Genomic DNA, 56,025 nt, shown 5'->3' on the forward strand with positions numbered 1-56,025 from the left:
CGCGCAGGGCTCACGCCCGAGCATCCTCGCCGCGGTCCTCGGGGCCCTGGTCCTCCGAGACCTGCGCCTCGGGCTCCTGCGCCTCATCGAGGTCATCGTCGAAGTCCTCGTCGTCCCGCTCGGAACGATAGGGATCAGCCTCTCCGGCGTACGTCGCGCCCTCCTTCGTCCGAGCGAGCTCGGCATCACGGAAGCGCGCCTGGACCAGGAGGTCGTCGATCGCGCGGGCGTTCTCCGGGATGGCGTCGAGCACGAAGTCGAGGGACGGAGTCAGACGGACGCCCGTCTGCTTGCCGACCTCGCTGCGCAGCAGGCCCGTGGCGCTGCGCAGGGCGGCCGCAGTGCCCTCGCGCTCCTCGTCGGAGCCGAAGACCGTGTAGAAGACCGTGGCGTGCTGGAGATCGCCGGTCACGCGCACATCGGTGATGGTGACCGTGCCGAGGCGCGGGTCCTTCACCCTGGTGTCGAGCATCGTCGCCACGATCTGGCGGATGCGGTTGGCGAGCCGACGGGAACGGGGGTTGTCGCTCATCAGCGGGTCCTCTCGGATACGGTGCCGAGGGCGGTGAGCTCCTCGATACGGGGGTGTTCGACGGGGACCGCGAGCAGTATGTCGCGGTCGATGGACTGGTCGACGCGGTGACGGAAGGCGCCGTCGGCGCTGATCACGTGCAGGCCGACGTCATCGAGAGCCGCACGGGCCTCGTCGTGGGCCAGCGTATGCCTGTTGACGGCGAGAGCCATGGCCCCGCCGTCCCGCAGCACCTGACGCCACGGCCCGACTGCCTCGGACAGCACCTCCAGCGGGGAGCGCTTCCATCCTGAGCCGCTGCGGCCGCCGTGCTGCACGCCGTAGGGCAGGTCGGCCACGATCGCATCGATCGATCTGTCGGGGAGAAGCCCGCCCAGCTCTCGGGTGTCGCAGCCGAGGACCGTCAGGGTCTGGGTGCGGCCTTCCCGCTGCGCCTGCCTGTCCTCCGCGAGCTCCGCATCGAACCGGGAGCCCAGCGTCCTGCCCTGCACGGCGAGCCTCCCGGTGTCGAGCGAGTGCTTGTACCGATGCCCCCGCAGCCAGCTGGACAGGAAGGCCCGGTACGCCTCGACGTCCTTGCGGTCGATCTCGGCCCCGACGGGGCTGAGGCCGAGTCGCAGCGCGCGGTTCAGCGTGGTGCCTCGGCCGCACATAGGGTCCAGCAGACGCAGCGTCCCGTCGAGCAGTCCGCGACGACGCGTGCTGAGGGCCGCGGCCAGATTGATCATGAGCGCGGTGAACTGCTCGTTCGTCTTGCCGGGATACTTCAGCACGGTCTCGAGGTCGCTGGGATGGTGAAGCGTCGGCAGGACGTCGAGCGGTCTCAGCAGACCGTCGTCCATGATCTCGAGCAGCCCGAGCGTCCCGGAGAGGGAGGCGAGCAGGCGCAGCGACTCGTCGCGATCCGCCGGCGCGCTGCTTCTCGTCCGGTCGCTCCCGGCCTGCGGGGCGCCGTCGGGCAGGACGATCTCGAGAGCGTCCATGCCGCCGACGACAAGCTCTCGCACCTCGACGCGGTCCTCACCGAGATGAGCCGAGAGCACCCAGCGGGCCTCCTCGATCATGAGCCGGCCCGCGGAGTCCGCGTAGACGCGATTGGCCGACGGGGCTCGCAGCGCCAGCACCCGTCGGCCCATCATCTTCTCGCTTCCCGGTCACGCGATCCGGGCGCCGCGCGTGCGGCGCCCGGACCTGCTGCGATCAGCTGCGGGGCTTCTCCTGCATCTCGTACGTCGTGATGACGTCGCCGAGCTGCAGGTCGTTGAAGGATCCCAGGTTGATGCCGCACTCATAGCCCTCGCGGACCTCGGTGACATCGTCCTTGAAGCGGCGCAGGCCAGCGATCTCGAGGCTCTCGGTGACCACCACGCCATCGCGGGTGATGCGAGCCTTGGCACCGCGACGGATGAGACCGCTGCGGACGATCGAACCGGCGATGTTGCCGAACTTGGACGAGCGGAAGATCTCGCGGATCTCCGCCGAGCCCAGCTCGACCTCCTCGTACTCCGGCTTGAGCATGCCCTTGAGGGCCTGCTCGATCTCGTCGATGGCGTTGTAGATGACCGAGTAGTACTTGATCTCCACGCCCTCGCGGTCGGCGTACTCCGCGTTCTGACCCTCGGCGCGCACGTTGTAGCCGATGATCACCGCGTCCGAGGCGACAGCCAGGTTGATGTTGTTCATCGTGATGGCGCCGACGCCGCGGTCGATGATGCGCAGCTGCACCTCATCGCCGACATCGATGCCCAGCAGCGACTCCTCCAGAGCCTCGACGGCACCGGCCGCGTCGCCCTTGAGGATGAGGTTGAGGGTCTCGACCTTGCCCTCAGCCATGTGCTTGTTGATGTCCTCGAGCGAGATGCGCTTGCGAGCCTTGGACAGCGACGCGGCGCGCTTGGCGGCCTCGCGCTTCTCAGCGATCTGGCGAGCCGTGCGCTCGTCCTGGGCGACCAGGAGGGAGTCGCCGGCGCCGGGCACCGAGGTGAGACCCAGCACCTGGACGGGGCGGGAAGGGCCCGCCTCGTCGACGGCATCGCCGTTCTCGTCGAGCATCGCACGGACGCGGCCATGGCCGGATCCGCAGACGATCGAGTCGCCCACGTGCAGGGTGCCCTGCTGGATCAGCACCGTGGCGACCGGACCGCGACCGCGGTCCAGGTTCGCCTCGATGGACACGCCGCGAGCGTCCTTGTCGGGATTCGCCCGCAGGTCCAGGGAGGCATCCGCCGTCAGCAGGACCGCTTCGAGCAGATCGTCGATGTGCAGGTTCTCGCGAGCGGAGACGTCGACGAACATGGTCTCGCCGCCGTACTCCTCGGCGATCAGGTTGTACTCGGTCAGCTGCTGGCGGATCTTGGCCGGGTTCGCCTCGGGCTTGTCGATCTTGTTGACGGCCACCACGATCGGCACGTTCGCCGCCTGGGCGTGGTTGAGCGCCTCGATCGTCTGCGGCATGACGCCGTCGTCGGCGGCCACCACGAGGATCGCGATGTCCGTGACCTGCGCGCCGCGGGCACGCATGGCGGTGAACGCCTCGTGGCCCGGGGTGTCGATGAACGTGATGGCGCGGTCGGCGCCCTCATGCTCCACCTCGACCTGGTAGGCGCCGATGTGCTGGGTGATGCCACCCGCCTCGCCGGCGCCGACCTTCGACTTGCGGATGGTGTCCAGCAGCCGGGTCTTGCCGTGGTCGACGTGACCCATGACCGTGACGACCGGCGGACGCGGCAGACGATCGGCGTCGTCCTCCTCCGCGAGCTCGGCATCGAGATCGATGTCGAACTGCTCGAGCAGCTCGCGCTCCTCGTCCTCCGGCGAGACGATCTCGATCTTGTAGCCGAGCTCCTCGCCGAGCAGGTGGAAGGTGTCCTCGTCCAGCGACTGCGTGGCCGTGGCCATCTCACCCATCGCGAAGAGCACGGTGATCAGCGACGCCGGGTTCACATCGATGCGATCCGCGAAGTCGGTCAGCGAAGCACCGCGGCGCAGACGGATGCGGGTGCTTCCGTCGCCGCGAGGGATCTGCACGCCGCCGGGAGCGGGAGCGTGCATCTGCTCGTACTCCTGGCGCTTCGTGCGCTTCGACTTGCGCGAGCGCGCGGGCTTGCCGCCGCGTCCGAAGGCGCCCTGCGTGGCGCCGCGACCGCCGCGGCCACCGCGAGGACCGCCACCGGGGCCTCCGGTGGGACCTCCGGGACGGCCGCCGCCTCCGGGGCGTCCGCCGCGACCGCGGTCGCCGCCGCCGGAGCGGGCGTCGGCAAGTCCGCCGTGCGAGTGCTGGCGCATGATGCCGGGAGTGGGCGCGCCGGGACGGGGTGCGCCGCCGGGACGCTGGCCGCCGGGGCGCGGAGCACCGTCCCGACCGCCGGGACGCGGTGCGCCCTGGCCGTCCCGCTGCGGAGCGGGGCGATGTCCACCGGGACGCGGCATGCCCTGCGAGGTCGCGAACGGGTTGTTGCCGGGGCGCGGGGCGCCGCCCTCGCGGGGCCCGCGGCCGCCCTGCTTGGGGCGCGGGCTGCCAGGGCGCGGCATGCCCTGGGAGGTCGCGAACGGGTTGTTGCCGGGACGGGCGCTGCCCGGACGCGGCGAAGGTCGCTCGCCGCCCGGCTTGGGGGTGCGAGCGGGACGCTCGGACGAGGTCGGCTCGGGGCGCGCGGCACCGGGCTTGGGGGCGGCTCCGGGCTTCGGGGCCGACGACGCGGCAGGCTTCGGAGCGGCCTCGGCCGCCGGAGCCTGGGGCGTCTCCTCGACGGCCTGAGCCTTCGGGGCCGCCGCCTCAGGAGCCGGCGCGGGCTTGCGACCGGGCTTCGCCGCAGCGGGCGAGCCGGGCTTGGGAGCGCCGCCGGGCTTCGGGGCGCCGCCAGGCTTGGCGGTGGGAGCGGGGGCGCTCTTCGCGGGAGCGCTGTCGCCACCGGCGGAGGGGAACTCCTCACGCAGCCGACGTGCGACGGGTGCCTCGATGGTCGACGAGGCGGAGCGGACGAACTCGCCCATGTCCTGCAGCTTCTGCAGAACGACCTTGCTCGGCTGTCCGAGCTCCTTGGCGAGCTCGTGGACGCGGACCTTAGCCACAATTCTCCTGTCTCGGTCCGGCCGACAAGAGGGCGCGGACCATTAGTTCCAGAGGGTGCTCATGATCGAGTACTCATCGGATGTCCATGGGTTCTTCTACCTGTTCCACTGGATGGTGGGCTCGAAGGCCTCGAGGTCCCGGATCAGCGGTCCGGTGTCGACCGCGCCCCTGAACGAGCGGGCGAAGCCGCCTCGCCGCAGGGCGAGGTCGAGGCATGACGCGTCAGGGTGGAGCCATGCTCCGCGTCCCGGAGCCGATCGACGAGGATCGAGCCGGACGCGAGGCGAGGCGCCGTCGGGAGCCGGCTCCCGGACCAGACGCATCAGCTGTTCGCGCGGGGCGGTCTGACGACAGCCGACGCACGTGCGCTCGGGATGGCGGGGCACAGGCATATCCACCTGACCGCGACCTCCGTTCCGAGCTCCCGTCCGCATCTCCGCGCCCCGGTCGGGCGACATCGATGCTGGACGAACAGCCTCCCCAGTGTAACGGACCCTTGCTGTGCTCCGGGAACCGGAGAGTCCTGCGCCACATCCGGCACCGTGGGGCGGGGCGCAGCGCTCTCCCGGCCCGGCAGCGTACTCAGCGATCCCCGCCGGGCTCCGGGGACTCCGAGGCCTCTCAGGACTCTGCAGTCTCCGGCGGCTCCGCATGATGCTGCCCCTCGGGCTCGTCCTGGCCCTCCGGCGCATCATCCGGTCGGATGTCGATCTTCCAGCCGGTCAGCTTCGCGGCCAGACGCGCGTTCTGCCCGTCCTTGCCGATGGCCAGCGAGAACTGCGCAGCCGGGACGGTCGCACGCACAGCGCGTCCGACCTCGTCGATCACCACGACGCTCGTCACCCGAGCCGGGGACAGCGCGTTGGCGACGTAGGCCGCGGGGTCCTCGTCATAGTCGACGATGTCGATCTTCTCGCCCGAGAGCTCGTTCATCACGGATCGCACTCGCGCACCCATGGGCCCGATGCAGGCCCCCTTGGGGTTCACGCCGGGCACGGTCGCCCGCACCGCCATCTTGGTGCGATGCCCGGCCTCTCGGGCGAGCCCGATGATCTCGACGGTGCCGTCGGCGACCTCCGGCACCTCGAGCGCGAACAGCCTCCGCACCAGGTTCGGATGCGAGCGCGAGAGCGTGATCTGCGGGCCCTTGGGCCCACGGCGCGCCTCGGTGACATAGGCGCGCAGACGCTTGCCGTGCGAGTATTCCTCCCCCGGCACCCGCTCATGCGGAGGCAGCACGGCCTCGACCCCGCCGAGGTCGACGAAGACCATCCGCGGATCGCGGCCCTGCTGGATGATGCCGGAGACGATGTCGTCGGCACGGTCCGCATACTCCCCCAGCACCGCCTCGTCCTCGAGATCGCGGATCCGCTGGAAGATCACCTGGCGGGCCGTGGACGCGGCGACGCGACCGAAGTTCTCCGGAGTGTCGTCCCACTCCTCGACCACGTTGCCGTCCGCGTCGAGCTCTCGGGCGATCACGGCGACCTGACCGGTCTTCTCGTCGATGATCACCTCGGAGTCGCGCACCGGATGATCGGTGTGCAGATAGGCGGCGTGGAGCGCCGAGCGGATCGCATCCAGCAGCACCGGCAGACGGATGTCGCGCTCGCGCTCGAGCGCACGCAGCGCTCCCATGTCGATGTCCATTTCAGCTCTCCTCAGCGGTGGGGCGGGCGGCCTCGGCGAGCAGCTGCTCGAGGTCGGCGGGCGGGTCGAACTCGATCTGGACGCGTGCCCGTTCGACCTCCGCGAAGGGGATCTCGAGACGGGCGGGAGCATCCTTCGGGAGCTTCAGGGGCCGGCCGCGGTCGTCGCGACCCGGTTCCGGTCGGAGTGTCAGCGCATCGTCGTCGGCGACATCCAGCAGGCGCGCGCGGTGGACCGCTCCGCTCGCCAGGGTCAGCTCGAGCAGACGACCTCTCGCACGCCGGAAGTGACGCGGGGCGGTGAGCGGCCGGTCGATGCCAGGGGTCGTCACCTCGACGAGCGAGGGCCCGGGACCCAGCAGCGACTCGTCCTCGTCGATCAGGGCGTTCAGCGCCGTGGCCGCCGCCGAGACCGTGTCCATGTCCACGGCGCCCAGCCGGTCCTCTGGGAGATCGACGACCAGCCTGACCTCGGGGACTCCTGACCGACCGCGCACGACGACCTCCTCGAGGACGAGACCGTGCTCGCCGAGGACGCGCCGGGCGGCCTCCTGCAGGGCCGGGTGGGGATCGACGGTGCTCATCGTTCGCTCACCTCCTCCTGCGTATGGTTTCCTGGTCCCTCGAGGCCGCACCGGCCGCGGGGACTGCACCCAGGATAGTGGGCGCGCCATCCTTTCGCGCTCCTGAGGACCGCGGGTGCGAGAATCCTCCCGTGCCATACGTCTCCCCCGCCCGCGCCGACCGCTCGGCCCCCTCCTCCCGCGCCCCATCGCCTGCCTCTCCGGCTGCCGAGGGCGCCGAAGCCCTCGAGGCGCGCGACCGTCGCCCCAGCAGGAGAGGCCTGCTCCTGGCGGGCGCCGGGATCCTCAGCGCGCTCTCGGCCGGGCCCCTGCTGAGCGCCTGCGGCCCTGTCCAGCTCGGACAGCCCGCGACCTACACACCGCCCCCGCCGGGCATCGATGACCTGTACAGGACCGACCTCATCGCTCAGCTCGACCTCCTGATCGCCGGTGCCGCCGCCGTCGTCGCCGGCACTGCCCCGGAAGCCGACGACGCAGACGGCTCGGACGGTGCAGACGGTGCAGACGCTGGCAGCGATCTCCTCGAGGTCGCCCTCGCCGAGCTCGAGGCCGCGCTCCCCGTCCAGCGCACGGCCCTGCTCACCGGTGCAGAGGTCGAGGACGAGGAGGAGGCGTCCGCCGGCGATGAGGGCGGGGACTCCGGAGCACAGGACTCCGCCGCCTCCGCCGCACCGGATCCCGCCGAGCTCCCCGCGGACCCGGACGGACTGGTCACGGCGCTCATCGCGCTCCGCGACCTGTGCACCGACGCGGCCCGTCAGGTGTCCGGATCACTGGCCCGTCCTGTCGCGGCGATCGGCGCGCACGCCCAGTTCGCCGCCGAACGGATCATCCTCGCCACCGGTTCCTCCCTCGGGACGACCATCCCCGACCCCGAGGACATCGTCCCGAGCCGTGAGGTCCCCGCGCAGGACCCGCCCTCGATCGGCGCCGCCAGCGACTACGAGCTGACGCTCGTCGGAGCCCAGGAGCAGGAGTGGTACGCGGGGTACGTCCATGAGGTGCTCGCGGCGCGCTCCGCCGACGATGAGCGCGCTGCGCACAGCGCTCTCAGCGAGGTCCACCGTGCACGGGCGGAGGAGCTCGCTGAGATCGCCGAGGAGGACGGCGTCGAGGTGGTCGAGCGTCAGGCCGTCTACGCCCTGCCTGGCGGCGAGCTCGACGACGCCACCGCAGCCGCCCTGCCGACCCAGGTCGCCGATGCGGTGCTGGTCGCCCATCTGTCCCTGGTCGGAGCCGCCCCGTTCGCACGTCGGCCGATCGCCATCGCGGCCTCCCTCTCGCAGGCTGCGACGCTGTCGGGCCTGCGCCGCACCCTCGATGCAGTCCCCTCGCTCACCGTCGAGGACGTCGACGCGAGCTGAGGGCGCCACCTTCCGAGGCGCGTCCAGCAGCTCCGTCGGCGGAGCATCCGGCGCCGGCCCGCCGCGCGGAGCGGCCGGCCACGGGCCGAGAGGGCCGCAGCGAGAGCGCCGCCCCGCATGCCCTCTCAGACGCCGGCGGCCTCCGCGAAGGCGCGGATCTGCGCGAGGACGCCGTCGGGGGCGACCTCGACGACCTGCCCCGTGGCCCGGTCGCGGACCTCCACGATACCGTCGGCGAGGCTGCGCCCGACCACGACCGATGCCGGCATGCCCAGCAGCTCGGCGTCCTTGAACTTCACGCCCGGGGAGACCTTGGGACGGTCGTCGTAGATGACGCTCAGACCCGCGGCCTCGAGGTCCCCGGCGATCTCCTCCGCGGCCTCGAAGACCGAGGAGTCCTTACCCGTGGCCAGCACATGCACGTCGGCCGGAGCGACCGAGCGGGGCCACACCAGGCCCTTGTCGTCATGGTGGAGCTCGGCGATCGCGGCGACCGCGCGGGTCACGCCGATGCCATAGGAGCCCATGGTGACCGTGACGGACCTGCCGTGGGGATCGAGGACCTTCACGTCGAGCGCCTCGGCGTACTTCCGGCCGAGCTGGAAGATGTGCCCCATCTCCATGCCGCGGGTCAGACGCAGCGGCCCCGAGCCGTCGGGAGCGGGATCGCCGTCGCGGACCTCTGCGGCCTCGATCGTCCCGTCGGCCGTGAAGTCTCGCCCGAAGACCAGGTCGTAGACGTGCTTGCCCGCCTCCCCGGCCCCGGCGACCCAGCGGGTACCCGGCACGACGCGCGGGTCCACGAGATAGCGGATCTTCGAGGGCGACTCGAGGCCCAGCCCCTCCGGGCCGATGAACCCCTTCGCGAGCACCGGATGCGCTGCGAAGTCCTCATCCCCGAAGGGCACTGCGACGGCCGGGGCGACAGCGGCCTCGAGGCGCTTGTCGTCGATCTCCCGATCCCCGGGCAGGGCGATGACCAGGGGCTCCGTGGATCCGTCGGGATGGTGGAGCAGGTAGACGAGGTGCTTGAGCATCTCGTAGCGGGTCCAGCTGCCGTCCTCCGCGATGGGTCCCGCACCGGGGAACTCCGCATTGGAGAAGTCGGTGAGCGCGGCGATCGTCGAGGCTCCCGGGGTGTCCTCGACGTGCATCGCCGGCAGCTGGGCGATCTGCTCATCCGTCAGCGGCTCGGGGGCGACGGTGGTGACGGCCTCGACGTTCGCCGCGTAGCCGCCGTCCGAGACCACGAAGGTGTCCTCGCCGATGGGCGTCGGGTGCAGGAACTCCTCCGAGCGCGATCCGCCCATGGCGCCGGCGTCGGCCTGGCAGATCACCGTCGGCAGGCCGAGGCGGTCGAAGGTCCGCTGATAGGCGGCACGCTGCTTGAGGTACGACACGTCGAGGCCGGCGTCGTCGATGTCGAAGGAGTAGGCATCCTTCATGACGAACTCGCGCACGCGCAGCAGGCCCGCGCGCGGGCGCGCCTCGTCGCGGTACTTCGTCTGCACCTGGTACAGCATCACCGGGAGGTCCTTGTACGACGAGAACAGGTCCTTCACGGCGAGCGCGAACATCTCCTCATGCGTCGGCGCGAGGAGGTAGTCGGCGCTCTTGCGGTCCTGCAGCCGGAACAGGGTGGGCCCGTACTCCTCCCAGCGGCCGGTGGCCTCATAGGGCTCGCGGGGCTGCAGAGCGGAGAACAGGAGCTCCTGGCCGCCGATCGCGTCCTGCTCCTCGCGCACGATCTGCTCGACCCTGCGCAGCACCCGCAGTCCCAGCGGGAGCCACGTGTACACGCCCGGGGCGCTGCGGCGGATGTACCCGGCGCGCACCAGCAGCTTGTGGCTCGCGACCTCGGCATCCGACGGGTCCTCGCGCAGAGTGCGGACGAACGAGGAGGACAGACGGATCATGGAGGGACCTTTCGGACGTGAGGAACGGGACCGACGCCGACGACGGACCCCGCCCCATGGTAGTGGGCGCGAGCGAGGGCCAGTGCGCAGGGGACCCGGGCGGCGCGTGCGGAGGAGATGCGCAGCGAGCGCGGCGGGGCGAGGCGAGCGGGGCGCGAGAGATCAGGGTGGTGCATGAGAGGGCGAGCCGTGGCAGGGTGACCGCATGGACGACGACACCCGCATCCTCAGCACCGAGGAGGTCGCCGCGGCCGTTCCGGACGGCTTCCGCGCCTCCACTCCCGAGCTCACCGCCCGCTTCCGCACCGGGGACTTCGCCACCGGTCTCGCCCTCGTCGAGCGCATCGGCGCAGCCGCGGAGGAGGCGGGACACCATCCGGACGTCCTGCTCACGTATCCGAGTGTGACGGTCACCCTCACCAGCCACGACGTGGGAGGCATCACCTCCCGGGACATCGACCTCGCCGCGACCATCGCCTCTCTCGCCGCACAGGCGGGAATCCCGACGGACGAGGCCGACGACGACTGAGAGCCCGCCGTAGGCTGGACCCGCCTCCAGGGCCGACGCCGGAGGATTGATGCACGGGAGGAGTCGATCGGCGTGGACATGGACGTGGTGCTCGCCCGACGCCTCCTGCTCGGCGGGGCCGGGGTGCTGGGCGCATCCGGTCTGATCGCCGCCGGCGTGCATCGCTCCGCCACAGCCGTCGACCCGCGCACGGAGCTGCCGCTCGCCTCGCAGACGGTCGCGCTGTCGGCCGATTCCCGGCGCGTGCTCGTCGGCTCCGACGCGGCCCCGACCGCCGAGGTGTCCCCCGGAACACGCCTTCTCGCCGATGTCCCCGACGAAGCCCCTCCGGCCGCACGTGCCCTCTCCTTCCGCCGAGCGGCCTCGAGCTGGCTGGATCGCGTCCCCGCCGAGCTGCACGATCTCGCCGAGGGCGCGCTGTGGGATCTGTGGGCGCTCACCGACGGCCTGCCTGCTCCCGTCGCCGGCTGGACCTCGAACTGGCGATACCTCTGGCCGCGAGATGTCGCGTTCTGCGCCGTCGCCCTCGCGCGCACCGGCCACGTCGCGATGGCGATCGATGCCCTCGAGCACATGCAGTCCCTCCAGCGCCCGCGGACCTGGTTCGAGGCTCGCTACACGCTGGACACCGGACGCTCCCCCGACGACCGAGCCGCCCAGGTCGACGGGACCGGCCTGATGCTGTGGGCCGTGGCCGAGGTGATGGGCACGGTCGACGACGGCTCGGACGATGCCGGCTCGGACGACGGTTCGGTCGGTGCAGTCCGCGATCGGCTCGCGACGCTCATCGACGACTCCACCGAGCTGCTGATCGAGGCCACCGGCGGGGGACGCCACCTCCCGCCGGTCTCCCCCGACTACTGGGAGGTCCCCGAGCGCTCGGTCACGCTCGAGACGATGACGGCCACGCTCGCGGGGCTGCGCTCGGCCGCCGAGATCGACGGCGGCGCAGCGATCGCCGAGGTCGCCGAGTCCTTCCTCCTCCTGACCGAAGGCACCTTCGGCGTCGGCGGATGGCAGCGGTACCGTTCCGGCGGAGGCGCCGACTCCGCCCGTGCGCTGCCCGACGCCCTCGGCATCAGCGGCCTCGTGCCCTCCGCGGATCTGCTGTGCCTGCGGCAGGAGCTGGCTCGTCCCGCGGGTGGCATCGCTCCTGGAGCGGCATGGCGCGAGGACGGCATCAGCTGGACCCCGTCGACCAGCCTGCTCGCGCTGGGCCTCGCCCGGGCCGGGCATGCGGAGCAGGCGAAGGAGACCCTGCACTGGCTCGCCGAGCATCGGACCGGGGCCGGATCGCTGCCTGAGAAGGTCCTCCACGACGGCAGGCCCGCCAGCGTCGCCCCGCTGTCGTGGACCGCAGCGAACGTGCTGCTGGCTCTGGATGCGCTGAGCTGACGTCGCCCGCGGGCGCGCGCCCGCGAGCACCCATGGGCATCCGGGCGGGTCCGACCGCCGGCCTTCACCGCAAATGAGGCGACAGACGACGGCGACCGGCCTAGGGTCATGCCCATGGGAGCTGATGGCGGTCACGATGAGCTGGCGGGCTGGTTCGCGCAGAACAGGTCGAACTGGGACGACCGGGCTGCGCTGCACGAGGCGGCCGGATATGGGATCCGCGAGCTCGTGGAGGATCCGACGGCGCTCGGAGAGGTCGAGCAGGACCGCGAGCGGATCGGCGACCTGACCGGGAAGGACGTGATCCATCTGCAGTGCCATCTGGGCACGGACACGGTGGGTCTCGCGCGCCTGGGGGCTCGACGGGTCGTGGGTGTGGACCTCTCCGGACAGGCGGTGCGCCGTGCTCGAGCGATCGCCGCCCGGTGCGACGCGGAGATCGATTTCGTGGAGGCGAACGTCTACGACGCCCGCCAGGTGGTCGATGGGCGCTTCGACCTGGTCTACACGTCGATCGGAGTGCTGTGCTGGCTGCCCGACGTCGCCGACTGGGCGCGCGTGGTCGCCTCCCTGCTGCGACCCGGCGGTCGCTTCCTGATCCGCGACGACCATCCCATGTTCATGGCCGTCGCCGATGACGTGTCCGACGGACTGAGGCTGGGCCAGCCCTACTTCCAGCGAGATCGGCCGACGACCTGGGACCAGCCCGGAAGCTATGTGGAGACGCCGGAGGGCGCTCCGGAGTTCACCCATACGATCAGCCACGAGTGGAACCACTCCGTCGGGGAGATCATCACCGCGGTGCTGGAGGCGGGTCTGGTGCTCGACAGCTTCGAGGAGACCCCGTACTCGGCATGGATGCCGTGGCCGGAGCTGATGGTCCGCGAGGGTCGCCGCTATCGGCTTCGCGAGGACCCCGATCAGCTGGCCATGCAGTACGTGCTCACCGCCCATCTGCCTGAGTGAGCGGCGCGCGGGTCCTGGTCCAGGGCCAGCGCGAACCGGTTGGACCGAGCCTGCACGGCCGAGTGCACCTAGAACAGGATCGTCGAGAGCTCGCCGATGCGCTGGAAGCCCGCGGCGGCGTACGCCCGTCGAGCGGGCTCGTTGAAGTCGTTGACGTACAGCGAGACCTTCTCGGCGTGGTCGCGCCGGACCTGGTGGACCAGCTGCGCCATCGCCGCCCGTCCGAGCCCGCGGCTGCGATAGGCGGGCCGGACCCACACGCCATGGATCTGGGCGACGGGACCGAAGACGGCTCCGACGTCGGCCTTGAACAGGACCTGGCCGCGCTCGACGACCACGTAGCTGCGCCCGGCCCGCACGAGATCCGCGACGCGGGAGGAGTAGGCGCGCCCTCCGTCACCGCGCACGGGGTCGACGCCGACCTCCTCGCGGAACATCGCCACCGCTGCAGGGAAGACCATCGACTCCTCCCCCGGTCGAGCCTGTCGCAGCCCGACATCCCCGAGGTCCGGCGCCGCCCCGTCGGCCAGGAGGAGCGGCTGGCTCCAGCGATACTCGCGCACCGCATCGACCCAGGCCCCGCCCATGGATCTCCACAGGAGCTCGACGTCATCGCGCGGACCGACGATCGAGCTCGAGCGGCGCGAGCGCTGCGAGAGGTGCCGGCCGAACTCCTCCAGAGCCTCCTCGGTGGCACCCATCGGGGAGATGTTCACGCCGTGCCAGAGCACGCCGCGGGGCGTGAGCTCCTCGCCGATCGCGGAGAACTCCCCGGCGACGCCGCCCGTGCGACGCAGCTCCCGGAGCCGGGAACCCCCCAGGGCGTTCTTCGCCGGATCGCGCAGCGCGAGCGCGAGCGCGGCGTCGGCGCCTCCGGACCGGACCGGCCGCACCTTCGTCCCCCGCCGGAACACGGGATGGTCAGCTCACAGCCACGGACGGCGTGCCAGACTCGGCGCCATCGCCCATCTCTGCCGCGATGCGCGTCGCCTCGGCGACCAGGGTGTCGACGATCTCGTCCTCCATGACGGTCTTGATGACCTCGCCCTTGACGAAGATCTGTCCCTTGCCGTTGCCCGACGCGACGCCGAGATCCGCCTCCCGGGCCTCCCCCGGCCCGTTGACGACGCACCCCATGACCGCCACCCGCAGCGGCACCTCGAGGTGCTTGAGCCCCTCGGTGACCTTCTCCGCGAGGGTGTAGACATCCACCTGGGCACGGCCGCAGGAGGGGCAGGAGACGATGTCGAGCTTGCGGGGCTTGAGGTTCAGCGACTGGAGGATCTGGTTGCCGACCTTGACCTCCTCCACCGGAGGGGCGGAGAGCGAGACGCGGATGGTGTCGCCGATGCCCTCGCCCAGCAGGATGCCGAAGGCGACCGAGGACTTGATGGTGCCCTGGAAGGCGGGACCGGCCTCGGTGACGCCGAGATGGAGCGGCCAGTCGCCCTTCTCCGACAGCTGACGGTAGGCCTCCACCATGATCACCGGATCGTTGTGCTTGACCGAGATCCCGAACTCGTGGAAGTCATGCTCCTCGAACAGGGAGGCCTCCCACACGGCAGAGGCGACCAGCGCCTCCGGGGTCACGCGGTCGCCCTTCATCATGCGCTTGTCGATGCTTCCGGCGTTCACGCCGATGCGCAGCGCCGTGCCATGGTCCTTCGCCGCCTGAGCGATGTCCTTGACCTGGTCGTCGAAACGACGGATGTTGCCCGGGTTCACACGGACGCCTGCGCAGCCGGCCTCGATCGCGGCGAAGACGTACTTGGGCTGGAAGTGGATGTCGGCGATCACCGGGATCGGGGACTTCGCGGCGATCGCGACCAGCGCGTCGGCGTCCTCCTGGCGCGGGCAGGCCACCCGCACGATGTCGCAGCCCGCCGCCGTCAGCTCGGCGATCTGCTGGAGCGTCGCGTTGATGTCGTGCGTCGGAGTGGTCGTCATCGACTGGACGGTCACGGGAGCGTCACCGCCGACGGCGATGTCACCCAGTCGCACCTTGCGGGTCTTGCGGCGGGGCGCGAGGACGGGCGGCGCCGTCTTGACGGAGGGGATGCCGAGGCTCACGGAAGTCACCACACCATTATGGACGCGCGCCCCCACCGCCGGGAGGCGACGTGGGTCATCTCCACCTCTCCTGCACGATGCGCGTGGCGGGCGGCACATCCGAGCCGGGCCGAGCAGCCGACGAGCGCTGAGGAGCAGCCTCTCAGAACAGCGTGATGGGCCTGACGATGTCGGCATAGACCAGCAGCAGCGTCATGCCGACGAAGAGGAGCGCCACGGCGTTGGTGAGCGGGAGCATCCTCGAGATGTCGAACGGTCCGGGGTCCGGGCGACCTCGCAGTCGCGCGAGCAGTCGCCTCACCCCCTCGATGAGCGCGCCCAGCACGTGCCCGCCATCCAGCGGGAGCAGCGGCACCAGGTTGAACACGAAGAGCGCCATGTTCAGCGATGCGAGCATCGACACGAGCGTCGCAGCCTTCTCCTTGAGCTCGAAGCCCGGCTGGTCGGCGGAGGCGATCTCGCCCGCGAGGCGGGAGACGCCGACCACGCCTATCGGGCCCTCGGGATCGCGCTCGGCGGAGCCGAAGGCCGCCTGCGCGACGTCGTACAGCCGCATCGGCAGGGTCACGATGATCTGACCGGTCCGTGAGAAGGCGTCCCACACCAGGCCGGGCACCACCGCCGGCGACTGCGGCACGAGCTCAGGCGTCCCGGAGACGCCCAGGAAGCCGACGTCCTCCGTGACGTACCGTCCGTCCTCGTCGACGATCGCGGTGCCGCTCTCGTCATAGACCGGACGAGCGTCGATGATCGGCGTGGCCTGGAGCGTGAGCTCCTGCCCGTCCCGCTCCACGACGATTTCCACGGTCTCCCCGCCGGAGGCCCGCACCGCCTCGGTCACGTCGTCCCAGGTCGCGATGTCCTGCCCGCCGATCTCGACGAGGACATCGTCCGGCTCGATGCCGGCGGCGAGCGCCGGTGCCTCCTCCTGGCCGTCGCAGGTGGCGTCCTCGGCGGCATCGATCGGCAGCACGCACTGGGAGACCGACTGCACCTTCGGAGTCACCTCGGTCATGCCGAAGCCGCAGGCGAGCACGGTGATCAGGACGATCGAGATGAGGAGGTTCATGAACGGCCCGCCGAGCATGACCACGATCTTCCTCGGGACCGTCAGCGCGACGAAGGTGCGGTGACGGTCGGCCGGATCGTACTGGGAGGACTCGTACTCCTTGGCCTCCTCCGCCATCTGCTGGAAGAAGCCGGTGGAGTCCTCGCGCACCGCGCCCTCGGGCTCTCCCCTGTGCGGCGGGTACATGCCGATCATCCGGATGTACCCGCCCAGCGGGAACGCCTTGACGCCGTACTCCGTCTCTCCGCGCCGGCGGGACCAGATGGTCGGGCCGAAGCCGATCATGTACTGCGTGACCTTGACGCCGAACAGCTTCGCGGGCACCAGATGCCCGATCTCATGCAGCGCGATCGAGATCGCGAGCCCGACGGCGACCACGAGGATGCCGATCACGAAGAGCGCGACGGTCATCGGTCCTCGCCCGCCCAGCGCGCGATGCTCTCGGCGGCGGTGCGACGAGCCCACGCTTCGACCTCGAGGACTGCGGGAACGCCGTCCTCGACCCGGGCCCGAGGCCGCTCGGGATGGTCGAGGACGGACCTGACGAGATCGACGATGCCCAGGAACGGCAGCCGTCCGGCGAGGAAGGCGGCCACGGCCTCCTCGTTGGCCGCGTTGTAGGCGGCCATCGCTCCTCCTCCCGTGCGGTGCGCGGCACGGGCGAGGCGGATGGCGGGGAAGGTCTCCTCGTCGACCGGCTCGAAGGTCCAGCTCTGCGCCGCGGAGAAGTCCAGGGGCGCGGCGAGCCGAGGCAGCTTCTCGGGATGGGCGAGGGCCCAGCCGATCGCATGGCGCATGTCCGGAGGGCTGGCCTGCGCGATCGTCGAACCGTCCACGAAGGTCGCCATCGAGTGCACGATCGACTGCGGATGCACGACGACGTCCACACGGTCCTCGGGCAGGTCGAACTGGAAGCAGGCCTCGATCACCTCGAGGGCCTTGTTCACCAGCGTCGCCGAGTTGGTCGTGATCACCGGCCCCATCGCCCAGGTGGGGTGCGCGAGCGCCTGCTCGGGAGATACGGCGGCGAGCTGCTCGCGGGTTCGTCCTCGGAACGGGCCCCCGGAGGCGGTGACGACGAGACGATCGATCTGGTCATGGCGGACGCCCGCTATCGCCTGGGCGATCGCGGTGTGCTCGGAGTCCACCGGGAGGATCTGCCCGGGAGCGGCGGCACGCGTGACGAGCTCACCGCCGACGACGAGGGACTCCTTGTTCGCGAGAGCGAGGCGGGCACCGCTGGCGAGGACGGCGAGCGTCGGCAGGAGGCCGACGGACCCCGTGATCGCGTTGAGCACCGCGTCACCGTCGCCGAGGGAGCCGGCGAGATCGACGACCGCCTCCTGGCCCGCGTCCAGACGCGGAACAGCGACCTGCTCGGCTGCGCAGACGGACGCGATGGCGCGCTCGACGGACTCGACGCGCTCGGCGTCGGAGACCACCACCCGCTCAGGGCGGTGATCGATCACCTGTCGTGCCACCAGCTCGGGCCGGGAACCGCCGACGGCGATGCCGTGCAGGATCCCGACCCCGGGGTAGCGGGAGAGGACATCGAGCGTCTGCGTGCCGATGGACCCGGTGGATCCCAGCAGCACGATGCGCCGCGGAGGTCTGCCCGGGACCGCTGAGCGACCGACGCTCCGCTCGGCGGCGGTCGACTGCCCGGCGCCGGTCACGGGACGGAGGCCATCACGTCCGCGACGTGGTCGAGGTAGACGTCGACGACGGCCTCGCGGTAGCCCTCCGCACCGCGGCGGCGGCGGAAGGCGGCCCGACGGACATCGTCCACGCTCATCGGGAGGCCCTCGGTGAAGTAGGCGACCAGCTGGTCGCAGAGCGCGTCCACATCAGCCCGGTCGTAGGCGGCCTCACCGCTCGCCGCAGGGGCGAAGCGCTCCCCCGCCGGTCGTTCGAGACGCTCCTTGAGCACCTCGGCCCGCTCGGTGAGCTCCGCGATCCAGGCGGACTCGCCCTTCTCGGCGATGGCGTCGTCCCTCGCCTGGAGCGCGAAGGCGTCGGAGAGGCGATCGAGCGCCTCGTCGACCACGCGCATGTCGTAGCCGCCGCGCTCGGTGCCGAAGCTCGCCGAGGTGATGTCCGCCCCGTCGAACCCGGGCTCGCGGCCCTCGTACGCCGTGCGCGCACGGGACAGGAATGCGTCGACCTCGCCCATGTCGTACCCGACGCTGAAACGGGAGACCCGTTCGAACGATGTGCTCACCTGTGGATCCTTCCTCGGTGCTGTCGGTGTCCCACTGTAGCGGCGCCATGCTGGACGCCGTCGGAGGCTCTGCGTCGCGCCGTCGGCCCGCCACCGGCCCTTCGACGTCGTCATCTCATCGTCGGCCGCTCATCGGCCGCCGAACAGGCGCTGGAGGACCCCTCCGCGCCTCCGGGGCGCCCGGAGCGTCCCGCCTCCTCCGGAGTCGGCCTCCGCGGAGTCCCGCACGCCGCCGGAGGCGGCCGTGTAGTCGCGCTCGGGGTCGTAGGCGAGCTCGCCGCGCAGCATCGGGACGATCACGCTGTCGAGGAGATCGTCGACCTCGTCCATCGCGTACCCCTCGCCGAAGCGGGTCGAGGAGAAGCGGAGCTGCAGCACCTCCTCCGGGGTGATCGAGGCGCCCGGCCCGGCGGCGCAGGTCCCTCGCAGCACAGGTTCGACACGGTCCAGGAAGTCGTCGACCTCCTGCATGTCGTAGCCCCCCGACAGGCGGGTCGTCGTGAAGCGGACGATCACTGGACGCCTCCCGCGACGGCCTCCACCCTCGCCACTCGCGCCTCCCGATCAGCGCGGTGGGCGTCTGTCTCGATGACCTCGGCCGCGAGCTGTCCGCATGCGCCGTCGATGTCCGATCCGCGCGTGTCGCGGATCGTCGCGGAGATCCCGTTCGCCCGCAGGGTCTCCACGAAGCGCTTCTCGACCAGCGGGTCGGAGGCGGTCCACTTGGATCCCTTCACCGGGTTCAGCGGGATCGGGTTCACATGCACCCAGTGGGCGCCACCGTGAGCGATCAGCCGGTCCGCGAGCAGCTGAGCGCGATGCTCCTGATCGTTGATGTCCCGGATCAGCGCATACTCGATGCTCACCCGTCGACCGGTGGCCTCGAAGTACTCATGGGCCGCGGAGAGGATCTCGTCGACGTCGAATCGCGTGTTGATCGGGACCAGCTCGTTGCGGAGCTCGTCATCGGGAGCGTGCAGCGAGACCGCCAGGGTCACCGGGATCTCCTCCTTGACGAGCTTGCGCACCGCGGGCGCCAGACCGACGGTCGAGACCGTGATGTGACGGGCCCCCATCCCGAAGCCCTCCGGTGCCGGGGCGTTCAGGCGCCTGCACACCGTCGCCACCGGACGGTAGTTCGCCAGCGGCTCCCCCATGCCCATGAACACGATGTTCGAGACCCGTCCCGGCCCGCCGGGCAGCTGGCCCGTCGAGAGGAGCCGGTTGGCGATGCGCACCTGCTCGAGGATCTCCGCGGTGGAGAGGTTGCGGGTCAGGCCCATCTGCCCGGTCGCGCAGAAGGGGCAGTTCATGCCGCAGCCTGCTTCCGACGAGATGCACAGCGTCACCCGATCGCTGTAGCGCATGAGCACGGACTCCACGAGAGAGCCGTCGAACAGCTTCCACAGGAACTTCTGGGTCGCGCCATGGTCGGCGCTCTGGCGCGAGACCGGCGTCAGCAGCGTCGGGAAGAAGCGCTCGACGAGCTCCGCGCGCCGATCCTTGGGCAGGTCGGTGAGATCGTCGGGCTCGGTCGTGAAGTGCTCGAAGTAGTGCTTGGACAGCTGCTTGGCGCGGAAGGCTGGGAGCCCCATCTCCTGCACCGCTTCGATCCGCTCGGGCAGCGAGAGGTCGGCGAGATGCGCAGGCGCCTTGCCTCGGCGGGTGGGGCGCAGCTGGAGCTGTCCGGGGGCCAGTGCGACCTTCTGGCCGGGGATCGCTTCGCGCGAGAGGTCCGGGTTCCCGGATGGTGCGGATGAGGTGGTCATGGCAGCAGCAGCTCCAGGATGATGAAGGTGGTGGGGGCCGCGAGAAGTATCGAGTCGATGCGATCGAGCACGCCTCCATGGCCGGGCAGGAGATCGCCCATGTCCTTGATCCCCAGGTCGCGCTTGAGGAGCGACTCTGCGAGATCACCGCAGGTCGAGACGATCACCAGCACGACGCCGACGACGACCCCGATCCACCAGCTCTCGTCCAGCAGGAGCATGGTGATCGCGAGGGCGACGCCGACGCCCATCAGCAGCGACCCGATGAAGCCCTCCCAGCTCTTCTTCGGGCTGATGCTCGGAGCCATCGGATGGGAGCCGAACAGGACTCCGGCGATGTACCCGCCGATGTCGTTGCCCGCAGGCGTCAGGACGGCGAGGAGGACCAGATAGGGGCCCTGCGCCTGGTCGAAGAGGAGCAGGGTGAAGCAGCCGAGGAACGGCACCCAGGCGATCGTGAACACGCCCCCCGCGACGTCCCGCAGCGCGGTGAGGCCCATGGACTCGGTCACGCGCCACAGGATCAGGACGCACACCGCGGCGGCGGTCGCGATCAGCAGGCCCTCGCCCCCGAGCACGACCGTCGAGACCACCATGCCGACGCCGCCGACGAGCAGGGGCAGCGACGGGACCCGCAGACCGCCCTCGGACAGCGCACGGGTGGCCTCGAGGATCCCGAGGACCATCGCCAGACTCACCACGACGGGGAAGGCCGCAGGCACGACCAGCAGCGACCCCAGCAGCAGCGCGACGAGTCCGACGCCGACGCCTATCGCTGCCGGCAGATTGCGCCCGGGCCCGCGCTTGGCCGGGCTTCCCGTCCCCTCCGACTCCTGCGGAGGCTCCGACGGCCGCTGCGGTGCCCGATCGTCCGTCGTCCGGGCGGCCCGTCCCCCACGCGGCGCAGGATCGGGCAGGCCGAGCGCCGCCCCGAAGGTGGCCGGGGCGGCGGGGGTGTACGACGAAGGTGCCGGTGAGGTCACAGGAGGATGCCGGGCTTCCCGATCAGATCGTCTCGAGCTCGGTCTCCTTGGCGCTGAGCGCCTCGTCGACCAGCTCGATGTGACGCTTGGTGAGGGCCTCCAGCTCCTTCTCGGCTCGAGCGCCCTCGTCCTCGCCGATCTCCTTGTCCTTGACGAGCTTCTCGATGGCCTTCTTGGCGTTCCCGCGCGAGGCCCGGATCGCGACCTTCCCGTCCTCGGCCTTGTTCCTGGCGAGCTTGACGTACTCTCGGCGGCGCTCCTCGGTGAGGGCCGGCAGCACCACGCGCAGGTTGTCGCCGTTGTTCGTGGGATTCACCCCGAGGTCCGACTCGCGCAGAGCGGACTCGACAGCGCTGGTCGAGGTCTTGTCGTAGGGGGTGACGATGACCGTGCGGGCCTCGGGGAACTGCAGCGAGGCGAGCTGGTTCAGCGGAGTGGGAGCGCCGTAGTACTCGACGCTGATGCCCTCGAACATCGCAGCGCTGGCGCGGCCGGTGCGGATCGCGGAGAACTCGTCCTTGGTCACCCCGATCGACTTGACCATCCTGGACTCGGCGTCCTTCAGGATGCTGGGGATGTCATCGCTCATGGTCGGGTGCTCCTCGGTGTCGAAGGGGTGATCGCGGGCGCGATCGAAGACGGTCGGGTCCATTGTCGCGCATGGGCGCTGCGACGGTCGGATGCGGGGGGAAGAGGCAGGTGGGACGCGCGGCCGCGCCGCCTCCCCCATCGGGACGGGGCGGCGGGGACGATCGCGGCCGGGCGGTCGAGGGCTCTCAGGCTCCGGTGACGAGGGTGCCGATGCGCTCGCCCACCATCGCACGGGTGATGTTCCCGGGCGAGTCGAGGCCGAAGACCATCATCGGCTGGGCATTGTCCATGCAGAGGCTGAAGGCCGTCGCGTCCACGACCCGCAGGTTGCGCTGGAGCGCCTCCGCATAGGTGATGGCATCGAGCTTCTGGGCATCGGGGTCGATGCGAGGATCGGCGGTGTAGACGCCGTCGACGCCGTTCTTGGCCATCAGCACCTCCTGGCAGCCGATCTCCAGCGCCCTCTGGACGGCGACGGTGTCGGTCGAGAAGTACGGCATGCCGGCACCCGCACCGAAGATGACCACACGCCCCTTCTCCAGGTGGCGCACGGCTCGCAGCGGAAGGTACGGCTCTGCGACCTGGCCCATCGTGATGGCCGTCTGGACGCGGGTGGAGACGCCCTTCTGCTCCAGGAAGTCCTGCAGGGCGAGGCAGTTCATGACCGTGCCGAGCATGCCCATGTAATCCGCGCGCCGACGGTCCATCCCGCGCTGGGAGAGCTCCGCTCCGCGGAAGAAGTTGCCGCCGCCGACGACGATCGCGCACTCGATGCCCTGAGCCACGGCCTCGGCGATCTCCGCGGCGATGCGGGAGACCACATCGGGGTCGACGCCCACGGCACCGCCGCCGAAGGCCTCACCGGACAGCTTCAGCAGAACCCTCCGACCGCCCTCCTTCTTGGGGAGAACCGGGATCTGCGAAGTGATGGTCGCCTGGGTCATGGAAGTCCTTCCGGTCGAGGTCATCGGTGATGATACCGGCGCGGCCCCGCACCGAAGGTGCGGGGCCGCGAGCTGGTGGTCACGCTCACGCGCGGCCAGGGCGGGACGAGGCTGCACGCCCCGGCCCGACGCCGGATCAGTTGCCGACGCGGAAGCGGACGAAACCGGTGACGGTGCCGCCCGCGGCCTCGACGACCTTGCCGACGCTCTGCTTCGGGTCCTTGGCGAACGCCTGGTCCAGCAGGACGTTCTCCTTGAAGAAGCCGTTCAGGCGTCCCTCGACGATCTTGGGCAGAGCCTTCTCCGGCTTGCCCTCGTTCTTCGCGGTCTCCTCGGCGATGCGACGCTCGTTCTCCACGGTCTCCGCGGGGACCTCGTCACGCGTGAGGTACTTCGGGGAGTACGCGGCGATGTGCATGGCGACGTCGCGCGCGACCTCGGCGCCGGCCTTGTCGGTGGCGACGAGCACGCCGACCTGCGGGGGCAGGTCCTTGTTGGTGCGGTGCATGTACGAGGTGACGACCTCGCCGGTGACGCGACCGATGCGACGGACCTCGATCTTCTCACCCATGGTGGCACTGGCGTTGGTGAGGGCCTCGCCGAAGGGGGTCGCAGCCAGCTCGGCCGGCTCGGAGGCGCCGGACTCGACGGCCGCCGCGACGGCCTCATCGCCCAGGGCGATGAACTTCTCGTTCTTGGCCACGAAGTCGGTCTCGGAGTTGATCTCGACCAGGGTGCCGGTCTGACCGCCCTCGCCGTCGCGGATGTCGAAGGCCACCAGGCCCTCGGAGGCGGTGCGGCCCTCGCGCTTGGCGATGCCCTTCAGGCCCTTGACGCGGATGATCTCCACGGCCTTGGTCTTGTCGCCGTCGGCCTCGTCGAGGGCCTTCTTGACGTCGAGCATGCCCGCGCCGGTGGCCTCGCGGATCTCCTTGATGTCGGCTGCCGTGTAGTTAGCCATGTTCCTCTTCCTTGTGGGAGCTGCGTGCGTGCAGGGACGGACGGCTCGGCCGCCCGTGGGAGGGCCCGGGACCGACGCGGACGTCGGTCCCGGGCCCGGCGGGTCACTCGGCGGCCGGAGCCTCGGTGGAGGACTCCTCGGCGGCGGCCTCGGCGGGCGCCTCGGCAGCGGCCTCGGCGGCCACGGACTCCTCGGCCGGGGCGTCCTGCTGCTGCACCTCGGACTGAGCGAGGAGCTCGCGCTCCCACTCGGCCAGCGGCTCGGCGTCGACGGCGGAGACGTTCTTCTCGCCGCCGGTGCTCTTGGCGTGACGCTCCTGCAGGCCGGCGGCCACGGCATCGGCGATCACGCGGGTGAGCAGCGTGACGGAGCGGATGGCGTCGTCATTGCCCGGGATGGGGTAGGCGACCTCATCGGGATCGCAGTTGGTGTCGAGGATGGCGACGACCGGGATGTTGAGCTTCTGGGCCTCATCGACGGCCAGGTGCTCCTTGTTGGTGTCCACGACCCACACCGCGGAGGGGGCCTTGGACATGTCGCGGATGCCGCCGAGGGTCTTCTCGAGCTTGTCCTTCTCACGACGCATCATCAGCAGCTCCTTCTTGGTGCGGCCCGAGGAGGCCACATCGTCGAAGTCGATCTGCTCGAGCTCCTTCAGGCGGTTCACGCGCTGCGAGACCGTCTGCAGGTTGGTGAGCATGCCACCCAGCCAGCGCTGGTTGACGTAGGGCATGCCCACGCGGGTCGCCTGCTCCTGGATGGACTCCTGAGCCTGCTTCTTGGTGCCGACGAACAGCACGGTGCCGCCGTGGGCGACCGTCTGCTTGACGAAGTCGTAGGCCTTGTCGATGTACGACAGGGTCTGCATGAGGTCGACGATGTAGATGCCGTTGCGCTCGGTGAAGATGAAGCGACGCATCTTCGGGTTCCAGCGACGGGTCTGGTGCCCGAAGTGGACACCGCTCTCGAGGAGCTGGCGCATGGTCACGACTGCCATGGTGGGTCCTGTTCCGATCCTGGGCTCGCGCGGTGCACCCGTGGGCGTCCGCGGTCCTCGCGCAGGACCTCGTTCTCGGTTCCTCCCCTGCACCGGGTGGTGCGGGGCCTGGTGCCCGGGAGGTCGCCCGCCCCGGAGGCTCCGCTGGAAGCGGGGCCGACGGGGACCGCTGGACGACGAGCCCTGGTGGGCACGCGAAGTCATCCGGACGGACCGGATGCTGGCATGAGTCTATCCGACGCTCAGACTGGACCCCGCGCGTGATGCGTCACGTGGCGCACCGCCCCACGGCGCCGCCCTCCTGCGCGGCGCGATGGCTACTGACCAGCGATCCCGGATGCCAGTGCTCCTCCACAGACCATGCTCATCCACATTCCTTCGCGCCGCGGCGACAGCGACGTGAGCAGGGCATGGGATGGCGCTCATGACCCCGCGCTCCGCTCCGCCCCGCCCGCTCCTCTCGCATTCGTCGCCGCCCGGGCCGGAGCTGTCCTCCAGCTCCGGCCCCGCATCCTCTGCGCCGCTTCAGCCGCCGGCCCAGCGTCGGCGCCTGCTCCTGCGCATGCTGGCGCTCGTCCTCGCCATCCTCCTGGGCACCGACCTCCTGGCTCCCGCCGGGGCCGGCGCCGACGGACCTCGCTGGCAATGGCCCGTCGGCCCGTCCCCCTCCGTGGTCCGTTCCTTCGAGGCTCCGGACGGCCCTTACGGACCGGGCCACCGCGGGATCGACATCGGGACCGAAGCGGGTGCCGAGGTGCGTGCCGTCGAGTCCGGGACGGTGCGGTTCGTCGGCGAGATCGCCGGCCGGGGAGTCGTCTCGATCATCCACGCCGACGGGCTGATCTCCACCTATGAGCCTGTCAGTGCCGAGGTGAGCGCCGGGGACGCCGTGAGCGCAGGCGAGAGGATCGGGAGCGTCCGAGGAAGGGAGCAGGATCATGAGGAGGGCGATGCGATCAGCGCCTCCTCGCACTGCGGGGGCAGGAGCTGCCTGCATCTGGGAGCACGCCGGGGCTCGAAGGCGTACATCGATCCGCTCCTGCTCCTGGGTGCTCAGGCCCCCAGCGTCCTGCTGCGCTGGGATGGCATCAGGAGGACTGCTCCGAGCGCATCGGCGGCGCTCCGCCGATCCCCGGACGGATCCCGGGATCCGGCACGCATCGCCTCAGGCCCGCGGATGCGCCTGCTCGACCGTGCTGCGCAGACGCTCGGCGCTCACATGCGTGTAGATCTGCGTGGTCGCCAGGGAGGAATGCCCGAGGAAGTCCTGCACGCTGCGCAGATCAGCACCTCCCTCGACGAGATGGGTCGCAGCGCTGTGGCGCAGCGTGTGCGGACTGATCCTGCGATCGATGCCGGCTGCCGCGGAGTGCCGCTCCACGAGGGTCCGCACAGCCCGATCGCCGATCCGGCCGCCCCTTGCTCCCAGGAAGAGCGCCTCCCCCGCTCGAGCTCCCCCGCGATCGAACAGGATGGGGCGGCCATCGTTCTCCCAGCGTGAGATCGCCTCGAGAGCCGGCGCCCCGACGGGGACGACGCGATCCCTGTCCCCCTTGCCCCGCACCCGCACCGTCCGTCGGGAGCGATCGAGCCCGTTCCGGTCGAGGGCGACGAGCTCGGAGACGCGAAGGCCGGAGGAGTACAGGAGCTCCAGGATCGCCGCGTCACGCAGCGCGACCGCCCGCGAGACCGGATCCGGTCGCGCAGACTGCTGCTGCAGGTCCGTCGGCCGCGCGTCAGCGTCGGCGCTGTCGGCCTCGTCCATGAGCTCCGTCGCCTGGTCGACCGACAGGACGGTCGGCAGATGCCGGCCGCGCTTGGGGGCGCGCAGCCGTCCGCCCACGTCGTGCGGAATCCTCCCTGTGGCGGCGAGCCAGGTGCTGAAGGTGCGGGCGGCCGCAGCGGAGCGGGCGAGGGTGCTCGCTGCGACCCCGGTCTCCGCCCTCGAGGCGAGCCAGGAGCGCAGCGCAGCGATATCAAGCTCGGCGAGATCCGCCCGCTCGACATCGCGCAGATGGAGCAGGAGATCCTCGGCCTCCCGGACGTACGCGCGCACCGTGTGCTCGGAGCGCCCGCGCTCGAGCCCCAGATGCGCGGCGAAGGCCTCCAGGATCATCATCTGCGAGCGATCGAGCTCGCCGATGCCGTCCTGGACGTCCGGCATCGGGGACTCGGCGTCCGGCGCTCCCTGTGGGGTCATCGCACCAGTGTCGCCCATCCCTGTCTGAAGTCCAGGAGCGCGACGACACCGTCAGGAGCGGGTCGACACCGTGATGCCCCGAGGCGGGACTCACGGCGTCGCCGCCCGCGGAGGACGGCGTCACGCTCCTCTGGTCCTCCGGACGCTCTCGCCGGAGGGCTCGACCAGTCCGAGCACATCCAGTCTGCCCAGCACCGCATCGACCTGGGTCACGGTGAATCCGGTCTCGTCGACCAGCTTCTCGCGGGTGATCGACGAGCGCGGCGGGACCGCGTCCAGGACTCGCCGGTCCGAGGGGGAGAGCAGGTCGAGCTCGTCCTGGACGGCGAAGCGTCCGTCCCCCGCGGCCATGCCCCCGGGCAGGAGGTCGATGACGTCCTCGTTCTCGGTCACGAGGACTGCGCCTCGCTCACGGATGATCCGATGCGAACCGGCGCTCGCAGCGGAGGTGATCGGCCCGGGGACTGCGCCGATCGGACGCGAGAGATGATCCGCGAGCCGTGCCGTCGACAGCGCACCGGATCTCCAGGATGCCTCGACCACCACCACGGCCTCGGACAGAGCAGCGATCAGACGATTGCGGGACAGGAACCGCCAGCGGGTCGGCGCCGTCCCCGGCGGTGCCTCCGAGATCAGAAGATGCTGCTCGGCGATGCTCCTGAGCAGGCGCTCGTTCCCTCGCGGATACAGAGCGTCCAGCCCGCCGGCGAGGACGGCGATGGTGCGACCGCCGGCGGCGAGCGCCCCGCGATGCGCGGCGGCGTCGATACCGTAGGCACCGCCGGACACGACGGTCCCGCCCGCGGCCGCGAAGGCTGCGCCGAACGAAGCGGCGGCCTCCTCCCCATATGCCGTGGACGCTCGCGAGCCCACGAACGCGACCCGTCGGGCGCGGAGGATCTCATCGAGCCGGGCGGAACCGCGCAGCCACAGGCAATGAGGAGCAGTCTCCTGCAGGTCGTCGATGCATGGTGCCCACTCGTCGTGCTCCGGGGTGATCGCTCGGATCCCGAGACGGGCCGCCGAATCGAGGGCCTCGTCGACGTCGACCCTCTCCAGGCGGCGGCGCCAGCGCCCGAGGGCCTCCTGAGCCCGGGCGAGCGGAGGCCCTCCTGGCTGGGTCGGGTCCGCAGGAGCCTCGCCTCCGAGGGCTCGCAGGAGGCCGCGGGCGTCGGACGTCTCCGCGATGCGCAGCGCTTCGACCGGCCCGCGGTTCTGCCGCAGCAGCAGAGCCATCGCATCGGAGGGCTCAGCGGTCAGCGACCAGGTGATGCGGGCACGGCTCTCCTGGCTCATCGTGCATCCTCCTCGCGCAGGTTCAGCGCTTCTCCGATGTGCTGCTCATCCGGGTGCTCGATGCCGGCGAGGTCGGCGATGGTCCACGCGATGCGCACCACCCGGTCGTAGCCGCGCAGCGATATCGCCCCATGGGCGACCCGCATGTCCAGGAAGCGCCTGTCCGCAGGCCGGGGTGCGAAGCGCCGACGAAGCTCCGGAGCTGGGATCTGGGAGTTCAGGCTCCACGGATCCTCCGCGAATCTCTCCCGCTGCCGCGATCTGGCGTCGGCGACGCGTGCGGCGATCTTCGCGCTGGACTCCTCGAGCTCCTCTCCGATGCGCAGGACGTCGACGGGCGGCACCTCGACATGCATGTCGATCCGGTCCCGCAGCGGACCGGAGAGCCTGCTTCGGTACCGCCTCTGCTGGAGCGGTGTGCATCGGCAGCTCTCACCTCTCCCGAAGCTCATCCCGCAGGGGCACGGGTTCGATGCCATCACCAGCTGGAAGCGTGCCGGATAGCGCGAGACGTGCCGCTGCCGGTGCAGGGTGATGTCACCGGTCTCGAGAGGCTCGCGCAGTGCCTCCAGGACGCGTGAGGAGAACTCCGGTGCCTCGTCGAGGAACAGCACTCCCGCATGCGCTCGCGAGATCGCTCCCGGACGGGCGATCCCGGCGCCTCCGCCGACCATCGCCGCTGTGGTCGCCGTATGGTGCGGCGCCTCGAAGGGTGGTCGACGCAGCAGCCCCTGCTCAGGGTCGAAGCGCCCCGCGAGCGAGTGGACGGCAGACACCTCGAGCGCCTCGTCGACGTCGAGATCGGGGAGGATCCCCGGTATGCGCGACGCGATCATCGTCTTGCCCGATCCAGGCGGGCCGGTCAGCAGGAGATGATGCGCACCGGCGGCCGCGATCTCCGCGGCACGCCGGGCACGACGCTGCCCGACGACATCGCGGAAGTCCGGGACGGACGCCGACGCCACCGTCATCGGTCGGCCTCCGGTCCACGTCCCCACGCTCCTGTCCTCCTTCGCGTCCTCTCCCTGCGCGCGCACGACGGCCCGCAGAGGGCGCGCCGGGCCGGGATCGACCTCGGCGCCCCAGCGATGCAGGACGCCGCGCAGATCCGCCGCTGCGTGAACGGCGATCCCTTCGACCAGCTGTGCCTCGAGGAGGTTCTCCTGCGGCACGACAGCCTCGAGGATCCCCTGCTCCCGGGCGGCGACGAGCGCCGCGAGGACACCGGGCACCGGCCTCACACGGCCGTCCAGTCCCAGTTCGCCCAGATGGACGGTGCGGCGCTGTCCGCGACCGGGCAGATCTCCCTGAGCATCGGCGATGGCGACGGCCATCGCGAGGTCGAAGCCCGATCCGTGCTTCTGCTGCCAGGCAGGCGTCAGGTTGATGGTCAAGCGGCGCGGTGCGATCCCCAGCCCGCTGCGCGAGAGCGCCGCGCGGACGCGCTCGCGGGCCTGGAGCATGGAGGAGTCCGGCAGGCCGACGACGACGAAGGCCGGCAGACCGGAGGCGACGTCCGCCTCCACTTCGACAAGGGTCCCCTCGAGGCCGCTCAGGGAGACGGAGAGCGTGCGTGCGTGTCCCATCAGCCCACCGCCCGCAGATGCTCGAGTCCGACAGCGCCGTCGGTGTGCGCGTGCACTGCGACGACGTCGATCCGGACGTCGCGGTGGGGCGTCGACCTCTCCATGAGGTACTGCCCGACCAGACGTCGCAGGCGCTTCAGCTTGCGATCGGTCACCGCCGCCTGAGGCACCCCTGTGACGAAGCTGCGGCGGGTCTTCACCTCGAGGAACACGAGGGTCTGCCCATCCAGCGCCACGATGTCGAGCTCACCGGCGCCGAGGCGGAGGTTGCGCTCGATGACGACCCATCCCTGGGCGACGAGCCGCCGTGCGACGATCTCCTCGCCCGCCCGTCCGAGCTCTGCGGGGGTGAGGTCGCGCACTCCGTGCAGGGTCGTCGTGTCCGCGCCGACAGCGGTCGCGGCGGTGGCCGGGGGCGGTGCGGGTGGGCGGGTTCCGGTGGTGGCTGCGCTGTTCATGCCCCCAGCGTGCTGAGCGAGCGACTGCCTCGCATCGGGACGGCCCGCTCTGGGGACGACGGGCCTCTGGGGAGGAGCAGACAAGCTTCTGGGGAGGAGCACCGATGCCGGTCATAGGCACGCCGACGACCCTCGCCGAGGCTGCGCTCCCGGTGGAGGACGACGGATCCCGCTGCTCAGAGCAGCGAGATGTCCTCCTTGCTGAGCTCCTCGATGTTGACATCCTTGAACGTCACCACGCGCACGGAGCGGACGAAGCGGTTGGACCGGTAGATGTCCCAGACCCAGACGTCCGCGAGGTTCAGCTCGTAGAAGACCTCGCCGCCAGCCGAACGGACCTGCATGTCGACCTGATTGGCGAGGTAGAAGCGACGCTCGGTCTCCACCACGTACGTGAAGGTGCGCACGACGTCCCGGTATTCGCGGAAGAGCTGAAGCTCGAGGTCGGATTCGAAGTTCTCGAGGTCCTGGCTGCTCACCGACGCTCCTCCTCATGGTGCAGGGGCCACTGGTCGTCCCACAGTACGCCAGCAGAGCTGGGCGCCGAGGCCGACGGTAGCGCAGCAGAACGAGCGTCCGACGTCTCCCGCGCGGCCCGCTTCATCCCGGGAGTGCTCCCCGTCCCCAGGTTCCAGCTGCGGCGATGCTCCCGATGCGGTCCGAGGCGGCCTATGGCTTCGCGGTGCGCGGCTGAGCCGTATCCCTTGTTCCGCGCCCACGAGTAGCCCGGCGCCTGGGCGTCCAGCTCCACCAGCAGCGCGTCCCTCGCGACCTTGGCGAGGATGCTCGCAGCGGCGACGGAGGCGCAGTCCCGGTCCGCACCGACCCGCAGCGCGACCGGCGGGACCACGGCCCCGGAGGCCGCGAGGGCAGGGGTGACCACATCGACGTCTCCGTCCAGCAGGATCGCGTCGGGTCTGATGCCGGACGCCCCCAGCCCCTCGAGCGCACGGATCGCAGCCGCTGCGAGCGCGTCCATGATGCCCGCGCGGTCGATCTCGGCGGCGCTCGCCCAGCCGATCGCATGCGCTGCGGAGGACTCACGGATCGGGGCAGCCAGTGCTTCGCGGCGCTTCGGGCTCAGACGCTTGGAGTCGCGCACGCCGTCGGGCAGAGGGCTGCAGACGCCGTCGCGGACCTCGATCGCGACCGCTCCGACGGCGACCGGACCGGCCAGCGCCCCGCGACCCACCTCATCGAGCCCGACGACGATCCGGCGACCGGGACCGCACCGTCGAGCGAGCTCGAGCTCCACCTCGAGAGTGGGGACGGGGATGGTCATGAGGGGTCCGGGACGTCCGCGAAGGCGTCATGCCCCTGACCGAGCCTGGACCAGCTGCTGGCCGGCCAGAACACGAGAACGGCTCGTCCGGTGATGTTCGAGATCGGGACCATGCCTGCGCCGGTCCCCTCGCGGTCCTCGTGGTAGGCGGAGTCCGCCGAGGCCAGGCGGTTGTCGCCGAGCACCCAGACATCCCCCTCGGGGACCGTCACGTCGAACGCCGTCTGGCAGGCGGGAGTCGAGGGATTGATGTACGGCTCGTCGATGGTGACGCCGTTGACCTGCAGGTCCGCGCCCTCCTCCGCGCACACCACATGGTCGCCGGGCAGTCCGATCAGGCGCTTGACCAGATGGTTCTGCGAAGGGTCCGGAGCCAGGCCGATGAGGCTGAGGACTCCCAGGACGCGGTTGCGCACTCCGGTGTCGGAGGTCGCCTCGTTCTGGAGCCAGTCGTCGGGATCCTCGAACACGATCACGTCCCCGCGCTCGAGGTCGAACACGCCCGGTGTCAGCTTGGAGACGACGATCTTGTCGTCGACCACCAGGGTCGGGCTCATCGACGCGGAGGGGATGTAGAACGGCTGGATCAGGAAGGTCTTCACCAGGACGGCGATCACCAGGGCGATCACCATCGTCACGGCGGTATCCATCCACAGGGGCATCCTGCGCGGCGCCTCGCCGCGATGCACCGCCCGCTCTACGGGCTCCCCCTCGCCTGCGTCGAGATCATCTTCGGCGGCGTCCTCGGCAGCGCCATCAGCACCGCCACCGGCATGGTCCTCGCCGGCACCTCGGTCGGAGCCGCCTGAGGCGGGCGGATGCCCGGAGCCCTCCCGGGGTGCACCGGGCAGAGGTCCCCGATCCTGCTCAGGGGACGCGGGGCCTCGGGGCTCGTCGGACTCGTTCATCGCCGCGATCCTATCCGGAAGTCCCTGGACGTCACAGCACTGCTCCCCGCGAGAGCGGCCACACGATCCGGTCGACGGGACCGACCACCCTCGACACCGGGATCATCCCCCCTCCGGGGCGGCCCAGCAGGTTACGGGAGTCGGTGGAGTCCGAGCGGTTGTCGCCGAGCACGAACATGCGCCCCACCGGGACCTCGAGATCGAACTCGTCCTCGCTCGGGGCGACGCCGTCGGGCAGATAGGGCTCGTCGATCGCGACGCCGTCGACCTCGATGCGCCCGTCATCGCTGCAGCAGCTGACGGAGTCGCCCCCGACGGCGATCACGCGCTTGACCCAGTAGCGCCCGGTCGCGGACCCGCCGTCGGAGGAGCCGAAGTAGCCCGAACCGTCGAGCACCACGATCTGACCGCGCTCGGCGGTCCCCCGCTGAGAGCGATCCACGAGGATCACGTCGCCGACCTGGAGCGTCGGCTCCATCGAGGAGGACGGGACGCGGAACGGCTGGGTGACGAACTGCCTCACAGCGAACGCGGCCAGCAGCATCGCGACCACGCAGACGGCGGCGGCCACCACCAGGTGGGGCCGCCGCCGTGCAGGCGCCATCTCCGGGAGCATCCCTGAGACCAGCGATCTCGCAGTGATCAGCTGAAGTCGCGCTTCTCCTTGATGCGCGCCTTCTTGCCGGTCAGACCGCGCAGGTAGTACAGCTTCGCGCGGCGGACGTCACCGCGGGTGACGACCTCGATCTTGTCGATGGTCGGGGCGTGCACGGGGAACACGCGCTCCACGCCGACGCCGAAGGAGATCTTGCGGACGCGGAAGGTCTCTCCGACGCCGTGGCCCTGGCGGCCGATGACGTAGCCCTGGAAGACCTGGACGCGGGAGCGGTTGCCCTCGACGACCTTGACGTGGACCTTGACGTTGTCGCCGGCGCGGAACGCGGGGATGTCCTCGCGCAGCTGCGGCTTGGTGAGCTCGTCGAACTTCTGCATGCTCTTTCTCCGGCCTCCGCCTCAGGTCGGACGGCCTCGTTCGCGGGGCGCCAGGCGGCGCCCGTCATGAACCGTCGATCCGGCGAGGATCGTGAGGACTCCCCGTGCCGGTGTGCTGGGCCTCTGGCGGCGACTCCCATCGCCACGGACCTGCCCGACCGCTTGCAGCGGCCCTCCCCTGAGGCAGAGGGACGCGCGGCGCGCACGAACGACCATTCTGCCAGCGCGCTCCCGCCCCGGCAAGCTCGGCCCAGGACGACCCCGCTGGTCAGCGATGCGATCGGCTGTCAGCTGCGTCACGTGCATCGCGGCAGCGCCGAGCTCATGCGCGCCGTCCGGATCAGGCGCCGACCATCCCGCCTGCACCCTCGGGGCCCATCAGGTCCGGGCGACGCTCGCGGGTACGACGGATCGCCTGCTCACGGCGCCAGGCCGCGATCCGCCCGTGGTCTCCCGAGAGCAGGATCGCAGGCGCCTCGCGCAGCGTCCCGCCGGGGTCGGTCCAGGCCGCCGGGCGCGTGTAGAGCGGATACTCCAGGAGACCGTCGGCATGGGACTCCTCGACCAGCGACTCGGCGTTGCCGACCACACCCGGCACCAGCCGCACGACCGCCTCGGTGATCGCGAGCACGGCGACCTCGCCGCCGTTGAGCACGTAGTCGCCCAGCGAGGCGAGCGCGATCTCGAAGCCCTCGTCGGCGAGGTGCTCATAGACCCGCTCGTCGATGCCCTCATAGCGCCCGCACGCGAAGATGATCCACTCGCGCTCCGCCCAGACATGCGCGGTGGCCTGCACGAACGGCGCTCCGGCGGGATTGGGGAAGACGACCAGAGGTCGAGCCTCCGCACCGAGCGCTTCGCCTCCGCGGCGTCGCACGTCGGCGAACGCCTCGGCCCAGGGCTCGGGCTTCATCACCATGCCGGCACCGCCGCCGAGCGGGGTGTCGTCGACCGTGCGGTGCCTGTCGTGCGTGTAGTCGCGCAGATCATGGACATGCAGATCCACGATGCCCTCGCGGCGGGCCTTGCCGATGAGTGACAGCTCGAGGGGCGCGAGATAGTCGGGGAACAGGGTCAGGACGTCGATGCGCACGCGATCAGCCCTGCTCCGGCACGTCGTCATCGCTCTCAGGCTGCTCATCGAAGAGTCCTCCTGGGGGAGCGGCGACCACCAGTCCGGCCTCCAGGTCGATCTCCGGCACCAGCTGCTCGACCAGCGGCAGCTGCACCCGGCGGCGATCCGGGGTCCGCACCACCAGCAGATCCTGTGCCGGGTAGTGCTCGACGCCGACGACAGTTCCCAGCTCGCGTCGATCCTCGATGTGCACCACCGCGAGCCCCTTGAGCTGCGAGGGGTACCACGCGTCGGGATCGGCCTCGGCCTCCTCCGCCTCGTCGACCTCCATCACCAGGTCCACGCCGCGGAGCGCCTCGGCTCCGCTGCGATCGCTGATCTCCTCGAAGCGGACGTACCAGCGGTCCTGCTGCACCCGCGTGAAGAGCACGGTCAGCACCCGGGTGCTCGAGGTGCCGGCGCCCGACGGGATCTCGACCTCGAACTGCGCGCCGTCATGCAGCCGCTCCTCGGGGATGTCCGTGCGCAGGCGCAGCGACACCTCGCCCTTGAGTCCGTGCGCCCTGCCGATGGTCGCCACCACCACGTCGCGAGTGCTCATACCAGTCCTCCGTCGTCCGTCTCGTCGCCCGAGTCCGTGCTCCCCGTCTCGGGGCTGTCATATCCGATCGCCCCGCAGGCGGAGCCGAGGTGGTCCAGAGGCGTCTGCAGCCCGTCGGACCGGGTATCGCCCTCGAGGGCGTCGAGGAAGGGCTGACGCACCTCCTCGAGCGCCGCGCGGACGCCGTCGTCATCGACCGCCGAGATCTCCGCTCCGAGCAGGTCCGAGGTCGCCCGGACGTCGTCCATGCGGTCCGACGGAACCTGCATGGCGCTCAGCCCCACGAGCTTGAACATGTTGGAGGTCAGCACGTTGGCGTTGGCGAAGACGGTGAGCGTGCCTGGGGTGTCGAAGACGTCCGCGCAGACGAGTGCCGCCGGCTTGGTCCCGTCCTCGCCGCCGCCCGCAGCCCAGGATGCCGCGACGGAGGATCCGGCGCATGCACCGGCCAGACCCTCCCAGGCTGAGGCGAAGGCCTCGCCGTCCGCATCCGCGCCGCGCTCGGGCTCGCTGCGGAACCAGTCCGCGAGCTCGGCAGCAGCGGTGCGGGGGGCATCCTCGGGGACGTCCTCGAAGACGGCGTCGACGTCGTCGGCGGTCATCGCATAGAAGAACGGATCATCCGGCCCGGCATCAGGGGCGGTGGCCGCGCGGTCGAGGACGGTGCGGGAGAGCGGATCCCGATAGTCGGGGTCCCCCCAGAAGGTCCCGCAGGCGGCGTCCAGCTCGGCGGAGGCGGCCTGCGGGCTCTCCCCACGCCCGGAGGATGACTCCTCCGTCTGGTCGGCACCGGTCCCCGACGGGTCCTGCCCGCCTGCCGCGGTTCCGGATGGGAGGCCCGAGCATCCGACCAGCAGTGCGATGGCGAGACCCGTCAGGGCCGTACCGCGTGCCGCAGCCTCGAGGCGCGAGGCGAGCTCGGAGCGCCCGGACGACCGATCCGGAGCCGTCAGACGGCGGGAGCGGCGCCACCGGCCCATGCCGGCGGCGCCGCTCCCTGAAGAGGCGTTGCGCACCTCAGCGTCGGTCGACGTCGACGATGTCCACGCGGATGTCCTCGTCCGACAGCGCCGCGGTGACCGTGCGCAGGGCACGGGCGGTGCGGCCCGATCGGCCGATGACGCGACCGAGATCGGCAGGACTGACCCGGACCTCGAGCAGCGGACCGCGTCGGGTGGACTTCTCGCTCACCCGGACGTCGTCGGGGCTGTCGACGATCCCGCGGACGAGGTGGTCGAGTGCTTCGGCGCGCGCGCTCATCTCAGGCCTCGTCGGTGGTCGCGGCCTCGGCGTCCTCGGTGCTCTCGCCCTCGGCAGGGGCCTCCTCGGACCCGGCCTCGACCGCGGAGGCCTCCTTGGCCTTCTTGGCGCCCTCGCGGGACTCGGCGGCGGCCTTGTCGGCAGCGGCGATGAGCTCCTCCGCGGACTGCTTGGCCTCAGCGGTCTTCAGGGAGCCGGCCGCATCGGCCTCGCCCTTGAACTGCTGCCAGTCGCCCGTGATCTTGAGGATGGCGGCGACCTGCTCGGTCGGCTGCGCGCCGACGCCGAGCCAGTACTGCGCACGATCGCCCTTGACCTCGATCCGAGAGGGGTTCTCGGTCGGGTGGTAGATGCCGATCTCCTCGATCACGGAGCCGTCGCGCTTCTTGCGCGAGTCTGCCACGACGATGCGGTAGTACGGTGCACGGATCTTGCCCATGCGCTTCAGACGGATCTTGACAGCCACGTGTGTGGACTCTCCTTTTGGAAGTTCCGGTGAGTCCCGCCGCAGCCTGTGGGGTCATGCGGGCGCTGACGGTGCTCGGGGTGCCGCGCCATGGCGGGTAGAGGGCCGGCCAGGGCGCATACAGGAGAAGATTATGCCAGCTGCCCCGTCCTCGAATCCACCTGGGACCGGTGTGCGGCGAGGCACATGCCGGGCTCGGCCTCCTGGTCCGCCGTGCTCACCGCGCCACGATCCTGCCTCCGAGCACGACATGGGTCCGCTCGCGCAGAGCCCGATGGTCGAGCCGCGGGTCCCGGGGCACGACCAGCAGATCCGCCGGCTCCCCATCCGCCAGTCCCGGCGCTCCCAGGAACCTGCGCGGTCCCCACGCGGCCGCCTGCAGGATGGCCGTGCCGTCCAGTCCGGCGGCGGCCAGCTCGTCGAGCTCGTCATGGACGATCCCGTGACCGAGCACTCCCCCGGCGTCAGTCCCCACCAGGAGCTCCACCCCCGCGTCATGCGCATCCCGGGTGCGGTCGTAGCGCCCCTCGCGAAGCCGGCGCATATGGGCCGCATACTGCGGGAACCTCTTCTCCCCCTGACGCGCATAGGTCTCGAACTCCCCGACGTTCACGAGCGTCGTCACCACGGGCGTCCCGGACTCGGCCGTCCGACGGATCGTCTCGTCGGTCAATCCGGTCGCATGCTCCAGGCAGTCGAAGCCGGCGTCCAGCACCATCGGCAGCGTCTCCTCGTCGAAGGTGTGCGTGGTGATCCTCGCGCCCGCATCGTGCGCGGCGCGGGCCGCCGCCGCGAAGTCCTCCGCGTCCCAGCACGGCGCGAGGTCCCCGTTCCCGCGATCGATCCAGTCCCCCACCAGCTTCACCCACCCGTCCCCGCGACGCGCCTCACGCGCGACCGCTGTCGGCAGGTCCTCCGGCTCGATCTCGTCGGCATACCCGATCAGATACCGACGTGTGCGCGCCAGATGCCGCCCGCAGCGGACCAGCCGCGGCAGATCCGGATGCGTCTGGAGCGCTGAGGTGTCGGTGATCGAGCCGGCATCGCGGATGAGCAGGACGCCGGTGTCGCGATCCACGATCGCCTGCGCCCTGGCCGTCGCGAGGTCCGTCCCCGTCCCCTCGTCGCTGATGCCGACGTGGCAGTGCAGATCGGAGAGCCCCGGGACGACGAACCCCTCGACCTCGAGCGGCTCCATCTCGCCGGAAGCGGCGACCGCGGCTCTGAGCAGGTCGGACTCAGGACGCTCGTGATGGATGCGGCCGTCTATCACCCACGCCTCAGCCACCTCCTCCTCGGGTCCGACGAGGACAGGACCGCGCAGATGCAGCACGGGGTGCGCTGCGGCTCGGGGAGGGGCAGGGGCGAACATGCTCATGACCCGAGCGTAGACCGAGGCGCGCGGAGACGGATCCCGCGCCGACGGCTCACTTCCCGCCGAAGAGCTTCTGCATGTCCGGCGGAAGCTGGCTGGGGTCGAAGTCGGAGAGATCCGGCGCACCGTTCGCGCTCGGGCTCCCGGCATCGGCCGCAGCGCCCGCTCCGCCGCCGAACGCGGATCCGCCCTGGCCGCCCGCGGCCGCCTTGCGCTGAGCCTCGGCCGCCTCACGAGCTGCCTTGGCGGGGTTCTTGGACTTGGCCTTCTTCGACTTCGGCTGCGCCTGCATCCTGCCGCGCGACTTCTTGCCCATCCCCATGCCGGGTCCGCCGGGCATGCCGGGTGCTCCTCCCCCGGCCATGCCGCGGCCCATCTGCTTCATCATCTGCTGCGCCTGCTTGAAGCGATCGAGCAGCTGATTGACCTGCTGGACAGTGGTGCCCGAGCCCTTGGCGATGCGCCCTCGACGGGAGCCGTTGATGACCTTGGGGTTCGCTCGCTCCTCAGGCGTCATGGAGCGGATGATCGCCTCGATCCGCCCGAGCTCCCTCTCGTCGAAGCTGTCGAGCTGCTCACGGAACTGCCCCATGTTCGGGAGCATGCCGAGCATCTTCTTGATGCTGCCCATGTTCTTGAGCTGCTGCATCTGGTTGAGGAAGTCGTCGAGGGTGAAGTCCTCGCCGGCCGCAAGCTTCTTGGCGGCCTTCTCGGCCTCCTTCTGGTCGAAGGCCTTCTCCGCCTGCTCGATCAGGGTGAGCACATCACCCATGTCCAGGATGCGGTTGGCCATGCGATCCGGATGGAAGCGCTCGAAGTCGTCGAGGCTCTCGCCGGTCGAGGCAAACAGGATCGGGCGCTGCGTGACACCCGTGATCGACAGGGCCGCGCCGCCTCGCGCATCGCCGTCGAGCTTGGACAGGACCACGCCGGAGAAGCCGACGCCGTCCCGGAACGCCTCGGCGACGCGCGCGGCATCCTGACCGATCATCGCGTCGACGACGAACAGCGTCTCATGAGGGTTGACCGCATCGCGGATGTCCCTCGCCTGCTGCATCATCTCCTCGTCGATGCCCAGGCGCCCTGCCGTGTCGACGATGACGACGTCATGCTGCTGGAACTGCGCGGTGGAGACGCCGTTCATCGCGACCAGCACAGGATCGCCCACGCCGTTGCCGGGCTCCGGCGCGAACACCGGGACACCGGCCCGCTCGCCGACGATCTGGAGCTGGTTCACGGCGTTGGGGCGCTGGAGGTCCGCGGCGACGAGCAGCGGGGTGTGCCCTTCGGACTTCATCCACCTCGCGAGCTTGCCCGCGAGCGTGGTCTTGCCGGCGCCCTGGAGGCCCGCGAGCATGATGACCGTCGGAGGATGCTTGGCCCAGGTCAGCTCGCCGGTGGCGCCGCCGAGGACCTCGACCAGCTCGTCATGGACGATCTTGACGACCTGCTGCGCCGGGTTGAGGGCCTTGGAGACCTCCTCGCCCAGGGCGCGCTCCCGCACCCGACCGGTGAACTCGCGGACCACCGGCACCGCGACGTCGGCGTCGAGCAGGGCGCGCCGGATCTCGCGGATGGTCTTGTCGACGTCCGCCTCGGTGAGGCGGCCGTGACCGCGAAGCCCCTTGAGGGACGCGGTGATGCGATCGGACAGGTTGTTGAACACGAAGAGCTTCCCCTTGGTCGTGCGGACCGCACCAGTGTAGTGGCCTCGGCCGGACAGCCCGGGTGACGACCGCGAGAGACCTGCCACGCCGCCCCGGAGGACGGGATGACCGGATGACCGGTGCCCCCGGTGGCCGATGGGACGCTCCCGGGCTGCGGACCGCCGCCGCGGCGCCACGACGCCGCGGCGGCAGGCTCAGGTCGTCGCAGCGTCCATGAGTGCTGCGATGATGCGACCGACCGTCGGGGCGTCGAGCGCCCGGCCCTTCTGGTCGGTCAGGTAGAGCACGTCGATGGCCCTCTGGCCGAGGGTCATGACGTGGGCGCTGCGCACCTCGAGGCGATGCTGGGTGATCGTCTCGGCGACGTCCGCCAGCAGGCTCGGACGGTTGCGGGCATTGACCTGCACGACCGTCGCCTCGCTGGAGGCTCCGGGCAGGAGGGTGACCACAGGGGTGTCCTCCGTGCTGCGCGGGGGCGGAGGCGGGGGCAGCTCGAGGACGCGGGCATCGGCCCGATCCCGATGCTTCAGCTCGCGGTCCAGCGCCGAGCGCAGAGCCGAGGGATGGGGAAGGTCCTGATGTGTGCCGGAGACCCACCAGGTGTTCACGGCGATCCCGTCCATGGTCAGCACGACCGCGCTGCGCACGTCGATCCGCTGGCGGGCGAGCACGCGGGCCATCGCTGCGAAGACGCCGGCGCCATCGGGCGCGCCCAGGCAGATCTGCGAGATCGGCTCGTCCTCGGTGGGCGCCGGATAGAGCACCTGGGCGCTGTCGGTGCGCTGCACCGCCGCCACCACCGCCTCCTGGACGGAGCGCTGCGGGGTGAGCATGAGACGCGGTGCCGGCGCATTGCCGCTGAGCGCGTCGCGCGCCAGATCCGTGAGGTGGTCGACGAGCGAGGAGCGCCAGCCCGACCAGGCGGCGGGGCCCGCGGCGATCGCATCGGCCTCCGTGAGCGCGCGCAGGAGCTCCAGGATCGTCGGATCGCCCTGCACCGCGCGCAGCAGGTCCTGCAGCGTCGCGGGATCGGCGAGGTCGCGCCCGGTCGCGAGTCCCACGAGCGTGAGGTGCTCGCGCACGAGCGTGCCCACGATCCCGGCATCGGTCTCGTCGAAGCCCAGGTGCCGAGCGGCCGCCTCCGCGAGCGGTGCGCCCTCGCGGGCGTGATCGCGGGCGTCGGCGCGCTTGCCGAGGTCGTGGAGCAGCGCCGTGACCAGCAGCAGGTCGGGTCGGCCGACGCGCGCGAGGAACGGCTGGACCTCGCGCACCGTCTCGATCTGGTGGCGGTCCACCGTGAAGCGATGCACGGCTGATCGCTGGGGACGGTTGCGGACCTCCGACCAGCCCGGCACCCACCTCGCGAAGATCCCCTTCACGTCGAGCGCCTCGTAGGCGTCCGCGATGTGCTCGCCGGCCAGTGCGTCGACGAAGACATCGCGCTGCGCATCGGTGAACGGCCGCACCGGTGCCTCGGCGAGGCGCGCGAGGGTGGCGTCGGCCAGAGGGAGCCCCGTGGTGGCGGCATGACGGACCGCTGCGAGGTCCCGGAGCGGATCGGTGCTCCGCGGGTCGACGGACACCTCGCCGGCCTGAACCAGTGCTCCGTGCCCGACGCGAGAGATCGCCGGACGGCGGTCCGTGCCCGCGCCGTAGGTCCCTGCACCGCCGGGCGCCACAGCGGCCTGGGCGGCGCGGATGGTCCTATGCATCTCCCAGGTGACCGCGCGAGCCGCCTCGGCGAGCACCGCGAGATGATCGTCCGCGGTGGCGTGCCCGGTCAGGGCGGCGACCGCGTCCTGGTCGGCCCGGCCCAATCGGGTCCCGGACTTGCCGGTCACCGCCTGGAGCGCATCACGGGCGTCGGCGAGGACGTGAGCGGCATGGTCGATGACCGCGTGGTCGTGGTCGGCCAGCCAGCTCTCGGCGATGGCCCGGATGACCGTGATGTCACGCAGGCCCCCGCGATCGGACTTGAGGTTCGGTTCGATCGAATGGGCGAGCTGGCCGTAGCGGGCGCTGCGATCCTCCGCCAGCTCGACGACCTCGCCGATGCGGAGGCGGGCCTCACGTCGCCATTGGGCGCGCACCCGGGCGGAGGCGTCGTCCACGAGGGACTGGTCGCCCGCCACCAGGCGCAGGTCCAGGAGCGAGATCGCCGCCCGCAGATCGTCGCGCGCGACCTGCTCGCATTCCAGCGGGCTGCGCATCGAGTGGTCGAGCGACGTGCCCGAGTCCCAGATCGGATACCAGACGGCGCTCGCGAGGCGGGCGGACTCCGCGGCGTCGAGCTGGCCGGGATCGACCAGCAGCACCAGATCGAGATCGCTGCCCGGGCCGAGGGTGCGGCGACCGAGCGAGCCGATGGCGGCGAGGGCGGCTCCGGACGCCGGAGCGCCGGCCCCCAGCCAGAGCTCGTTCAGCCACTCGTCGACGAGAGCGGACTGATCGAGCCTGCGCTGGGGACCGGCGGAGGAATCCGCGAAGCCGGCGTTCAGGACCTGCGTGAGCCGGCGGCCGGGGAGCTCCTCAGAGTGCATCCGTTCCCCGTTCGCCGGTGCGGACGCGGACGACGGTGCCGACCTCGGTGGTCCAGACCTTCCCGTCGCCGATCCGCCCGCTGCGGGAGGCGGCGACGATCAGGTCGACGATGTCCTTCTCGTCGGGATCGTCGGCGAGGACCTCGATCTTCACCTTCGGGATGGTGTCGATCGTGTACTCGGCGCCGCGGTAGACCTCGGTGTGCCCGCCCTGGCGGCCGTAGCCGGCGACCTCAGTGATCGTGATCCCGCTGACCCCGTACTCGCGCAGGGAGTCGGTGACGGCCTGGAGGGCGTGGGGCTGGACGATGGCGGTGATGAGCTTCATCGGGCGTCTCCTGCGGTGACGGGCTGGGAGTCCTCGGCCGACGGTTCGGACGGGGCGGACTCGATGCGGACCGTACGATCGCGGCGGGCCGCGAGGGAGCCGCCCAGATCGTATCCGGACTCCGCATGGTGGGTGATGTCGATCCCTGCGGCCTCGTCGGCGTCGGAGATCCTCCAGCCGAGCGTGTACTTGATGGCCAGGGCGATCACAGCGGTGAGGACGCCGGAGAAGACCATCGCGGAGAGGGCCACCAGGATCTGCACCAGCAGCAGTCGCGCCCCGCCGCCGAAGATCAGGCCGCCGTCATCGGCCAGCACGCCGATCAGGATGGTGCCGACGAGACCGCCGACCAGGTGGACGCCGACGACATCGAGCGAGTCATCGATCCCGAAGCGGTACTTCAGGCCCACGGCCAGGGCGCACAGCGCACCGGCGATCAGACCGAGCACGATCGAGGTGACCGGGTTCAGCGCGGCGGCGGCCGGCGTGATGGCGACAAGGCCGGCGACCACGCCGGAGGCTGCGCCGAGCGAGGTGACGTGCTTGTCGCGGAGCTTCTCCACGAGGGCCCAGCCGAGCATCGCACCGGCGGTCGCGACGGTCGTGTTGACCCAGGCCAGACCCGCGGTGCCATCGGCCGTGCCGGCGGAGCCCGCGTTGAAGCCGAACCAGCCGAACCACAGCAGCGCCGCACCGAGCATGACCAGCGGCAGGTTGTGGGGCTTCATCGGCTCCTTGCCGAAGCCCTTGCGAGCACCGACGACGAGCGCGAGGACGAGGCCCGCGACACCAGCGTTGATGTGGACCACGGTGCCGCCCGCGAAGTCGACGGGCTCGGCGATCGAGGCGAAGATGCCGTCACCGCCCAGGAGTCCGCCGCCCCACACCATGTGCGCGAGGGGTGCGTACACGATCAGAACCCACACCAGGGCGAAGACCATCCAGGAGCCGAGCTTCACGCGATCGGCGATGGCGCCGGAGACGAGCGCCGTGGAGATGATCGCGAAGGTCATCTGGAAGCCGGCGGCGACGAAGAAGGGCACCCCGCTGCCGGCGAGGATCGACTGGTCGTCGGTGCCGGAGAGACCGAAGAACTCCAGCGGGTTGCCGAAGAGGCCTGCGACGTCAGATCCGAAGGCGATCGAGTATCCGCCGAGGACCCAGGCGACGGCCACGACGGCCATCGCCATGAAGGACATCAGCATCATGTTGAGAACGGTGCGGGCCCGCACCATCCCTCCGTAGAAGAGGGAGAGGCCGGGCGTCATGAGCAGCACGAGGGCGGCGCTGGCGAGTATCCAGGCTGTCGCCCCGGTGTCCAGGGTGAACTCCATGTCGGCTCCAGGGTGAGTGGTGGCGAACGGGGCGACAGGGCGCCCTGCTCGGTCGACCCAATCGGTCGATGGAGAACATCGTGGGAGAGCGCCGCCGATCCACCTATACCGGACAGCCCCCGTGATCGTTCCGTGACCGTGGTCGTCGTACCGTGGAACGGACGGGAGCCATCCGTTCCCCGGTCAGTCCCCCAGCAGCGCGTCGACGAAGCCGTGGGCGTCGAAGGGCGCGAGGTCGTCCATGCCCTCTCCGAGCCCGACCATCTTGACGGGAACACCCAGCTCCCGCTGGACGTTGACGACGATCCCGCCCTTCGCCGTGCCGTCCAGCTTCGTCAGGACGATGCCGGTGACGTCGACGGCCTCGGAGAAGACCCTCGCCTGCTGCATGCCGTTCTGACCGGTGGTGGCGTCGATGACCAGCAGGACCTCGGCGACCTTGTCGCCGTGCAGCCCCTTCTCTGCGACCCGACGCACCTTCCCGAGCTCGTCCATCAGGCCCTTCTTGTTCTGGAGCCTCCCGGCGGTGTCGACGATGACAACGTCGACGCCCTGCTCGATGCCCTCCTTCACAGCGTCGAACGCGACCGCCGCAGGGTCCGCCCCGTCGCGGTCGGAGCGCACGGTGTCCACTCCCACGCGGGCTCCCCAGGTCGCCAGCTGCTCGGCGGCGGCGGCGCGGAAGGTGTCAGCGGCGCCGAGGACCACGCTGCGATCCGCGGCCACGAGGACCCGCGCGAGCTTGCCGACGGTGGTGGTCTTGCCCGTGCCGTTGACGCCGACCATGAGGACGACGGACGGGACGCGAGCGCCGTCCTCCGCGGTCCGGGCCGTGGCGGCGACGCGTCGGTCGAGGGACGGGTCGACGAGCGCGAGCAGCTCCTCACGCAGCGCCTCGCGGACGGCGGAGGGCTCATCGCCGCCGATCACCTGCATGCGCCGGCGGAGGCTCTCCAGGAGCTCGTCGGTCGCATCAGGACCGAGATCGGCGAGCAGGAGGGTCTCCTCGATCTCGTCCCAGGTGTCCTCGTCGACGCTCGAGCGGGTCAGGAGGCTGAGGATCCCTCGGCCGAGAGCGCCGGAGCGGGAGAGCCGCTCGCGGAGCCGCAGCATGCGACTCTCCGGAGCCTCGGGCTTCTCGACGACCACGGCACCGGTCGCGGCGTCGGCCACGGGCTCCTCAGCGGCACCCTTGCCAGCGTGCTCCCCGTCGGTGCGCTCCTCTTCGGCGATGCCGGTGCCCTGCGCGGCATCGGGCGCGGCCTCAGTCGGCTCGCTCTCGGTCGCAGCCTGCTCGCTCTCGAGCGATGCCCTCTCGACCGGTGCGGCTCCGGCGGTCCGGTCCTCTGCGGTCGGCTCCGCCACGTCGGGCTCGGAGGGACTGCCCGTGGCCTCTTCCTCCTCGGAGGCACCGGACTCTGCGACGGGTCCCGGTGCGACGGACTCGTCCTTCGCCGTCGTCTCCGGAGCGGAGAGCGTGTCGGCCCAGGTCGGTGCCGCGGGACGCTCCTTGGCAGCAGTCGCCGTCGGCGTGTCGGAGCTGGTCCTCCCGGCGTCGTCCGGACGCTCCTCGCCCTCGCCCTGCGAGCCCTTCCTCCCGCGTCCGCGCACGAGGGCCCAGGCCCCGGCACCGAGGATGAGGAGGACGCCTCCTCCTCCGGCGATGAGGGAGAGGATGTCATTGGGATCCACGGGTCACCTCCGCGATCGGGGAAGCCGGCGCTGCGGCAGGACGTGCGCCAGTCTAGGGGCAGGGCGCCGACCTCTCGCAGGGACGAGATCGATGACCGGCCTCTGACGGGGCCCTGGTCACTCCGCAGATGGCGGAGGGTCGCGACGCTGCCCGGTCCGGGAGCTGTGCCCACGCGGTGCGCGGACGGAATCCTGCGCGCCGCGCTCCCGAGCGCGATCGGTGCGGACGTTCGGCAGGGCGACCATGACGACGATCCCGACCGCCACCAGCACGGCGACGAGCAGGAAGATGACGGTCACGAGCGTCAGGGACGACATGTCCTCATTGTGCACATACAGACCGGTTCCTCGCTGGGAACGCAGGAGGCCGGACGCTCCTGGACCCGCGGCACGTGCCGACCGACCCGCTGTCGGGCGTCCGCGCGCAGGACGTCGGCTGATGGCTCAGAGGGAACGGCTCATGCCGCACGGCCGATCAGGAATGCCCGGTCGACGGGGACAGCGGGCTCAGACCAGGCCCGGGAACCAGATCGCGATCTCTCGGGCTGCGGACTCCTCGGAGTCCGATCCGTGGACGAGATTCTGGATCACGGGCAGGTCCCACTCGCGGGCGAGGTCCCCGCGGATGGTGCCGGGGGCCGCCTCGGTGGGGTTGGTGGCACCGGCGAGGGAGCGGAAGCCCGCGATCACGCTGTCGCCCTCGGCGACGATCGCGACGAGCGGGGCGGAGCCCATGTACTCGACGAGGCCGGGGTAGAAGGGCTTCCCCTCGTGCTCGGCGTAGTGGGCGGAGAGCTCCTCGTCGGTGGCGGTGCGCTGGGCGAGGGCGATGATGTCGTAGCCCTTCGCCTCGATGCGCCGGATGATCTCCCCGCGCAGGCCACGCTGCACGGCATCGGGCTTGAGCAGGACCAGGGTGCGCTGTGCGGTCATGGCCCTACTGTACCGAGAGCTCTGCCATGCTCGGGACGCCTCCGCGAGGCTCAGAGCCGCTCCGCCGCTCCGGCACGGAGGCTCCGGCACGGTCCCAGGACGGGCTCACTCCTGTCCGGCCCTGTCCTCCTCGCCGAGCACCTGACGGTCGATCGCGTCCTTCTCGGCGTCCAGCTGATGTCCCTTGAGGACGCCGTAGACGTACAGCACCAGGAATGCACCCCCGACGACGAACATCGCGGGGACGCTCAGTCCGAGCAGGATGACCGGGATCTGGAGGACGAGACCGAGCAGATAGGGCCAGGCGCCGCGGCGCAGCAGGCCCGAGCACAGGACCAGGGCGACTGCCGTGACCAGCCCCCAGGTCCAGTTCAAGGTGCGCTGATCGGCGTCGAGCTGATGGGCGACCAGGACCGCGAAGAACGTCACGAGAGCCTGCACCACCAGCACGGTCGCGGCGATCATGCGCTGGGCGCCATGAGCGCGCTGCGACGGGCTGAGGGCGGCGAGCACCGCGTTCATCGGTCCTCCCCGTCGTCCGGGGCCCCGAGCAGCTCGCGGACCTCGGCGGCGAGCGTCACCGACCCCGCTGCGACGACGCCGCCGAACTGATCTCCGCCCGACTCGGCGAGGTCGACCGCGGTCTGGATCGCGTCGGGCAGCGAGGCGACCTCGATCACCCGGTCCTCGTCGTCGAACACGTCGCGGGCGATGTCCGCGAGCTCGTCGGCGGGGATCGCGCGGGGCGACGACGATCGGGTGATCACGACGGAGTCCATGAGCGGTTCGAGCACGGCGAGGATCTGCTCGGCGTCCTTCTCCTGGAGGATGCCGACGAGCCCGACGGTGCGGGTGAACCGGAAGTTCTCCCGGACCGTCTCGACCAGGGTCGCCGCGCCCGCTGGATTGTGCGCCGCATCGATCACGACCGTCGGCGACTGCCTCACGACCTCCGCCCGGCCGGGCGAGGTCACCGAGGCGAGCGCTGCGGAGAGCATCTCTCCGTCCAGCGGGGTCCCACCGCCCAGGAGCGCCTCAGCCGCTGCGACGGCCAGGAGCGCGTTGGATGCCTGGTGCTCGCCCAGCAGCGAGAGGAAGACCTCTTCGTAGCGGCCCGCGATGCCCTGGAGGGTCAGCAGCTGCCCTCCGACGCCGGGGGTCCTCGCGATGACGCCGATCTGCTCGCCCTCGAAGGCGGCCTCGGCGCCGAGCTCCTGGACGCGCCCCCTGAGCACGTCGAGGGCTTCACCCTCGGGCTGTGCGGCGATGATGGCGGTCGCGCCGGCGGTGAGGATGCCCGCCTTCTCCCCGGCGATCAGGTCGATGGTGTCGCCCAGGTACTCCTGATGGTCCATCCCGATGGGGGTGATCACCGCGACGTCGGGATCGACAGCCCCGGTGGCGTCCCAGGTGCCGCCGAGGCCCGTCTCGACGACGGCCACGTCGACAGGAGCGGTCGCGAAGGCCTGGAAGGCCATGGCGGTGAGGTACTCGAAGAAGGTCAGCCGCGGGCCCCCGCCGGCGAGGGACTCCTCGTCCACGATCTGCGCGAAGGGGAGCACATCCTCGTAGGCCTGCACGAAGCCGTCGTCGTCGATCGGGAGCCCGTCGATGGCGATGCGCTCTGCGGGGGTGCGCAGATGCGGACTGGTGGTGCGACCGGTGCGCAGACCGGCCTCCCGCAGGATCCGCTCGAGGACGCGCGCAGTGGTGGTCTTGCCGTTCGTGCCCGCGATCCGGATGGAGCGGTAGGAGCGCTGCGGATCGCCCATCAGCTCCATCACCCTCCGGATGCGGGACAGATCCGGTTCGATCCGGTTCTCGGGGGCGCGTTCGAGCAGCGCGGCGTAGACCTCACGCACTTCCGGCGACATGACCGGACGGGACGGACGGGGCACATCAGCTCCTGGGATGGAGGGAGGACGGGGCCGGTCCAGTGTACGAGCGGCGCCTGGGACGCCGGCGCGTCCCAGGCACGGCGATGCTCCTCCCCACACCCCCGCGGTCCACAGCCTCTGGAGTTCGAGTCCGCGCCTCGGACGCGGCGCCTAGGGTCGGGATCGCGAGGCGGGCGACGAGGCTCGCCCCGCTCACCGAGGCACGATCGAAGCAGGACGACGAGCAGGAGATCACGATGCAACAGCTGACCGTGCATGTGCGGAAGGCGGCCCGCTGCGTCGCCGACGGCTGCGATCCCTCCCGCGACTGGAACCCCGTGTACCGGGCACTGACCCCGCATCCGCCGGGAGCGAGCACCGGATCCAGGACCGAGGCGGCGGGGGCGACGGAGACGGAGGTCCCCACGCTCTCCGCCGACGAGACCGAGCTCGTCACCCGGCAGCTCGCCGCCCCCGCCCTGATGGTGATCGCCGTGACGCAGGGCGACTCGACCTGTCGGCTGCGGATCGCTCCCGGCCCGAGGACGGCAGCGCTGGAGTCCTCGCGCGACGACGGTCCGTCCGTGTGGCGGACCGCACCGACGGACCAGGTCCCGGCCGCGATCGGCGAGCTCCTCGACGGCTGCGGGATCGCGCTCGATCCGCCGCGGCTGATGGTCGAGGGAGCCGGAGGAGAGCTCCACCCGTCCCCGGACCAGGTCAGGGCGATCCGCCGCTCGCTCGATGGCGGGGCCTCCCCGGAGGACGCCTTCGCGGGCCTTCCTGATCTGGATCCACGTCTGAGGGACGCGCTCGCCGCCGATGGCCCCCGCATCGCTCTCTCGCTGACCCTGCATGACAGGACCGGACGCGTCGTGCAGTCCCCGGTGTCCTTCTCCCGCCTCTGGGTGCAGGGCGAGATGGGCATGCACCGCATCGATGCGGAAGCGCCGCTGCCAGCGATTCTGCTGGTCACCTCAGGGGACATCCTCGGCACCGCACTCCCCCTCCTCGAGGAGGCGATGCGCTTCACCGCGGCGTGCATCGGAGCCGGTGGTCCCGCCGACTCGGGCGCCGGTTCTGCGACGGACGGCGGCGGGAGATGAGCGGCTTCCAGGGAATGGACCCCGAGCAGATGCGTGCTCATGCCGAGCGGCTGCGGTCGGCATCCGGGTCGATCGAGAATCTGAAGTCCCGTCTGGACGGAGCTGTCCAGGCGGTGCGCTGGGAGGGACGTGACGCCGAGGGCTTCCGCAGCGCATGGTCGGACGGGAGCGCCGAGCGCCTGAGAGCGGTCAGCCATGAGCTCACGGCACTGGGAGAGCAGGCCGGAGCCGAGTCCGAGCAGCAGGATGCCGCCTCCGCCCCAGATGCAGCCCCTGGCCCGGCTCCGGCCCCTGCACGGGACAGCGCCCCGGCGGGAGGCGCCGGGGACGAGACCGGTCCTGGGAGACAGAGCACGAACCCTGCGGCGGATGCCTCCGCGGCGCTCTCCGGCTATCTCCATGAGAACGCCCCCTGGCTCCCGGACTGGCTGGAACGACCGCTCGAGCAGGCCGCCTCGACGCTCGCAGGCCAGGTCTCCGACGGCATCGGCTGGGCCGTGGGAACCGGCGTCGACCTCCTCGAGAGCGGACTCGGCCAGCTCGGGGCGAGAACCGACGGCATCGCACAGCTGCAGCGCGACGCCGAGCACCTCGGGACTCTCCTCGCGGACTGGGCCACCGGCGAGCGCGCGCCGACGATCGCCGAGGTCGGTGCGGCCGGTCTGGTCGCCGCGGGCTCGGCCGGCGTAGGAGCCTATGAGGTGCTGACCGGGAAGGACAGCCCTCTGCTCGACGACCGCCCCGGGGGCATCGTCGCCTCCGTGGAGGTCGACGACTCCCCCGGCGCAGGCCCGCGGACCCTGCAGGATCTCGTGCTCGCCAACGACGACCTGCGCGTCCCCGGCAACGAGGGAAGGAGACCGCTGGAGACCGGGCGGATCGGCATCCAGCAGCTGCGGGCCGACGACGGGGAGGCGGTGTACATCGTGCAGATCCCCCCGACCGAGGGCGCGTCCATCACGGATGTGCCGGAGGCGTACGGCGAGCAGGGGAACTCCCGGGACTGGGCCTCGAACCTGCGTCTGGTCGCCGGTCAGCGCACAGCAGCGATGGACGACGTCACCGCGGCGATGGAAGCGGCGGACGTCCCCCCGGGGTCCCGGGTGCTGCTGGTGGGACACTCGCAGGGCGGGATCATCGCCGGCCGGCTCGCCGCAGATCCGGGGTTCAACAGCCCGTCGGGCGCGGCAGGGACCTACGACGTCACGCACGTCCTCACCGTCGGCTCACCCGTCCAGACCGTCCTCCCGGCCCAGGCGTCGACCGAGGTGGTGGACGTCCACCATGGCTTCGCCATCGATGAGCAGGGGATCAGCGGGGACCTCGTGCCGGCCCTCGATCTCGGCGGGGCGCAGATCGGCGGGGGCGCACTGTCGGCGCCGAACCTGCACGAGGTCACGCTGCCCGGATACCCGGTCTCCTCCCTGGATCCGCTCGAGGTGCTGGCGGCGAACCACGACTCGACGGGACCCGGCGACGACCCCTCCGGCGGGTACGCCGGCTCCCTCGATCGGGCGATCGGCAGCGACCCCGTGCTCACCGCGCTGCAGGAGGAGCTGACCGGGACCTATCTCGGCGAAGGGGCAGTTCTCAACCGCTCGACGGTGGTGACTGCGGGTCGCGGCGCTCCCTGACCCGGGAAGGGGACTGCGGTGCGAAGTCCGCGAGGATCACCCTGTCCGGCCGCGCACGCTCGGCCTCCAGGTCGGGCCGCAGATCCCAGATCCCGTACCGCGTCCCGCCGGCGTCGAGCGCGATGATCCCTCCGACGATGCGAGTGCGCTGCCGCGACGCATCGCTGCGGGCATCGACCGCGATGGCGAGCGCGGACATCACCTCATCGAAGACGAGCAGCGCCTCCTCCCCTGCGACGGCCAGGTCGACATGACCGTCGATGCTCCGGCGGAACTCGGCGTCGAAGCCCGTCGTCAGGGAAGCCCTGCTCACGCCGGCGACCGCCTCGGCGGCCTCCGCGAGCGTCCGCTCCAGGCCGCGGCCCAGCAGACGGCTCGAGCCGACCGTCGACGCCGCGGCCGACGCGAGCCCGCCGATGATCCTCCTGCCGTCCATCACGCTCCCTCCTCCGGACCGGAGACCGACCCCGGGAGGAGTCGGTCCCCGGTAGAGCATGCCACCGCCGACACGCAGACGCCCACGGGCGGACCGGAGGGCGCGCGGCGAGACGAGGAGGTGAGAGGAGGAGGCGTCGGCAGAAGGACCTCGGATCAGGCCCTCGCGACCGACACCCGGACGGTGCCGCCCGTGACCTTCTCGCTCGCCTCATGGGCGTCGTCCGCGGGAGCCGCAGGGACCGAGAGCTCCACGGCGAGGACCTCCCCGGCGACCAGCTCGCGATGCGCGTCGACCGCTGCGACGACATTCGCATCACCATCCACGGTCAACCGGATCCGATCGGAGACGTCGAGACCCGCCTCGCGGCGAGCCGACTGGATAGCCCGGATCACGTCACGGGCGACGCCCTCGGCCTCGAGCTCCGGCGTCAGCCGGGTGTCGAGGACGACGAAGTCTCCGCCGCGGAGCACGCCCACGGCGCGCCCCTCGAGCGCGGAGGAGTCCCCGGCGACCAGATCGAGCGAGTACTCGCCCTCGACCAGATCGATGCCCCCCGAGGTGACGGTGCCATCCTCCGCGACGGACCAGTCGCCCGTCTTCGAGCCCTTGATGACGACCTGCACCTGCTTGCCCAGGCGCGGGCCGGCGGCACGGGCGTTCACGCTCAGCCGCTGCTCGACGCCCATGCCCTGGGCCTCCTCGCTCGCGACGTCGAGCAGGCGCACCGCCTTGACGTTGAGCTCGTCGGCGATGATCGCGGTGAAGGCCTCGAGCGCGGCGGGATCCGCGTGGACCACGGTGAGCTCGGCGAGCGGCAGGCGGGCGCGCAGCCCCTCCTTCTTGCGCAGCGCGTTGCCTGCGCTGGCGATGGCTCGCACGTCGTCCATCTGGGCGACCAGCGCGTCGTCGGTCGGGAAGAGATCGGCATCGGGCCAGTCGGTCAGGTGCACCGAGCGCCCGCCGGTGAGCTGCTTCCAGATCTCCTCCGAGACCATCGGCAGCAGCGGCGCCACGACCCGGCACAGGGTCTCCAGGCAGGTGGAGAGCGTGTCGATGGCCTGCTCGTCACCCTCCCAGAAGCGGTCCCGGGAGCGGCGCACGTACCAGTTGGTGAGCATGTCCAGGTAGTCCTGGATCAGCTCGGCGGCATCGGCGATGGCGAGCGCCGTCATCGACTCCTTCACGGTGCGCACGAGCTCGCCGGTGCGGGCGAGAAGGTAGCGGTCCATGACGTCGGTCGAGTCGTGGCGGGTGCGTCCGCGGTATCCGGTCGGCGCGCCGTCGGCGTCCTGGGGTCCCGCGGCGTTCGCGTACAGGCCCAGGAAGTACCAGACGTTCCACAGCGGAAGCACCACGTGGCGCGTGGCGTCGCGGATCTTCGGCTCGTCGACGACGAGGTTGCCGCCGCGCAGGATCGGCGAGCTCATGAGGAACCAGCGCATCGCGTCGGCGCCGTACCTGTCGAACATCTCGCGGACGTCCGGATAGTTGCGCAGCGACTTGGACATCTTCTGCCCGTCCTCTCCGAGGACGATGCCGTGGCAGATCACCGAGGTGAACGCCGGGCGGTCGAAGAGCGCCGTGGAGAGCACGTGCATGACGTAGAACCAGCCACGGGTCTGTCCGATGTACTCCACGATGAAGTCCGCCGGGTTGTGCGACTCGAACCAGTCGGTGTTCTCGAAGGGGTAGTGCACCTGCGCGAAGGGCATCGAGCCCGAGTCGAACCAGACGTCGAAGACCTCGTCCACGCGCCGCATGGTGGAGCGGCCGGTCGGGTCGTCCGGGTTCGGCCGGGTGAGCTCGTCGATGTAGGGACGGTGGAGGTTGACCTCGCCGTGCTCGTCGCGCGGGAGCGTCCCGAAGGCCTCCTCGAGCTCCGCGAGGGAGCCGTAGACCTCGACGCGCGGATGGTTCGGGTCGTCGCTCTTCCACACCGGGATCGGCGAGCCCCAGTAGCGGTTGCGGGAGATCGCCCAGTCACGGGCGCCCTCGAGCCACCTGCCGAACTGGCCGTCCTTGACGTTCCCGGGGACCCAGTCGATCTGCTCGTTGAGCTCGAGCATGCGCTCGCGCTGGTCGGCGACCTTCACGTACCAGGAGCTGACGGCCTTGTAGATCAGAGGGTTGCGGCAGCGCCAGCAGTGCGGGTACGAGTGCACATAGCTGGCCTCGCGCATCAGCCGGCCCTCGCGCTGCAGGTTGCGGATGATCGGGCGGTTGGCCTCGAACACCTGGAGACCGGCGATCTCGTCGAGCTCGGTGCCGCGGAAGTAGTCCAGGAACTGGGCGCCCTCGTCGACCGAGACGATCACGGGGATGCCGTACTCGGCGTTGACCTGCTGGTCGATCTCGCCGTATGCGGTCGCCTGATGGACCACGCCGGTGCCGTCATCGGTGGAGACGTAGTCGGCGACGGTGACGATCCAGGCGTTCTGGGTGCCCCACCGGGCGCGGTCGTCGGAGTAGACCGTCCACAGCGGCAGGTAGGCGACGCGCTCGAGCTCGGAGCCCGCGAACACGCGCTCCTCGAGTGCGGCGAGGACGTCGTCGGCGCCCTCGTAGCCGAGCTCCTTGGCGTAGGTGCCGATGAGCGCCTTCGCCATGAGGTACCGTCCCTCGCCGGCGGGGGTGCCGTCGGCCGCACCGAGCGGTCCGGCGGCGACGACCGCGTACTCGAGCTCGGGGCCGACGGCGAGGGAGAAGTTGGTCGGGAGGGTCCACGGGGTGGTGGTCCAGGCCAGCGCCTTCACGTCCTCGAGACCGAGCTCGCGAGCCTTCTCGCCGACGAACGGGAAGGTGACCGTCACGGTCTGATCCTGGCGGTCCTGGTAGACGTCGTCGTCCATGCGCAGCTCGTGGGCGCTGAGCGGCGTCTGGTCCTTCCAGCAGTAGGGCAGGACGTAGTAGCCCTCATAGGCGCGGCCCTTGTCGTAGAGCGTCTTGAAGGCCCACAGCACGGACTCCATGAAGGTGACGTCGAGGGTCTTGTAGTCGTTCTCGAAGTCGACCCAGCGCGCCTGCCGGGTGACGTACTCCTCCCACTCCTTCGTGTACTTCAGGACCGAGGCGCGGGCGGCATTGTTGAACGCCTGCAGACCCATCTCCTCGATCTCGGACTTCTCGGTCATGCCGAGCTCCCGCATGGCCTCGAGCTCGGCGGGCAGACCGTGGGTGTCCCAGCCGAAGCGGCGGTCGACCCTGTACCCGCACATCGTCCGGAAGCGCGGGATGACGTCCTTGACGAACCCGGTCAGCAGGTGGCCGTAGTGCGGCAGCCCGTTGGCGAAGGGAGGGCCGTCGTAGAAGACGAACTCCTCGGCGCCCTCGCGCTGGGCGATCGAGGCGCGGAAGGTGTCGTCGGTGCGCCAGAACTCCTGGATGCTGTTCTCCAGCTGGGGCAGGTTCGGCGAGGGGACGAGCGGGTCTCCGCTGACCGGGTAGACCATGGGGACGGACCTCCGTCATAGGTGGTGATGGACGGCGACGATGCAGTCCGAGGACGTCTCCGGCACGGGCCGACGACGCGGTACCACCTCGGTTGACGCCCGATCCGCACCGGGGCGCGGTGCGGTGGGGGCGCCCCCTCGTTCCTCAGCTGTGACGGGCTGGTCCCGGCGGGTTCTACTGGGCCCCTCCCGTGCGCCCGAGGACGGACGACAGGCGGAGGGGCTGTTCTTCCCGCGGCTCTCCGGTGATGGCCGGGTCGATGCCGATGGCCGACAGTGTACGCAGCAGCCCGGCGCGGGTCATCCGTCGGCCAGCGGAAGAGACAGGGTGAACACGGTCCGCCCCGGCCGGGACTCGACGACGACGTCGCCGCCGTGGGCGACCGCGATCGCGCGCACGATGGACAGCCCCAGACCCGTCGTCCCCTCCTTGCCCGACCGTGCCCGGTCCGCGCGGGTGAAGCGGGAGAACACGTCCGGCAGCAGCTCGGGGTCGATGCCCGGCCCGTCGTCCTCGACCGTCAGCACCGCTGCATCGCCGCTCTCGCCCTCGCGCTCGCCCTCGCCCTCCAGGCGCACTCTCACCCGGGTCCCCGCGGGGGTGTGCTTGCGGGCATTGGACAGAAGGTTCACGACCACCTGGGTGAGCTGGCGCGGGTCCCCGCGGACGACGACAGGGGCATCCGGCACATGCACGTCCCAGCGATGGTCGGGACCGGTGGCGCGGGCGTCCATCACGGACTCGAGGACGGCCTCGCCGAGGTCGACGTCCTCCTCGGCCCGCGGTGCTCCGTCGTCGAGCCTGGTCAGCAGCAGCAGGTCCTCGACGAGGGAGGTCATGCGCTGGGACTGCGCGTCGAGCCGGGAGACGGACTGCAGCCCCTGCTCGCTCAGCGACTCGGTCAGCCGCAGGA

Annotated in this window: 54 protein-coding genes and 1 pseudogene (2 of these 55 only partly in view); 8 read left to right on the top strand and 47 right to left on the bottom strand. The window is 70.9% G+C overall.

Annotated elements, in window-relative coordinates:
• The 7 genes from truB to ACZ5AJ_RS09165 all read right to left on the bottom strand — a co-directional run.
• Positions 1–14 carry the start of a tRNA pseudouridine(55) synthase TruB gene (gene truB, locus ACZ5AJ_RS09135; RefSeq protein WP_464133162.1) on the bottom strand. 973 nt of this gene lie to the left of the window's left edge, so 14 of the gene's 987 nt are visible here — the first part of the coding sequence; the start codon lies at positions 12–14; the stop codon falls past the left edge of the window.
• The gene (gene rbfA / locus ACZ5AJ_RS09140) at positions 11–532 is read right to left on the bottom strand and encodes a 30S ribosome-binding factor RbfA (RefSeq protein ID WP_464133166.1); all 522 of its coding nucleotides are present in this window, start codon (positions 530–532) and stop codon (positions 11–13) included. The genes truB and rbfA overlap by 4 nt, the downstream gene beginning before the upstream one ends.
• On the bottom strand, positions 532–1,671 hold the full coding sequence (locus ACZ5AJ_RS09145) for a TRM11 family SAM-dependent methyltransferase (protein ID WP_464133170.1): 1,140 nt from the start codon (positions 1,669–1,671) through the stop codon (positions 532–534). The genes rbfA and ACZ5AJ_RS09145 overlap by 1 nt, the downstream gene beginning before the upstream one ends.
• 61 nt (positions 1,672–1,732) lie before the next feature.
• Positions 1,733–4,603, bottom strand: a complete 2,871-nt coding sequence (infB, locus tag ACZ5AJ_RS09150) for a translation initiation factor IF-2 (RefSeq protein ID WP_464133174.1) — start codon at positions 4,601–4,603, stop codon at positions 1,733–1,735.
• 96 nt (positions 4,604–4,699) lie between these two features.
• On the bottom strand, positions 4,700–5,299 hold the full coding sequence (locus ACZ5AJ_RS09155; protein WP_464133176.1) for a YlxR family protein: 600 nt from the start codon (positions 5,297–5,299) through the stop codon (positions 4,700–4,702).
• The gene (nusA, locus tag ACZ5AJ_RS09160; RefSeq protein WP_464133181.1) at positions 5,226–6,254 is read right to left on the bottom strand and encodes a transcription termination factor NusA; all 1,029 of its coding nucleotides are present in this window, start codon (positions 6,252–6,254) and stop codon (positions 5,226–5,228) included. The genes ACZ5AJ_RS09155 and nusA overlap by 74 nt, the downstream gene beginning before the upstream one ends.
• A gap of 1 nt (position 6,255) precedes the next feature.
• Entirely contained in the window at positions 6,256–6,837 is a 582-nt protein-coding gene (locus tag ACZ5AJ_RS09165) for a ribosome maturation factor RimP (RefSeq protein WP_464133184.1), read from the bottom strand.
• A gap of 131 nt (positions 6,838–6,968) precedes the next feature.
• On the opposite strand from ACZ5AJ_RS09165, the gene ACZ5AJ_RS09170 reads away from it, so the two are divergent.
• A complete protein-coding gene (locus ACZ5AJ_RS09170; protein ID WP_464133186.1) occupies positions 6,969–8,201 on the top strand; it encodes a DUF4439 domain-containing protein in 1,233 nt (410 codons plus the stop codon).
• A 125-nt stretch (positions 8,202–8,326) separates the two neighbouring features.
• Here the strand turns inward: ACZ5AJ_RS09170 and ACZ5AJ_RS09175 are convergent, their stop codons facing one another.
• A complete protein-coding gene (locus ACZ5AJ_RS09175; RefSeq protein ID WP_464133189.1) occupies positions 8,327–10,117 on the bottom strand; it encodes a proline--tRNA ligase in 1,791 nt (596 codons plus the stop codon).
• A 205-nt stretch (positions 10,118–10,322) separates the two neighbouring features.
• On the opposite strand from ACZ5AJ_RS09175, the gene ACZ5AJ_RS09180 reads away from it, so the two are divergent.
• The 3 genes from ACZ5AJ_RS09180 (at position 10,323) to ACZ5AJ_RS09190 (ending at position 13,007) form a co-directional block, all read left to right on the top strand.
• Entirely contained in the window at positions 10,323–10,646 is a 324-nt protein-coding gene (locus ACZ5AJ_RS09180) for a 4a-hydroxytetrahydrobiopterin dehydratase (RefSeq protein WP_464133193.1), read from the top strand.
• A 78-nt stretch (positions 10,647–10,724) separates the two neighbouring features.
• Positions 10,725–12,041 carry a glycoside hydrolase family 15 protein gene (locus tag ACZ5AJ_RS09185; protein ID WP_464138738.1) on the top strand — a complete coding sequence of 439 codons (1,317 nt, stop codon included), beginning with the start codon at positions 10,725–10,727 and terminating at the stop codon, positions 12,039–12,041.
• 114 nt (positions 12,042–12,155) lie between these two features.
• A complete protein-coding gene (locus ACZ5AJ_RS09190; protein WP_464133196.1) occupies positions 12,156–13,007 on the top strand; it encodes a class I SAM-dependent methyltransferase in 852 nt (283 codons plus the stop codon).
• Positions 13,008–13,075: 68 nt separating this feature from the next.
• On the opposite strand, the gene ACZ5AJ_RS09195 is transcribed toward ACZ5AJ_RS09190, so the two are convergent.
• The 12 genes from ACZ5AJ_RS09195 to rpsB form a co-directional block, all read right to left on the bottom strand.
• Positions 13,076–13,900, bottom strand: coding sequence for a GNAT family N-acetyltransferase (locus tag ACZ5AJ_RS09195; RefSeq protein ID WP_464133200.1), 825 nt, complete (start codon positions 13,898–13,900; stop codon positions 13,076–13,078).
• 28 nt (positions 13,901–13,928) lie between these two features.
• Positions 13,929–15,086, bottom strand: coding sequence for a flavodoxin-dependent (E)-4-hydroxy-3-methylbut-2-enyl-diphosphate synthase (ispG, locus tag ACZ5AJ_RS09200; protein WP_464133202.1), 1,158 nt, complete (start codon positions 15,084–15,086; stop codon positions 13,929–13,931).
• Between the two features lie 133 nt (positions 15,087–15,219).
• Entirely contained in the window at positions 15,220–16,557 is a 1,338-nt protein-coding gene (locus ACZ5AJ_RS09205) for a M50 family metallopeptidase (RefSeq protein ID WP_464133205.1), read from the bottom strand.
• Entirely contained in the window at positions 16,554–17,744 is a 1,191-nt protein-coding gene (dxr, locus tag ACZ5AJ_RS09210; protein WP_464138739.1) for a 1-deoxy-D-xylulose-5-phosphate reductoisomerase, read from the bottom strand. The genes ACZ5AJ_RS09205 and dxr overlap by 4 nt, the downstream gene beginning before the upstream one ends.
• 74 nt (positions 17,745–17,818) lie before the next feature.
• Complete coding sequence (locus ACZ5AJ_RS09215; protein ID WP_464133208.1) at positions 17,819–18,367, bottom strand: DivIVA domain-containing protein; 549 nt, start codon at positions 18,365–18,367, stop codon at positions 17,819–17,821.
• A 129-nt stretch (positions 18,368–18,496) separates the two neighbouring features.
• Positions 18,497–18,883, bottom strand: a complete 387-nt coding sequence (locus ACZ5AJ_RS09220; RefSeq protein WP_464133211.1) for a DivIVA domain-containing protein — start codon at positions 18,881–18,883, stop codon at positions 18,497–18,499.
• Positions 18,880–20,136, bottom strand: a complete 1,257-nt coding sequence (gene rlmN, locus ACZ5AJ_RS09225) for a dual-specificity RNA methyltransferase RlmN (RefSeq protein WP_464133213.1) — start codon at positions 20,134–20,136, stop codon at positions 18,880–18,882. The genes ACZ5AJ_RS09220 and rlmN overlap by 4 nt, the downstream gene beginning before the upstream one ends.
• Positions 20,133–21,119 (bottom strand): phosphatidate cytidylyltransferase, encoded by a 987-nt coding sequence (locus tag ACZ5AJ_RS09230; RefSeq protein ID WP_464133216.1) that lies wholly within the window; start codon positions 21,117–21,119, stop codon positions 20,133–20,135. The genes rlmN and ACZ5AJ_RS09230 overlap by 4 nt, the downstream gene beginning before the upstream one ends.
• A gap of 22 nt (positions 21,120–21,141) precedes the next feature.
• Positions 21,142–21,708 (bottom strand): ribosome recycling factor, encoded by a 567-nt coding sequence (gene frr, locus ACZ5AJ_RS09235; RefSeq protein ID WP_464133218.1) that lies wholly within the window; start codon positions 21,706–21,708, stop codon positions 21,142–21,144.
• 187 nt (positions 21,709–21,895) lie between these two features.
• Positions 21,896–22,654, bottom strand: a complete 759-nt coding sequence (gene pyrH, locus ACZ5AJ_RS09240) for a UMP kinase (RefSeq protein WP_464133221.1) — start codon at positions 22,652–22,654, stop codon at positions 21,896–21,898.
• A gap of 136 nt (positions 22,655–22,790) precedes the next feature.
• Entirely contained in the window at positions 22,791–23,615 is an 825-nt protein-coding gene (gene tsf / locus ACZ5AJ_RS09245) for a translation elongation factor Ts (protein WP_464133223.1), read from the bottom strand.
• Between the two features lie 103 nt (positions 23,616–23,718).
• Complete coding sequence (gene rpsB, locus ACZ5AJ_RS09250) at positions 23,719–24,612, bottom strand: 30S ribosomal protein S2 (RefSeq protein ID WP_464133226.1); 894 nt, start codon at positions 24,610–24,612, stop codon at positions 23,719–23,721.
• 562 nt (positions 24,613–25,174) lie between these two features.
• Between rpsB and ACZ5AJ_RS09255 the strand changes: the two are divergent.
• Positions 25,175–25,486 (top strand): annotated as a pseudogene (locus ACZ5AJ_RS09255) (peptidoglycan DD-metalloendopeptidase family protein); the annotation flags it as partial.
• A 291-nt stretch (positions 25,487–25,777) separates the two neighbouring features.
• On the opposite strand, the gene ACZ5AJ_RS09260 reads toward ACZ5AJ_RS09255, so the two are convergent.
• The 7 genes from ACZ5AJ_RS09260 to lepB (ACZ5AJ_RS09290) all read right to left on the bottom strand — a co-directional run bounded on the left by ACZ5AJ_RS09260 (position 25,778) and on the right by lepB (ACZ5AJ_RS09290) (position 32,084).
• On the bottom strand, positions 25,778–26,812 hold the full coding sequence (locus ACZ5AJ_RS09260) for a tyrosine recombinase XerC (RefSeq protein WP_464133229.1): 1,035 nt from the start codon (positions 26,810–26,812) through the stop codon (positions 25,778–25,780).
• Positions 26,813–26,932: 120 nt separating this feature from the next.
• Entirely contained in the window at positions 26,933–28,108 is a 1,176-nt protein-coding gene (dprA, locus tag ACZ5AJ_RS09265) for a DNA-processing protein DprA (RefSeq protein ID WP_464133232.1), read from the bottom strand.
• On the bottom strand, positions 28,105–29,694 hold the full coding sequence (locus ACZ5AJ_RS09270; protein ID WP_464133236.1) for a YifB family Mg chelatase-like AAA ATPase: 1,590 nt from the start codon (positions 29,692–29,694) through the stop codon (positions 28,105–28,107). The genes dprA and ACZ5AJ_RS09270 overlap by 4 nt, the downstream gene beginning before the upstream one ends.
• Positions 29,694–30,152 carry a YraN family protein gene (locus tag ACZ5AJ_RS09275; protein ID WP_464133239.1) on the bottom strand — a complete coding sequence of 153 codons (459 nt, stop codon included), beginning with the start codon at positions 30,150–30,152 and terminating at the stop codon, positions 29,694–29,696. Before ACZ5AJ_RS09275 ends, ACZ5AJ_RS09270 begins: the two co-directional genes overlap by 1 nt.
• 176 nt (positions 30,153–30,328) lie before the next feature.
• Complete coding sequence (locus ACZ5AJ_RS09280; RefSeq protein ID WP_464133243.1) at positions 30,329–30,631, bottom strand: DUF2469 domain-containing protein; 303 nt, start codon at positions 30,629–30,631, stop codon at positions 30,329–30,331.
• Positions 30,628–31,434, bottom strand: a complete 807-nt coding sequence (locus ACZ5AJ_RS09285) for a ribonuclease HII (protein ID WP_464133246.1) — start codon at positions 31,432–31,434, stop codon at positions 30,628–30,630. The genes ACZ5AJ_RS09280 and ACZ5AJ_RS09285 overlap by 4 nt, the downstream gene beginning before the upstream one ends.
• Positions 31,431–32,084, bottom strand: a complete 654-nt coding sequence (lepB, locus tag ACZ5AJ_RS09290; protein WP_464133249.1) for a signal peptidase I — start codon at positions 32,082–32,084, stop codon at positions 31,431–31,433. The genes ACZ5AJ_RS09285 and lepB (ACZ5AJ_RS09290) overlap by 4 nt, the downstream gene beginning before the upstream one ends.
• Before the next feature lie 33 nt (positions 32,085–32,117).
• Here lepB (ACZ5AJ_RS09290) and ACZ5AJ_RS09295 point away from each other — a divergent pair, with 33 nt between their 5' ends.
• Positions 32,118–32,243 carry a hypothetical protein gene (locus ACZ5AJ_RS09295; protein ID WP_464133252.1) on the top strand — a complete coding sequence of 42 codons (126 nt, stop codon included), beginning with the start codon at positions 32,118–32,120 and terminating at the stop codon, positions 32,241–32,243.
• Between the two features lie 130 nt (positions 32,244–32,373).
• Here ACZ5AJ_RS09295 and lepB (ACZ5AJ_RS09300) read toward each other — a convergent pair whose 3' ends face one another.
• The 17 genes from lepB (ACZ5AJ_RS09300) to ACZ5AJ_RS09380 form a co-directional block, all read right to left on the bottom strand.
• A complete protein-coding gene (lepB, locus tag ACZ5AJ_RS09300) occupies positions 32,374–32,946 on the bottom strand; it encodes a signal peptidase I (RefSeq protein ID WP_464133255.1) in 573 nt (190 codons plus the stop codon).
• 38 nt (positions 32,947–32,984) lie between these two features.
• Entirely contained in the window at positions 32,985–33,335 is a 351-nt protein-coding gene (gene rplS, locus ACZ5AJ_RS09305; RefSeq protein ID WP_464133259.1) for a 50S ribosomal protein L19, read from the bottom strand.
• A gap of 340 nt (positions 33,336–33,675) precedes the next feature.
• Entirely contained in the window at positions 33,676–34,476 is an 801-nt protein-coding gene (gene trmD / locus ACZ5AJ_RS09310) for a tRNA (guanosine(37)-N1)-methyltransferase TrmD (RefSeq protein ID WP_464133262.1), read from the bottom strand.
• Entirely contained in the window at positions 34,433–35,011 is a 579-nt protein-coding gene (rimM, locus tag ACZ5AJ_RS09315; protein ID WP_464133264.1) for a ribosome maturation factor RimM, read from the bottom strand. Before rimM ends, trmD begins: the two co-directional genes overlap by 44 nt.
• On the bottom strand, positions 35,008–36,027 hold the full coding sequence (locus tag ACZ5AJ_RS09320) for a hypothetical protein (RefSeq protein WP_464133267.1): 1,020 nt from the start codon (positions 36,025–36,027) through the stop codon (positions 35,008–35,010). The genes rimM and ACZ5AJ_RS09320 overlap by 4 nt, the downstream gene beginning before the upstream one ends.
• A 1-nt stretch (position 36,028) precedes the next feature.
• The gene (locus tag ACZ5AJ_RS09325; RefSeq protein ID WP_464133269.1) at positions 36,029–36,271 is read right to left on the bottom strand and encodes an RNA-binding protein; all 243 of its coding nucleotides are present in this window, start codon (positions 36,269–36,271) and stop codon (positions 36,029–36,031) included.
• Between the two features lies 1 nt (position 36,272).
• Complete coding sequence (rpsP, locus tag ACZ5AJ_RS09330) at positions 36,273–36,737, bottom strand: 30S ribosomal protein S16 (protein ID WP_464133271.1); 465 nt, start codon at positions 36,735–36,737, stop codon at positions 36,273–36,275.
• 217 nt (positions 36,738–36,954) lie between these two features.
• On the bottom strand, positions 36,955–38,115 hold the full coding sequence (locus ACZ5AJ_RS09335; RefSeq protein WP_464133276.1) for an amidohydrolase family protein: 1,161 nt from the start codon (positions 38,113–38,115) through the stop codon (positions 36,955–36,957).
• A gap of 49 nt (positions 38,116–38,164) precedes the next feature.
• Positions 38,165–39,778, bottom strand: coding sequence for a signal recognition particle protein (ffh, locus tag ACZ5AJ_RS09340; RefSeq protein WP_464133280.1), 1,614 nt, complete (start codon positions 39,776–39,778; stop codon positions 38,165–38,167).
• A 195-nt stretch (positions 39,779–39,973) separates the two neighbouring features.
• Positions 39,974–42,319, bottom strand: a complete 2,346-nt coding sequence (locus ACZ5AJ_RS09345) for a [protein-PII] uridylyltransferase family protein (protein ID WP_464133283.1) — start codon at positions 42,317–42,319, stop codon at positions 39,974–39,976.
• Positions 42,309–42,647: a P-II family nitrogen regulator gene (locus ACZ5AJ_RS09350; protein ID WP_464133286.1), complete on the bottom strand. Its 339-nt coding sequence runs from the start codon at positions 42,645–42,647 to the stop codon at positions 42,309–42,311. Before ACZ5AJ_RS09350 ends, ACZ5AJ_RS09345 begins: the two co-directional genes overlap by 11 nt.
• The gene (locus ACZ5AJ_RS09355) at positions 42,644–43,981 is read right to left on the bottom strand and encodes an ammonium transporter (RefSeq protein ID WP_464133290.1); all 1,338 of its coding nucleotides are present in this window, start codon (positions 43,979–43,981) and stop codon (positions 42,644–42,646) included. The genes ACZ5AJ_RS09350 and ACZ5AJ_RS09355 overlap by 4 nt, the downstream gene beginning before the upstream one ends.
• Positions 43,982–44,164: 183 nt before the next feature.
• Entirely contained in the window at positions 44,165–45,673 is a 1,509-nt protein-coding gene (gene ftsY, locus ACZ5AJ_RS09360; RefSeq protein ID WP_464133293.1) for a signal recognition particle-docking protein FtsY, read from the bottom strand.
• Positions 45,674–45,790: 117 nt separating this feature from the next.
• The gene (locus ACZ5AJ_RS09365; protein ID WP_464133296.1) at positions 45,791–45,991 is read right to left on the bottom strand and encodes a hypothetical protein; all 201 of its coding nucleotides are present in this window, start codon (positions 45,989–45,991) and stop codon (positions 45,791–45,793) included.
• A 189-nt stretch (positions 45,992–46,180) separates the two neighbouring features.
• On the bottom strand, positions 46,181–46,606 hold the full coding sequence (gene ndk, locus ACZ5AJ_RS09370; protein ID WP_464133298.1) for a nucleoside-diphosphate kinase: 426 nt from the start codon (positions 46,604–46,606) through the stop codon (positions 46,181–46,183).
• 105 nt (positions 46,607–46,711) lie between these two features.
• Positions 46,712–47,128 (bottom strand): DUF4233 domain-containing protein, encoded by a 417-nt coding sequence (locus ACZ5AJ_RS09375; RefSeq protein ID WP_464133301.1) that lies wholly within the window; start codon positions 47,126–47,128, stop codon positions 46,712–46,714.
• Positions 47,125–48,480, bottom strand: a complete 1,356-nt coding sequence (locus tag ACZ5AJ_RS09380) for a bifunctional folylpolyglutamate synthase/dihydrofolate synthase (protein WP_464133303.1) — start codon at positions 48,478–48,480, stop codon at positions 47,125–47,127. Before ACZ5AJ_RS09380 ends, ACZ5AJ_RS09375 begins: the two co-directional genes overlap by 4 nt.
• Positions 48,481–48,740: 260 nt before the next feature.
• Between ACZ5AJ_RS09380 and ACZ5AJ_RS09385 the strand changes: the two genes are divergently transcribed.
• Both ACZ5AJ_RS09385 and ACZ5AJ_RS09390 read left to right on the top strand, forming a co-directional pair.
• Positions 48,741–49,589, top strand: a complete 849-nt coding sequence (locus tag ACZ5AJ_RS09385; RefSeq protein WP_464133306.1) for a hypothetical protein — start codon at positions 48,741–48,743, stop codon at positions 49,587–49,589.
• On the top strand, positions 49,586–51,223 hold the full coding sequence (locus ACZ5AJ_RS09390; RefSeq protein ID WP_464133309.1) for a WXG100 family type VII secretion target: 1,638 nt from the start codon (positions 49,586–49,588) through the stop codon (positions 51,221–51,223). The genes ACZ5AJ_RS09385 and ACZ5AJ_RS09390 overlap by 4 nt, the downstream gene beginning before the upstream one ends.
• Here the strand turns inward: ACZ5AJ_RS09390 and ACZ5AJ_RS09395 are convergent.
• The 3 genes from ACZ5AJ_RS09395 to ACZ5AJ_RS09405 all read right to left on the bottom strand — a co-directional run.
• Positions 51,180–51,659 carry a hypothetical protein gene (locus ACZ5AJ_RS09395; protein ID WP_464133312.1) on the bottom strand — a complete coding sequence of 160 codons (480 nt, stop codon included), beginning with the start codon at positions 51,657–51,659 and terminating at the stop codon, positions 51,180–51,182. The genes ACZ5AJ_RS09390 and ACZ5AJ_RS09395 overlap by 44 nt on opposite strands.
• Positions 51,660–51,814: 155 nt before the next feature.
• Complete coding sequence (ileS, locus tag ACZ5AJ_RS09400; RefSeq protein WP_464133315.1) at positions 51,815–55,111, bottom strand: isoleucine--tRNA ligase; 3,297 nt, start codon at positions 55,109–55,111, stop codon at positions 51,815–51,817.
• Positions 55,112–55,411: 300 nt separating this feature from the next.
• On the bottom strand, positions 55,412–56,025 hold the final stretch of the coding sequence (locus ACZ5AJ_RS09405; RefSeq protein ID WP_464133318.1) for a sensor histidine kinase. The gene runs 1,030 nt beyond the window's last position; only the last 614 of its 1,644 coding nucleotides appear in the window; the start codon falls outside the window, past its right edge; it ends in the stop codon at positions 55,412–55,414.

This window comes from Brachybacterium zhongshanense, assembly GCF_055385755.1.

Bases quoted from the DNA above. Each gene is read 5' to 3' on its own strand.
- rbfA (WP_464133166.1), bottom strand. From the start codon at position 532: ATGAGCGACAACCCCCGTTCCCGTCGGCTCGCCAACCGCATCCGCCAG.
- ACZ5AJ_RS09145 (WP_464133170.1), bottom strand. From the start codon at position 1,671: ATGATGGGCCGACGGGTGCTGGCGCTGCGAGCCCCGTCGGCCAATCGC.
- ACZ5AJ_RS09155 (WP_464133176.1), bottom strand. From the start codon at position 5,299: ATGATGCGCCGGAGGGCCAGGACGAGCCCGAGGGGCAGCATCATGCGG.
- nusA (WP_464133181.1), bottom strand. From the start codon at position 6,254: ATGGACATCGACATGGGAGCGCTGCGTGCGCTCGAGCGCGAGCGCGAC.
- ACZ5AJ_RS09165 (WP_464133184.1), bottom strand. From the start codon at position 6,837: ATGAGCACCGTCGATCCCCACCCGGCCCTGCAGGAGGCCGCCCGGCGC.
- ACZ5AJ_RS09175 (WP_464133189.1), bottom strand. From the start codon at position 10,117: ATGATCCGTCTGTCCTCCTCGTTCGTCCGCACTCTGCGCGAGGACCCG.
- ACZ5AJ_RS09180 (WP_464133193.1), top strand. From the start codon at position 10,323: ATGGACGACGACACCCGCATCCTCAGCACCGAGGAGGTCGCCGCGGCC.
- ACZ5AJ_RS09185 (WP_464138738.1), top strand. From the start codon at position 10,725: ATGGACGTGGTGCTCGCCCGACGCCTCCTGCTCGGCGGGGCCGGGGTG.
- ACZ5AJ_RS09190 (WP_464133196.1), top strand. From the start codon at position 12,156: ATGGGAGCTGATGGCGGTCACGATGAGCTGGCGGGCTGGTTCGCGCAG.
- ACZ5AJ_RS09205 (WP_464133205.1), bottom strand. From the start codon at position 16,557: ATGACCGTCGCGCTCTTCGTGATCGGCATCCTCGTGGTCGCCGTCGGG.
- rlmN (WP_464133213.1), bottom strand. From the start codon at position 20,136: ATGACCACCTCATCCGCACCATCCGGGAACCCGGACCTCTCGCGCGAA.
- frr (WP_464133218.1), bottom strand. From the start codon at position 21,708: ATGAGCGATGACATCCCCAGCATCCTGAAGGACGCCGAGTCCAGGATG.
- pyrH (WP_464133221.1), bottom strand. From the start codon at position 22,654: ATGACCCAGGCGACCATCACTTCGCAGATCCCGGTTCTCCCCAAGAAG.
- tsf (WP_464133223.1), bottom strand. From the start codon at position 23,615: ATGGCTAACTACACGGCAGCCGACATCAAGGAGATCCGCGAGGCCACC.
- rpsB (WP_464133226.1), bottom strand. From the start codon at position 24,612: ATGGCAGTCGTGACCATGCGCCAGCTCCTCGAGAGCGGTGTCCACTTC.
- ACZ5AJ_RS09260 (WP_464133229.1), bottom strand. From the start codon at position 26,812: ATGACCCCACAGGGAGCGCCGGACGCCGAGTCCCCGATGCCGGACGTC.
- dprA (WP_464133232.1), bottom strand. From the start codon at position 28,108: ATGAGCCAGGAGAGCCGTGCCCGCATCACCTGGTCGCTGACCGCTGAG.
- ACZ5AJ_RS09270 (WP_464133236.1), bottom strand. From the start codon at position 29,694: ATGGGACACGCACGCACGCTCTCCGTCTCCCTGAGCGGCCTCGAGGGG.
- ACZ5AJ_RS09275 (WP_464133239.1), bottom strand. From the start codon at position 30,152: ATGAACAGCGCAGCCACCACCGGAACCCGCCCACCCGCACCGCCCCCG.
- ACZ5AJ_RS09285 (WP_464133246.1), bottom strand. From the start codon at position 31,434: ATGACCATCCCCGTCCCCACTCTCGAGGTGGAGCTCGAGCTCGCTCGA.
- lepB (WP_464133249.1), bottom strand. From the start codon at position 32,084: ATGGATACCGCCGTGACGATGGTGATCGCCCTGGTGATCGCCGTCCTG.
- ACZ5AJ_RS09295 (WP_464133252.1), top strand. From the start codon at position 32,118: ATGCACCGCCCGCTCTACGGGCTCCCCCTCGCCTGCGTCGAGATCATC.
- lepB (WP_464133255.1), bottom strand. From the start codon at position 32,946: ATGGCGCCTGCACGGCGGCGGCCCCACCTGGTGGTGGCCGCCGCCGTC.
- rplS (WP_464133259.1), bottom strand. From the start codon at position 33,335: ATGCAGAAGTTCGACGAGCTCACCAAGCCGCAGCTGCGCGAGGACATC.
- trmD (WP_464133262.1), bottom strand. From the start codon at position 34,476: ATGAGCAGCCTGAGAGCGATGACGACGTGCCGGAGCAGGGCTGATCGC.
- rimM (WP_464133264.1), bottom strand. From the start codon at position 35,011: ATGAGCACTCGCGACGTGGTGGTGGCGACCATCGGCAGGGCGCACGGA.
- ACZ5AJ_RS09325 (WP_464133269.1), bottom strand. From the start codon at position 36,271: ATGAGCGCGCGCGCCGAAGCACTCGACCACCTCGTCCGCGGGATCGTC.
- ACZ5AJ_RS09335 (WP_464133276.1), bottom strand. From the start codon at position 38,115: ATGAGCATGTTCGCCCCTGCCCCTCCCCGAGCCGCAGCGCACCCCGTG.
- ACZ5AJ_RS09345 (WP_464133283.1), bottom strand. From the start codon at position 42,319: ATGCACTCTGAGGAGCTCCCCGGCCGCCGGCTCACGCAGGTCCTGAAC.
- ACZ5AJ_RS09350 (WP_464133286.1), bottom strand. From the start codon at position 42,647: ATGAAGCTCATCACCGCCATCGTCCAGCCCCACGCCCTCCAGGCCGTC.
- ACZ5AJ_RS09355 (WP_464133290.1), bottom strand. From the start codon at position 43,981: ATGGAGTTCACCCTGGACACCGGGGCGACAGCCTGGATACTCGCCAGC.
- ACZ5AJ_RS09365 (WP_464133296.1), bottom strand. From the start codon at position 45,991: ATGTCGTCCCTGACGCTCGTGACCGTCATCTTCCTGCTCGTCGCCGTG.
- ndk (WP_464133298.1), bottom strand. From the start codon at position 46,606: ATGACCGCACAGCGCACCCTGGTCCTGCTCAAGCCCGATGCCGTGCAG.
- ACZ5AJ_RS09375 (WP_464133301.1), bottom strand. From the start codon at position 47,128: ATGAACGCGGTGCTCGCCGCCCTCAGCCCGTCGCAGCGCGCTCATGGC.
- ACZ5AJ_RS09380 (WP_464133303.1), bottom strand. From the start codon at position 48,480: ATGTCGCCGGAAGTGCGTGAGGTCTACGCCGCGCTGCTCGAACGCGCC.
- ACZ5AJ_RS09385 (WP_464133306.1), top strand. From the start codon at position 48,741: ATGCAACAGCTGACCGTGCATGTGCGGAAGGCGGCCCGCTGCGTCGCC.
- ACZ5AJ_RS09390 (WP_464133309.1), top strand. From the start codon at position 49,586: ATGAGCGGCTTCCAGGGAATGGACCCCGAGCAGATGCGTGCTCATGCC.
- ACZ5AJ_RS09395 (WP_464133312.1), bottom strand. From the start codon at position 51,659: ATGGACGGCAGGAGGATCATCGGCGGGCTCGCGTCGGCCGCGGCGTCG.
- ileS (WP_464133315.1), bottom strand. From the start codon at position 55,111: ATGGTCTACCCGGTCAGCGGAGACCCGCTCGTCCCCTCGCCGAACCTG.